The organism is Bacteroides mediterraneensis (genome assembly GCF_900128455.1).
Classification (GTDB): domain Bacteria; phylum Bacteroidota; class Bacteroidia; order Bacteroidales; family Bacteroidaceae; genus Phocaeicola; species Phocaeicola mediterraneensis.
In genome coordinates, this window is record NZ_LT635783.1 from 2,411,692 (window position 1) to 2,468,136 (window position 56,445).

General features: G+C 46.4%; 60 protein-coding genes and 2 tRNA genes (1 of these 62 only partly in view). 21 read left to right on the forward strand and 41 right to left on the reverse strand.

Annotation, left to right across the window (positions count from 1 at the left end; genetic code table 11):
• Positions 1-67 precede the first annotated feature (67 nt).
• Positions 68-2,395, reverse strand: a complete 2,328-nt coding sequence (locus BQ7480_RS10090) for a transglycosylase domain-containing protein (protein ID WP_072542740.1) — start codon at positions 2,393-2,395, stop codon at positions 68-70.
• Between the two features lie 193 nt (positions 2,396-2,588).
• Here BQ7480_RS10090 and pyrB point away from each other — a divergent pair, with 193 nt between their 5' ends.
• From pyrB to mtgA, 7 genes are all read left to right on the forward strand, one after another.
• Positions 2,589-3,530 (forward strand): aspartate carbamoyltransferase, encoded by a 942-nt coding sequence (gene pyrB, locus BQ7480_RS10095; RefSeq protein ID WP_072542741.1) that lies wholly within the window; start codon positions 2,589-2,591, stop codon positions 3,528-3,530.
• A gap of 22 nt (positions 3,531-3,552) precedes the next feature.
• Positions 3,553-4,017: an aspartate carbamoyltransferase regulatory subunit gene (pyrI, locus tag BQ7480_RS10100; RefSeq protein ID WP_072542742.1), complete on the forward strand. Its 465-nt coding sequence runs from the start codon at positions 3,553-3,555 to the stop codon at positions 4,015-4,017.
• 3 nt (positions 4,018-4,020) lie between these two features.
• Entirely contained in the window at positions 4,021-4,587 is a 567-nt protein-coding gene (locus BQ7480_RS10105; protein ID WP_072542743.1) for a flavin reductase family protein, read from the forward strand.
• A 7-nt stretch (positions 4,588-4,594) separates the two neighbouring features.
• A complete protein-coding gene (locus tag BQ7480_RS10110; protein ID WP_083581796.1) occupies positions 4,595-5,332 on the forward strand; it encodes a porin family protein in 738 nt (245 codons plus the stop codon).
• A gap of 29 nt (positions 5,333-5,361) precedes the next feature.
• On the forward strand, positions 5,362-6,642 hold the full coding sequence (glyA, locus tag BQ7480_RS10115) for a serine hydroxymethyltransferase (RefSeq protein ID WP_072542744.1): 1,281 nt from the start codon (positions 5,362-5,364) through the stop codon (positions 6,640-6,642).
• Between the two features lie 18 nt (positions 6,643-6,660).
• Positions 6,661-7,377 (forward strand): YiaD family glycine zipper/OmpA-like lipoprotein, encoded by a 717-nt coding sequence (locus BQ7480_RS10120; RefSeq protein WP_072542745.1) that lies wholly within the window; start codon positions 6,661-6,663, stop codon positions 7,375-7,377.
• A gap of 86 nt (positions 7,378-7,463) precedes the next feature.
• Positions 7,464-8,159: a monofunctional biosynthetic peptidoglycan transglycosylase gene (gene mtgA, locus BQ7480_RS10125; RefSeq protein WP_072542746.1), complete on the forward strand. Its 696-nt coding sequence runs from the start codon at positions 7,464-7,466 to the stop codon at positions 8,157-8,159.
• A gap of 4 nt (positions 8,160-8,163) precedes the next feature.
• Here mtgA and BQ7480_RS10130 read toward each other — a convergent pair whose 3' ends face one another.
• Both BQ7480_RS10130 and BQ7480_RS10135 read right to left on the reverse strand, forming a co-directional pair.
• On the reverse strand, positions 8,164-8,784 hold the full coding sequence (locus tag BQ7480_RS10130) for a trimeric intracellular cation channel family protein (RefSeq protein ID WP_072543985.1): 621 nt from the start codon (positions 8,782-8,784) through the stop codon (positions 8,164-8,166).
• 28 nt (positions 8,785-8,812) lie between these two features.
• Positions 8,813-10,282 carry a DUF3078 domain-containing protein gene (locus BQ7480_RS10135; protein WP_072542747.1) on the reverse strand — a complete coding sequence of 490 codons (1,470 nt, stop codon included), beginning with the start codon at positions 10,280-10,282 and terminating at the stop codon, positions 8,813-8,815.
• A gap of 333 nt (positions 10,283-10,615) precedes the next feature.
• Between BQ7480_RS10135 and BQ7480_RS10140 the strand changes: the two genes are divergently transcribed.
• From BQ7480_RS10140 to BQ7480_RS10160, 5 genes are all read left to right on the forward strand, one after another.
• Positions 10,616-12,214, forward strand: a complete 1,599-nt coding sequence (locus BQ7480_RS10140) for a CTP synthase (protein ID WP_072542748.1) — start codon at positions 10,616-10,618, stop codon at positions 12,212-12,214.
• A gap of 29 nt (positions 12,215-12,243) precedes the next feature.
• Positions 12,244-14,100: a membrane protein insertase YidC gene (gene yidC / locus BQ7480_RS10145; RefSeq protein WP_072542749.1), complete on the forward strand. Its 1,857-nt coding sequence runs from the start codon at positions 12,244-12,246 to the stop codon at positions 14,098-14,100.
• 182 nt (positions 14,101-14,282) lie between these two features.
• Entirely contained in the window at positions 14,283-16,373 is a 2,091-nt protein-coding gene (locus tag BQ7480_RS10150; protein WP_072543986.1) for a dipeptidyl-peptidase Dpp5, read from the forward strand.
• Positions 16,374-16,500: 127 nt separating this feature from the next.
• Positions 16,501-16,575: transfer RNA gene (locus BQ7480_RS10155), tRNA-Pro, on the forward strand.
• 36 nt (positions 16,576-16,611) lie between these two features.
• Positions 16,612-16,686: transfer RNA gene (locus BQ7480_RS10160), tRNA-Pro, on the forward strand.
• 232 nt (positions 16,687-16,918) lie between these two features.
• Here BQ7480_RS10160 and BQ7480_RS10165 read toward each other — a convergent pair.
• Positions 16,919-17,287 (reverse strand): hypothetical protein, encoded by a 369-nt coding sequence (locus BQ7480_RS10165; RefSeq protein WP_072542750.1) that lies wholly within the window; start codon positions 17,285-17,287, stop codon positions 16,919-16,921.
• Positions 17,288-17,335: 48 nt separating this feature from the next.
• Here BQ7480_RS10165 and BQ7480_RS10170 point away from each other — a divergent pair, with 48 nt between their 5' ends.
• Together BQ7480_RS10170 and BQ7480_RS10175 are read left to right on the forward strand one after the other, a co-directional pair.
• A complete protein-coding gene (locus tag BQ7480_RS10170; RefSeq protein WP_072542751.1) occupies positions 17,336-18,490 on the forward strand; it encodes a site-specific integrase in 1,155 nt (384 codons plus the stop codon).
• A gap of 549 nt (positions 18,491-19,039) precedes the next feature.
• Complete coding sequence (locus BQ7480_RS10175) at positions 19,040-20,563, forward strand: hypothetical protein (RefSeq protein ID WP_072542752.1); 1,524 nt, start codon at positions 19,040-19,042, stop codon at positions 20,561-20,563.
• Positions 20,564-21,252: 689 nt separating this feature from the next.
• Here BQ7480_RS10175 and BQ7480_RS10180 read toward each other — a convergent pair.
• The 15 genes from BQ7480_RS10180 to BQ7480_RS10250 all read right to left on the reverse strand — a co-directional run bounded on the left by BQ7480_RS10180 (position 21,253) and on the right by BQ7480_RS10250 (position 38,915).
• Complete coding sequence (locus tag BQ7480_RS10180; RefSeq protein WP_072542753.1) at positions 21,253-21,816, reverse strand: SGNH/GDSL hydrolase family protein; 564 nt, start codon at positions 21,814-21,816, stop codon at positions 21,253-21,255.
• Between the two features lie 25 nt (positions 21,817-21,841).
• Positions 21,842-22,597 (reverse strand): IS21-like element helper ATPase IstB, encoded by a 756-nt coding sequence (istB, locus tag BQ7480_RS10185; protein ID WP_071150252.1) that lies wholly within the window; start codon positions 22,595-22,597, stop codon positions 21,842-21,844.
• Positions 22,598-22,626: 29 nt separating this feature from the next.
• Positions 22,627-24,189: an IS21 family transposase gene (gene istA / locus BQ7480_RS10190; RefSeq protein ID WP_072542568.1), complete on the reverse strand. Its 1,563-nt coding sequence runs from the start codon at positions 24,187-24,189 to the stop codon at positions 22,627-22,629.
• Between the two features lie 320 nt (positions 24,190-24,509).
• The gene (locus BQ7480_RS10195; RefSeq protein WP_072542754.1) at positions 24,510-26,330 is read right to left on the reverse strand and encodes a hypothetical protein; all 1,821 of its coding nucleotides are present in this window, start codon (positions 26,328-26,330) and stop codon (positions 24,510-24,512) included.
• A gap of 4 nt (positions 26,331-26,334) precedes the next feature.
• Positions 26,335-30,171 carry a hypothetical protein gene (locus tag BQ7480_RS10200; protein WP_072542755.1) on the reverse strand — a complete coding sequence of 1,279 codons (3,837 nt, stop codon included), beginning with the start codon at positions 30,169-30,171 and terminating at the stop codon, positions 26,335-26,337.
• A 22-nt stretch (positions 30,172-30,193) separates the two neighbouring features.
• Complete coding sequence (locus BQ7480_RS10205) at positions 30,194-30,640, reverse strand: hypothetical protein (protein ID WP_072542756.1); 447 nt, start codon at positions 30,638-30,640, stop codon at positions 30,194-30,196.
• A gap of 1 nt (position 30,641) precedes the next feature.
• Positions 30,642-34,190 carry a hypothetical protein gene (locus BQ7480_RS10210; protein WP_072542757.1) on the reverse strand — a complete coding sequence of 1,183 codons (3,549 nt, stop codon included), beginning with the start codon at positions 34,188-34,190 and terminating at the stop codon, positions 30,642-30,644.
• Positions 34,191-34,194: 4 nt separating this feature from the next.
• A complete protein-coding gene (locus tag BQ7480_RS10215; RefSeq protein ID WP_083581797.1) occupies positions 34,195-34,452 on the reverse strand; it encodes a hypothetical protein in 258 nt (85 codons plus the stop codon).
• 38 nt (positions 34,453-34,490) lie between these two features.
• The gene (locus tag BQ7480_RS10220; RefSeq protein WP_072542759.1) at positions 34,491-34,970 is read right to left on the reverse strand and encodes a hypothetical protein; all 480 of its coding nucleotides are present in this window, start codon (positions 34,968-34,970) and stop codon (positions 34,491-34,493) included.
• 2 nt (positions 34,971-34,972) lie between these two features.
• Positions 34,973-35,506 carry a hypothetical protein gene (locus tag BQ7480_RS10225; RefSeq protein WP_235816669.1) on the reverse strand — a complete coding sequence of 178 codons (534 nt, stop codon included), beginning with the start codon at positions 35,504-35,506 and terminating at the stop codon, positions 34,973-34,975.
• A gap of 13 nt (positions 35,507-35,519) precedes the next feature.
• The gene (locus BQ7480_RS10230; RefSeq protein WP_139255753.1) at positions 35,520-35,864 is read right to left on the reverse strand and encodes a hypothetical protein; all 345 of its coding nucleotides are present in this window, start codon (positions 35,862-35,864) and stop codon (positions 35,520-35,522) included.
• On the reverse strand, positions 35,803-36,261 hold the full coding sequence (locus BQ7480_RS10235; RefSeq protein ID WP_072542762.1) for a hypothetical protein: 459 nt from the start codon (positions 36,259-36,261) through the stop codon (positions 35,803-35,805). The genes BQ7480_RS10230 and BQ7480_RS10235 overlap by 62 nt, the downstream gene beginning before the upstream one ends.
• Before the next feature lie 13 nt (positions 36,262-36,274).
• Positions 36,275-36,673 (reverse strand): D-Ala-D-Ala carboxypeptidase family metallohydrolase, encoded by a 399-nt coding sequence (locus tag BQ7480_RS10240; RefSeq protein ID WP_072542763.1) that lies wholly within the window; start codon positions 36,671-36,673, stop codon positions 36,275-36,277.
• Positions 36,674-36,686: 13 nt separating this feature from the next.
• Positions 36,687-37,913: a hypothetical protein gene (locus tag BQ7480_RS10245; protein ID WP_235816670.1), complete on the reverse strand. Its 1,227-nt coding sequence runs from the start codon at positions 37,911-37,913 to the stop codon at positions 36,687-36,689.
• 27 nt (positions 37,914-37,940) lie between these two features.
• Positions 37,941-38,915, reverse strand: coding sequence for a hypothetical protein (locus tag BQ7480_RS10250; RefSeq protein ID WP_072542764.1), 975 nt, complete (start codon positions 38,913-38,915; stop codon positions 37,941-37,943).
• Between the two features lie 179 nt (positions 38,916-39,094).
• Here BQ7480_RS10250 and BQ7480_RS10255 point away from each other — a divergent pair, with 179 nt between their 5' ends.
• The 7 genes from BQ7480_RS10255 (at position 39,095) to BQ7480_RS10285 (ending at position 45,260) form a co-directional block, all read left to right on the forward strand.
• Complete coding sequence (locus tag BQ7480_RS10255) at positions 39,095-39,559, forward strand: hypothetical protein (RefSeq protein ID WP_072542765.1); 465 nt, start codon at positions 39,095-39,097, stop codon at positions 39,557-39,559.
• Positions 39,560-39,561: 2 nt separating this feature from the next.
• Complete coding sequence (locus tag BQ7480_RS10260; RefSeq protein WP_072542766.1) at positions 39,562-41,094, forward strand: hypothetical protein; 1,533 nt, start codon at positions 39,562-39,564, stop codon at positions 41,092-41,094.
• 2 nt (positions 41,095-41,096) lie between these two features.
• A complete protein-coding gene (locus BQ7480_RS10265) occupies positions 41,097-41,519 on the forward strand; it encodes a phage protein Gp36 family protein (protein ID WP_072542767.1) in 423 nt (140 codons plus the stop codon).
• Positions 41,520-41,524: 5 nt separating this feature from the next.
• Positions 41,525-42,811: a phage portal protein family protein gene (locus BQ7480_RS10270; RefSeq protein WP_083581798.1), complete on the forward strand. Its 1,287-nt coding sequence runs from the start codon at positions 41,525-41,527 to the stop codon at positions 42,809-42,811.
• Between the two features lie 86 nt (positions 42,812-42,897).
• Entirely contained in the window at positions 42,898-44,112 is a 1,215-nt protein-coding gene (locus BQ7480_RS10275; protein ID WP_072542768.1) for an LPD3 domain-containing protein, read from the forward strand.
• Between the two features lie 93 nt (positions 44,113-44,205).
• Positions 44,206-44,805: a phage virion morphogenesis family protein gene (locus BQ7480_RS10280; protein WP_072542769.1), complete on the forward strand. Its 600-nt coding sequence runs from the start codon at positions 44,206-44,208 to the stop codon at positions 44,803-44,805.
• Positions 44,802-45,260, forward strand: coding sequence for a hypothetical protein (locus BQ7480_RS10285; protein ID WP_072542770.1), 459 nt, complete (start codon positions 44,802-44,804; stop codon positions 45,258-45,260). Before BQ7480_RS10280 ends, BQ7480_RS10285 begins: the two co-directional genes overlap by 4 nt.
• Here the strand turns inward: BQ7480_RS10285 and BQ7480_RS10290 are convergent.
• The 22 genes from BQ7480_RS10290 to BQ7480_RS10390 all read right to left on the reverse strand — a co-directional run.
• Positions 45,257-45,502, reverse strand: a complete 246-nt coding sequence (locus BQ7480_RS10290) for a hypothetical protein (protein WP_072543989.1) — start codon at positions 45,500-45,502, stop codon at positions 45,257-45,259. The genes BQ7480_RS10285 and BQ7480_RS10290 overlap by 4 nt on opposite strands.
• 384 nt (positions 45,503-45,886) lie before the next feature.
• Positions 45,887-46,447: a DUF4406 domain-containing protein gene (locus BQ7480_RS17605; protein ID WP_083581800.1), complete on the reverse strand. Its 561-nt coding sequence runs from the start codon at positions 46,445-46,447 to the stop codon at positions 45,887-45,889.
• A complete protein-coding gene (locus BQ7480_RS10305; RefSeq protein WP_072542771.1) occupies positions 46,444-46,686 on the reverse strand; it encodes a hypothetical protein in 243 nt (80 codons plus the stop codon). The genes BQ7480_RS17605 and BQ7480_RS10305 overlap by 4 nt, the downstream gene beginning before the upstream one ends.
• Positions 46,667-46,876 (reverse strand): hypothetical protein, encoded by a 210-nt coding sequence (locus BQ7480_RS10310; RefSeq protein ID WP_072542772.1) that lies wholly within the window; start codon positions 46,874-46,876, stop codon positions 46,667-46,669. The genes BQ7480_RS10305 and BQ7480_RS10310 overlap by 20 nt, the downstream gene beginning before the upstream one ends.
• Before the next feature lie 44 nt (positions 46,877-46,920).
• Positions 46,921-47,355 carry a DUF4494 domain-containing protein gene (locus BQ7480_RS10315; RefSeq protein ID WP_139255754.1) on the reverse strand — a complete coding sequence of 145 codons (435 nt, stop codon included), beginning with the start codon at positions 47,353-47,355 and terminating at the stop codon, positions 46,921-46,923.
• Positions 47,349-47,558 (reverse strand): hypothetical protein, encoded by a 210-nt coding sequence (locus tag BQ7480_RS17760; RefSeq protein ID WP_139255755.1) that lies wholly within the window; start codon positions 47,556-47,558, stop codon positions 47,349-47,351. The genes BQ7480_RS10315 and BQ7480_RS17760 overlap by 7 nt, the downstream gene beginning before the upstream one ends.
• Positions 47,543-47,743: a hypothetical protein gene (locus BQ7480_RS10320; protein ID WP_072542774.1), complete on the reverse strand. Its 201-nt coding sequence runs from the start codon at positions 47,741-47,743 to the stop codon at positions 47,543-47,545. The genes BQ7480_RS17760 and BQ7480_RS10320 overlap by 16 nt, the downstream gene beginning before the upstream one ends.
• Positions 47,743-48,033 carry a hypothetical protein gene (locus BQ7480_RS10325; RefSeq protein WP_072542775.1) on the reverse strand — a complete coding sequence of 97 codons (291 nt, stop codon included), beginning with the start codon at positions 48,031-48,033 and terminating at the stop codon, positions 47,743-47,745. Before BQ7480_RS10325 ends, BQ7480_RS10320 begins: the two co-directional genes overlap by 1 nt.
• Before the next feature lie 2 nt (positions 48,034-48,035).
• The gene (locus BQ7480_RS10330) at positions 48,036-48,371 is read right to left on the reverse strand and encodes a hypothetical protein (protein WP_072542776.1); all 336 of its coding nucleotides are present in this window, start codon (positions 48,369-48,371) and stop codon (positions 48,036-48,038) included.
• On the reverse strand, positions 48,364-48,681 hold the full coding sequence (locus tag BQ7480_RS10335; protein WP_083581801.1) for a hypothetical protein: 318 nt from the start codon (positions 48,679-48,681) through the stop codon (positions 48,364-48,366). Before BQ7480_RS10335 ends, BQ7480_RS10330 begins: the two co-directional genes overlap by 8 nt.
• A gap of 131 nt (positions 48,682-48,812) precedes the next feature.
• Entirely contained in the window at positions 48,813-49,346 is a 534-nt protein-coding gene (locus tag BQ7480_RS10345) for a host-nuclease inhibitor Gam family protein (protein ID WP_072542779.1), read from the reverse strand.
• Positions 49,347-49,528: 182 nt separating this feature from the next.
• Complete coding sequence (locus tag BQ7480_RS17880; RefSeq protein WP_154670763.1) at positions 49,529-49,705, reverse strand: hypothetical protein; 177 nt, start codon at positions 49,703-49,705, stop codon at positions 49,529-49,531.
• A 2-nt stretch (positions 49,706-49,707) separates the two neighbouring features.
• Positions 49,708-50,289 carry a helix-turn-helix domain-containing protein gene (locus tag BQ7480_RS10350; protein WP_072542780.1) on the reverse strand — a complete coding sequence of 194 codons (582 nt, stop codon included), beginning with the start codon at positions 50,287-50,289 and terminating at the stop codon, positions 49,708-49,710.
• Between the two features lies 1 nt (position 50,290).
• Complete coding sequence (locus BQ7480_RS10355) at positions 50,291-50,734, reverse strand: hypothetical protein (RefSeq protein ID WP_072542781.1); 444 nt, start codon at positions 50,732-50,734, stop codon at positions 50,291-50,293.
• 19 nt (positions 50,735-50,753) lie between these two features.
• A complete protein-coding gene (locus BQ7480_RS10360) occupies positions 50,754-51,422 on the reverse strand; it encodes an ATP-binding protein (protein ID WP_210436329.1) in 669 nt (222 codons plus the stop codon).
• Positions 51,415-52,311 (reverse strand): AAA family ATPase, encoded by an 897-nt coding sequence (locus BQ7480_RS10365; protein ID WP_072542782.1) that lies wholly within the window; start codon positions 52,309-52,311, stop codon positions 51,415-51,417. Before BQ7480_RS10365 ends, BQ7480_RS10360 begins: the two co-directional genes overlap by 8 nt.
• A 38-nt stretch (positions 52,312-52,349) precedes the next feature.
• Positions 52,350-54,443 carry a hypothetical protein gene (locus BQ7480_RS10370; RefSeq protein ID WP_072543992.1) on the reverse strand — a complete coding sequence of 698 codons (2,094 nt, stop codon included), beginning with the start codon at positions 54,441-54,443 and terminating at the stop codon, positions 52,350-52,352.
• Between the two features lie 84 nt (positions 54,444-54,527).
• Positions 54,528-54,692 (reverse strand): hypothetical protein, encoded by a 165-nt coding sequence (locus BQ7480_RS17885; RefSeq protein ID WP_154670764.1) that lies wholly within the window; start codon positions 54,690-54,692, stop codon positions 54,528-54,530.
• A 65-nt stretch (positions 54,693-54,757) separates the two neighbouring features.
• Entirely contained in the window at positions 54,758-54,952 is a 195-nt protein-coding gene (locus BQ7480_RS10375) for a hypothetical protein (protein WP_072542783.1), read from the reverse strand.
• Positions 54,953-54,962: 10 nt separating this feature from the next.
• Positions 54,963-55,181 (reverse strand): hypothetical protein, encoded by a 219-nt coding sequence (locus BQ7480_RS10380; protein ID WP_072542784.1) that lies wholly within the window; start codon positions 55,179-55,181, stop codon positions 54,963-54,965.
• 406 nt (positions 55,182-55,587) lie between these two features.
• The gene (locus BQ7480_RS17765) at positions 55,588-55,776 is read right to left on the reverse strand and encodes a hypothetical protein (RefSeq protein WP_139255756.1); all 189 of its coding nucleotides are present in this window, start codon (positions 55,774-55,776) and stop codon (positions 55,588-55,590) included.
• Positions 55,777-55,780: 4 nt separating this feature from the next.
• Positions 55,781-56,445, reverse strand: partial view of a BRO-N domain-containing protein gene (locus tag BQ7480_RS10390; protein WP_072542786.1) — the 3' portion only. It continues 1 nt past the right edge of the window; the window shows 665 of its 666 coding nt (coding positions 2-666); its start codon straddles the right edge of the window (only 2 of its three bases are visible, at positions 56,444-56,445); its stop codon occupies positions 55,781-55,783.

Here is a 56,445-nt window from a genome sequence, read left to right on the forward strand (position 1 = left end):
AAATGCGGAAAACCCATCTGATGAAACAGTGGTTTTCCGCATTTCTTTTTATATTGCGCCCGTCTCTTTACTGGAAGAACACATCGTCCAGACGGGTATTGTTTTCCTCTTCGATTTCTGTCAGACGGTCCTTGCAAGGATCAAAGTCGCCCGGTATGTCGAACGTTTCATCGGGTGAATACCCCAAGGACTTGTCGGCATAGACCTTCTGCATATAGATTCCCCAGATAGGCAATGCCATAGAAGCACCTTGTCCGTCGCGCATCGTGTCGAAATGGATGTCTCGTTCTTCACCGCCTACCCAGCATCCGGAAACCAGCGACGGGGTGAAGCCCATGAACCATCCGTCGGAGTTACGGTTGGTGGTTCCCGTCTTACCTCCCATATCGGCCTTGATGCCATACAGACGACGTACACGACCGCCCGTACCTTCATTGATTACAGCACGCAACATTACCAACATTTTATAAGAGGTGGACTCGCTGATGACTTCGTTTACCTGAGGTGTGAAGGTAGCCACCACATTCCCGTCGTTGTCCTCAATGCGGGTGACAAACAGCGGAGCGGTACGGATACCTTTATTTACAAAGGCAGTATAGGCACTTACCATTTCTCCCACAGAGATTTCACACGGTCCCAAACACAAAGAAACCGTGGGCTGGATATCCTTGTTCAACACCCCAAACGAATGTATCAGACGAACCAAGTCGTACGGACTCAGCTTGCTCATCAGGTAAGCCGAAATCCAGTTGTTGGAGTTGGCCAGACCCCACTTCAGGGTCACCATTTCCCCATAATGCGATTTGGAACTGTTTCGGGGTGACCAGGCTTTTCCGTTCTCGTCAAAAAGCGTCTGCTCCACGTTACGGACCTCATCGCAAGGGGAGAATCCGTTCTCCATGGCCAGCGCATACAAGTAAGGCTTGATGGTTGAACCCACCTGACGACGGCCCACCATGGCCATGTCATACTGGAAATAATTATAGTTCGGTCCGCCCACGTAAGCCTTCACGTAACCGGTAATAGGGTCCATCGACATGAATCCGGCCCGCAGGAAGTGCTTGTAATAACGGATAGAATCAAGCGGTGTCATGATGGTATCCTTCTCCCCTTCCCAAGAGAACACCGACATCTCATACTTGGTATTGAAAGCCTTCATGATTTCGGCTTCCGAACAGCCGTCGGCCTTCATTGTACGGTAACGGTCGCTCTGGTGCACGGAGCGGTTCAGAATCTGTTCTACTTCCTCCGGAGTGAGCTGATTGGTGTAAGGAGCCGTCTTGCGTCCTCTCTTCTCTTTGAAGAACCGTGGTTGCAAATATTTCGCTACATGCTCATACACAGCCTCTTCGGCATACTGTTGCATGTGAGAGTTGATAGTGGTATAGATTTTCAACCCGTCTACGTAAAGATTGTAGTTCGTACCATCCTTCTTCTTGTTCTTGGCACACCAGCCGTAAAGCGGATTGGTTTCCCAAGCCAAAGAATCTTCATAATACTTCTGCATCTGCCAGCCACGATAATCACTACGGTCCGGCTTGTGGGCCGTCATGATGCCACGCAGATATTCACGGAAATAGGTGGCCAGACCGTCTTTATGGTCTACCGGTTGGAATTTCAATACCAGCGGAAGTGCCTGAAGAGAATCACATTCCTCCTGTGTCAGGTAACCGGCCTTGCGCATCTGGTCGAGTACCGTATTACGGCGCCCCCGCGAACGCTCATTGAAACGGCGGGGATTATAAAGCGAAGGATTCTTACACATGCCTATCAAGGTGGCAGCCTCTTCTATCTTCAGGTTCTTGGGATCTTTCCCGAAATACGTCTTGGCCGCCGTCTTGATACCTACGGCATTGTTCAAGAAGTCAAACTTGTTGAGGTACATGGTCAGGATTTCTTCCTTCGTGTAATACCGTTCCAGCTTGACAGCGATGACCCACTCAATGGGTTTCTGCAGCAGACGCTCCATGACGTTGTCGGCCGTAGGCGAATAGAACTGCTTGGCCAGCTGCTGGGTGATGGTACTACCTCCACCGGCATGCTTCTGCATGAAAATTCCACGCTTGATGACCGCACGCATGAACGCCCGGGCATCAATACCGGAATGGTCCTCAAAACGGACATCCTCGGTGGCCACCAAGGCATGCACCAAATGGGGAGAGAGTTCTTCGTACCCCACATACACACGATTTTCCTTACTGAGCGACCAGGTGCCCAACAATTTTCCGTCGTCGGAAATAATCTGGGTGGCAAACTTCAGATTCGGGTTTTCCAGTTCTTCCACAGGAGGAACATAACCAATTTTTCCTTTGGCAATAGCCGTAAAAATAATGGCTACCACGAGCATGCAGAGGAGTACAAATCCCCACAATACATATATAAAGACCTTTCTCATACGCTTATCAATTCTTTTATTATTTCTATGAAGTCGCAAATTTACGGAAAATCTTTGTAACAACGGCTTATTTTCCACAATATCCTCCTAAATGCGAAAAGGTTGTCCGAAATCTCTCCAAAACGGTGGATTTTTTATTTTTTTTGCCTACCTTTGAACTCCGGTATTATAAAAGTAATCAAAAACAGCTAACATGGAAAATAGAAGTTTAGTTACTATCGCCGAACATTCCAAAGAGAAAATCCTGTATCTTCTGGAAATGGCAAGAGAGTTCGAAAAGAAACCTAACCGCCGCCTGCTGGCCGAAAAAGTAGTCGCCACCTTGTTCTTTGAGCCGTCCACCCGTACCCGGCTGAGTTTTGAAACGGCAGCCAACCGTCTGGGAGCGAGAGTCATCGGATTTACAGACCCGAAGGTGACCAGTTCTTCCAAAGGAGAAACCCTGAAGGATACGATTATGATGGTGAGCAACTATGCCGACATCATCGTGATGCGACACTACCTGGAGGGAGCCGCTCGCTACGCCAGTGAAGTAGCCCCTGTACCTATCGTCAATGCAGGAGACGGTGCCAACCAGCATCCTTCACAGACCATGCTCGACTTGTATTCCATCTACAAGACGCAAGGCACACTGGAAAACCTGAATATCTATCTGGTGGGCGACCTGAAATATGGAAGAACCGTTCACTCCTTGCTGATGGCGATGCGTCATTTCAACCCTACTTTCCACTTCATCGCGCCGGACGAATTGAAAATGCCGGACGAATACAAGCTGTACTGCCAGGAACATCACATCAAATATGTGGAGCATACGGACTTTACGGAAGAAACCATCGCAGATGCGGATATCCTGTACATGACCCGTGTGCAGCGCGAACGCTTCACCGACCTGATGGAATATGAAAGAGTGAAAGACGTGTACATCCTGAACAACAAGATGCTGGAACATACACGTCCGAACCTGCGAATCCTCCACCCGCTGCCTCGCGTAAACGAGATTACCTACGACGTGGACGACAACCCGAAAGCTTACTATTTCCAACAGGCCAAGAACGGTCTTTACGCCCGTCAGGCCATCCTTTGCGACGTGCTGGGCATCACACTCGACGAGGTGAAAGCTGATACTGAAAAATAATCCGGAAACCTATTCAATTCAAGTGACTATGAGTGAAAAGAAAGAATTACAGGTAGCCGCACTCAAGAACGGTACGGTTATCGACCATATACCATCCAACAAGCTGTTTACAGTGGTATCTCTGCTTGGACTGCAGAATGAAGATGCCAACATCACCATCGGAAATAACTTTGAAAGCAAGAAACTGGGAAAGAAAGGCATCATCAAGATTGCCGACCGTTTCTTTACGGAAGAGGAAATCAGCCGGTTGTCGGTAGTGGCTTCCAAAATCAAGTTGAACATTATCCGTGACTATGAGGTTGTGGAAAAGAAAGAGGTAGAGATGCCGGACGAGCTGAAAGGTATCGTGAAATGCAACAACCCGAAATGCATCACCAACAACGAACCGATGCAAACCTGGTTCCACGTGATTGACAAGGAAAAGGGCTTGCTGAAATGCCACTACTGCGAGAAGGAACAGCAGAAGGATAACATCAAACTGCTGTAAACGATGAAGCAGGACTGGAAACCAGGAACGATGATTTATCCGCTTCCGGTCGCCTTGATTACGTGCGGAAGTTGTGAAGAAGAATACAATATCATTACCATAGCGTGGGTGGGTACAATCTGTACCAACCCACCTATGTGTTATATTTCGGTCAGGCCGGAACGATATTCCTATCCCATTTTGAAGAAAAATATGGAGTTCGTCATCAACCTGACTACAAAAGACATGGCTTTTGCGACAGACTGGTGTGGCGTACGCTCCGGAAAAGACTACCACAAATTCAAAGAGATGAAGCTGACACCGGGAAAGGCTTCCATGGTGCAGGCACCTCTCATTGAAGAGTCTCCCCTCTGCATTGAATGCCGGGTAAAGGAAATCGTGGCCCTGGGTTCTCACCACATGTTCATCGCCGATGTGGTCAATGTGAAAGCCGATGACAAATACCTAAACACCGAAACCGGAAAATTCGAACTGGCACGTGCCAATTTGCTGGTCTATGCCCACGGCGGCTATTACGAGCTGGGAGAAAAGATTGGCAAGTTCGGCTGGTCGGTGGAGAAAAAGAAATGAACCAGATATGATGAAAGAAGCCATACTCACCGTAATTGGAAGCGGAGTGCTAGCAGTGTGCGAGCTGCAGGCGCAAGCTACCACTACGCCTATGGTCACACTACGGCAACCTCGTTTCAATTTAGGGGTGAAAGCGGGCTTCAATTCTTCCATGTTCTTTACCGATGAGGTATCCATCAACGGGAAAGACCTGGAACAAGCACAAAACAATTACAAGGTGGGGTATTTTGCCGCAGTGTTCTGTAGGTTTAACATCAAAAAGCATCACTTTATCCAACCCGAGTTTTCGTGCAACATCACTCAAGGAAGTGTGTCCATCCCTCTCACCTTGGCTAATTCAGAGCTCTTGTCGGACAACGCCTTGATAAAGAAAAAAATGACCACCCTTGATGTCCCCATCCTCTACGGTTATAAGTTCGTGGATGTACATCCATACGGAATGGCTTTCTTTGTCGGCCCGAAAGTGACCTGGATATGGAAGCGACACAGCTCTACTGAATTCTCCGGCTTCCATCAGCAGGAAATAAAAGAAGAACAATACCCTTTACAATATAGCGGTGTGGTAGGATTGGCAGTCAATGTCTCCAACATTTTTTTTGACTTCCGCTATGAGATAGGCTTGCACAACTCTATCCGGGCCATGTCCTACAATACAGATACTACCGAATCCCCCCATAACGAAGGAGAAATCCGACTGCGGCAACGCAAAAACATTCTGAGTTTTTCTGTGGGAGTTATTTTTTAATCAGATTTATCACTTTTAATAAATATATCATGAAACGAGACGATTCTATTTTTAACATCATCGAGAAGGAACATCAGAGACAACTGAAAGGTATTGAACTGATTGCTTCTGAAAATTTCGTAAGTGACCAAGTCATGCAGGCCATGGGCTCCTGCCTCACCAATAAATATGCGGAAGGATACCCTGGAAAAAGATATTACGGAGGATGTGAAGTCGTTGACCAAAGCGAACAGCTGGCTATTGACCGTATCAAAAAGATTTTCGGTGCTGAATGGGCCAACGTACAACCTCATTCCGGGGCCCAGGCCAATGCAGCCGTATTTTTGGCCGTACTGAATCCAGGCGACAAATTCATGGGACTGAACCTCGCCCACGGAGGCCATCTGTCTCACGGTTCCGCCGTCAACACGTCAGGCATTCTGTACACGCCGTGCGAATATAACCTGAACAAGGAAACAGGTCGTGTAGACTACGACCAGATGGAAGAAATCGCACTGCGGGAACATCCGAAGTTGATTGTCGGTGGAGGTTCTGCCTACTCTCGCGAATGGGATTACAAACGGATGCGTGACATCGCCGACAAGGTAGGTGCCTTGCTGATGATTGATATGGCCCACCCTGCCGGACTGATTGCAGCCGGATTGCTGGACAACCCGGTGAAATATGCCCACATCGTGACTTCTACTACGCACAAGACGTTGCGTGGACCGCGTGGAGGTATCATCCTGATGGGAAAAGACTTCCCCAACCCATGGGGCAAGAAAACACCGAAAGGTGAAATCAAAATGATGTCACAGCTGCTGGATTCTGCCGTATTCCCCGGCATCCAAGGAGGCCCGCTGGAACATGTCATCGCAGCAAAAGCTGTTGCTTTCTACGAATGCATGCAACCGGAATACAAGGAATACCAGATTCAGGTACAGAAAAATGCCCGTGTACTGGCCCAGGCCCTGATGGATCGCGGATTCACCATCGTATCGGGAGGTACCGACAATCACTCCATGCTGGTAGACTTGCGCACCAAATATCCTGACCTGACTGGAAAGGTGGCAGAAAAAGCACTGGTTGCAGCCGACATCACAGTCAACAAAAACATGGTTCCGTTTGACACCCGTTCTGCTTTCCAGACATCCGGCATCCGCCTGGGAACTCCGGCTATCACAACCCGTGGAGCAAAGGAAGACCTGATGTACGAAATTGCGGAAATGATTGAAACCGTCCTGTCGAATGTAGACAACGAGGAAGTAATCGCTTCTGTACGTCACCGGGTGAATGAAACCATGAAGAACTATCCCATATTTGCATATTAACTAAACGGAGGGGAAAAAATGAAAACAATGAATTCTATGGCTATCTTACTGAGCGCATGCTTGGTATTTAGCAGTTGTGGTATGACAAATACAGCCAAAGGTGGATTAATCGGAGGCGGTAGCGGTGCTGCATTGGGTGCATTGGTAGGTGGAGTCATCGGCCATGGAAAAGGGGCCGCCATCGGAGCCGCTGTAGGAACTGCGGTAGGTGCCGGCGCCGGCGTATTGATTGGCAAGAAAATGGACAAAGCCGCCGCACAAGCAGAACAGATTGAAGGAGCACAAGTGGAACAAGTGACCGACAACAACGGCTTGCAAGCAGTGAAGGTAACCTTCGACTCTGGTATCTTGTTCAGCACAAGCAGTGCCACACTGAGCACTTCTGCCAAATCGGCTCTGAGCAAATTTGCCAACAATGTGCTCAACCAGAACAAAGACATGGATGTGGCCATCTACGGATACACAGACAACACGGGATGGAAAAACAGCACTGCTGAACAGAGCAAGCAGAAAAACCTTGATTTGTCACAGGAACGTGCACAGAGCGTATCCAGCTACCTGCTGGGATGCGGTGCTTCCTCCAGCCAGATTAAATCTGTTACTGGTATGGGTGAAGAGAATCCGGTGGCAGACAACTCTACCGCAGCCGGACGCGAACAGAACCGCCGTGTAGAAGTATATATGTATGCCAGCCAGCAAATGATTCAACAGGCTGAAGCAGGTACATTACAATAATTATAGGCCGTATCAGGCCGATAAAGACACATTATGCCGGGTCTCTGGATCCGGCATAATTTTAATGTAACACATTCAGACTCAAAATGAACAAGAAACGGATATTCAAATACCTTCGTAACCTGATTATTTTCTTTTTCGCCTCTACCCTTCTTTCGGTGGTTGCTCTCCGGTTTATTCCTGTCTACATTACCCCGCTAATGGTGATACGCAGCGTAGAACAACTGGCAAAAGGAGAAAAACCGGTCATGAAACACCGCTGGGTGCCGAAAGAAAAAATATCACATCATCTCCCCATGGCGGTCATCGCATCGGAAGACAACCGCTTTGCAAGCCATAACGGCTTCGACTTCAAGGAAATCAGCAAGGCGATGGAAGAAAACAAAAAACGGAAAAAAGCCAGGGGGGCCAGCACCATCAGCCAGCAAACAGCCAAAAATGTATTCTTATGGCCATCCTCATCGTGGGTAAGAAAAGGATTCGAAGTGTATTTTACGGTACTGATTGAACTCATCTGGGACAAAGAAAGAATTATGGAGGTGTACCTGAACTCCATCGAAATGGGAGACGGTATCTATGGAGCGGAAGCAGTAGCCAAAGCCCACTTCCACACCACGGCCGCTAAACTGACCCGCAAGCAGTGCGCACTTATTGCAGCCAGCCTCCCCAATCCCCGGAAATTCAATTCCGGAAATCCCAGCCCCTACATGTACAAGCGACAGCGTAAAATCATGTATCTGATGAAATGTGTCCCCACTTTCCCTGCACCTGAAAAACAATAAGGCATCAGGGATTCTCGGGGTCCCCCTTCAGAATGGGAAGAGTTATCTTGTATTTCACCGCAAGGATACGGGTGAAAAACACCGTGAGCCCTCCAATAATCTGGGAAAGAACCGACTCCACACCCAGCATCAGGCAAATCCAATACACCAGCCCACCGATTACGCAAGCCATAGCATAGATTTCCTTACGGAAAATCAAAGGAATCTCGTTGATAAAGATATCACGCAGCACTCCACCGGCAGCTCCTGTAATGCTTCCCATGATGATAGCAATCCAGAAAGGATATCCCAAGGTATAAGCTTTGCTGAAGCCTACGATGGTGAACAATGCCAGCCCGATGGTATCGAACAAGAAAAAGGTATTGTTCAAACGAATGACATACTTTCCAAATAGAATTACAAAAAACATGGCAAACGCCGTACAAATCAAATACATTGGATCGGTCATCCATGCAGGGGTCACATCCAGTAAAAGATCACGGATGGTTCCTCCCCCAATGGCCGTAGCCAACCCCACCACATAGGCGCCAAACCAGTCAAAACGTTTGGCCGATGCAAGCCGAATGCCACTAATGGCAAACGCGAATGTCCCCACAAAATCCAGAATCGTTACAAACGAAGGTATCTGAAGAAAAGTTTCCATAGTCAATGTTTCACCAAGTATAACTCAAACCAAAGCTAAGCAATTCCTGCAGCTGAAAATAACTGTCGCCCACTTCCCGTGACACTCCATCATCGAAACGGCCGTGCACGAACAATTTAGTAGAAAGATACTTATTAATAGAGAATGTAAAGGTATTTTCCCATTCGGCCAACACCTTCTCATAATTTGTGGTGTAAGAAAAACGAGATTCCCACATCAGCATGGAGAAGACCTTCCATTTCAACGTAGACTCCAGACGGGAACCCCATACACTTTCCCGTTTATGTCCGGCCTCAATGTTGAACTTAGTCGGGTCTACTCTATCACTGGCCACACTATATAAAGTATAGTTGATTGGGTTGATCAACACAGACAGATTGCACACCCCATCCTTCACATACTTATAATCCATACCAAGACCGATATTCAATTCCGCCGGAGAGAAGAATGCAGACACCAGATTGTCGGAGTTGGTGTCATAATTAGAAAAGAACTGGGTCTTGAATTCAGCAGATAAAGTATAATACCAGGTACTGAAAGCTTTATAACCGAGTTTGGAGCTTAAACGTAACAAGTCATTATTAGCCTTGTAACTGTGTACCGTATCGGATGGTGCCGTCACGAATCCCAGTTTCCATTCAATCTTATTTTCAAACTGAATACGTTGTCTGTCATCATAGTTTGCCTGCCAGGTAAATCCGGAAAGTAAAGATTTCGTACTTTCACCTCCTTTGTACCAGTTACCCGAAATATAATTCTGTGAGAACTGCAGATAACCGTTTCCACCCAATGTCCAGAAATTGGGCTTGATAACCAACAAATCCTTTTCTGTCACCTGATTGGGCAGTTCGTCATTCTGCATCATGTCGAGCAAGTTCTCCTTTCTCGGCTCATCCACCAGAATCTCGCCATAAATAGGCTTCAGGCCCTCCAGATTCTCTTCATTCTGCTTCACCAGTTTGGGATACTCCAAGTAAAAAGAAAGCAACTGGCGGTTCACGAACCTATCTACCTGCTGGGAATGACGTAAATCCTTCAGCTGAGGCAATTGCTTCTTCAACGTGTCTTCCTTTATAAAAGGTATTTCAGGTTTCCAATCTGAAATACTGAATGCTTGCTCAATGGGAGCTTCATAATAAGTAGCCGGCATGGACAACTTATAATAATCCGGATTCGGACGAATCCCTGTAATCAACAGATAAATGTCATCCCAACGTTCTAGCTGTGCATCGTAGTCCTTGCGAAAATTCTGCAGCATCTGCCAGAAATTAAGCACTTCCAAAGAAGGTACATTCTTTTTGGGGGAAGAAGCTATCACTTGTTTTCCCGCTTTAGCTGCCTTCGGGGTTGCTAAAGCCGGAGATGTCAGCTGAAGTGAATCCATCTCACTACGGATTGTATCCGAGGAAATCTCAATTTCTTGTGCCGCTAACCCACCACACATCAGACACGACATCACGAATAAGCCTATTTTTCTCATTTTACTTTACTCTTCATTTTGTGCAAAAGTACGATTTTTTTCTAAAAGAACACCGTTTTTTCAACGAGTAATTATACAATAAACAAATTTCCTGCATCCTTTGTTTAAAAGACCCTGCCACTAGTCCAAAACCATGCGGATATTTCAACCAAAATAAGGTTTTACTCTCTCTGCCTTTGTGGGTTCAGCTTTTTTTCCTAATTTTGCAACTTTGAAGAAGTAGTTCTTCACGCTTGGAAGAAAATATGTTCCAAGTGACCCCGCAACCGTTTTCTGGAAGAAACAAGGAAGACGGACGGTTTTATTGGGATTTAATTTTTAAATATTCATATTGTGGCAGAAACAAAGTATATTTTCGTAACAGGTGGTGTGGCCTCTTCACTGGGAAAAGGAATCATCTCATCATCTATCGGTAAGTTGCTGCAGGCCAGAGGCTACAGCGTAACCATCCAGAAGTTCGACCCGTATATCAACATCGACCCGGGAACTCTGAACCCTTATGAACACGGAGAATGCTACGTAACCGTAGACGGACACGAAGCCGACCTCGACTTGGGACACTATGAACGATTCCTGGGTATCCAGACCACCAAAGCCAACAACATTACTACCGGCCGTATCTACAAGAGTGTAATCGACAAGGAACGCCGGGGTGACTATCTGGGTAAGACCATCCAGATTATCCCTCACATCACCGATGAAATCAAGCGCAATGTCAAACTGCTGGGTAACAAGTACAAATTCGACTTTGTTATCACTGAAATCGGAGGAACAGTGGGTGATATCGAATCACTCCCTTATTTGGAAAGTATCCGCCAGCTGAAAAGGGAGCTGGGCAAAAACGCTTTGTGCGTACACCTTACCTACGTGCCTTATCTGGCTGCCGCCGGAGAGCTGAAGACCAAGCCGACCCAGCACTCTGTCAAGGAACTCCAGTCAGTAGGTATCCAGCCGGACATTCTGGTGTTGCGTACCGAACACGAACTGAGCACAAACCTGCGCAAGAAAGTCGCTTTGTTCTGTAACGTAGACGAAAGCGCCGTTATCCAGTCTATGGATATGCCGACCATCTACGAAGTACCTTTGCGCATGCAGGAACAGAAGCTTGATGTCACCATTCTGGAAAAGATGGGACTTCCGGTAGGCGAAACCCCGACCCTCGGCCCGTGGAGAGACTTCCTGAACCGCCGTCACAATGCCACTGAAAAGGTAAAAATCGGCCTGGTAGGGAAATACGATTTGCAGGACGCCTACAAATCTATCCTCGAAGCCCTTTCACAGGCGGCTACCTACAACGACCGCAAGGCAGACATCCACTTCATCAACAGTGAGAACCTGACAGAAGAAAACATTGAAGAAAAGCTGAACGACATGGACGGAGTTATCATCTGTCCAGGATTCGGCCAGCGCGGTATCGAAGGTAAATTCATCGCCATCAAATATTGCCGTACACACAATGTGCCGACCTTCGGAATCTGTCTGGGTATGCAGTGCATGGCCATCGAATTTGCCCGCGATGTACTGGGTTATGCCGATGCCAACAGCCGCGAGATGGACGAAAAGACTCCGCACAATGTCATCGACATCATGGAGGAACAGAAATCCATCACCAACATGGGAGGTACCATGCGTCTGGGAGCTTACGAGTGCGTCATCGACCCGACTTCCAAAACCTATCAGGCTTACCAGAGCGAGCACATTCAGGAACGCCACCGTCATCGCTACGAATTCAACAACAGCTACAAGGAAGAATTCGAAAAGGCCGGCATGAAGTGCGTAGGTATCAATCCGGAATCAGACCTGGTGGAAATCATCGAAATCCCGACCCTGAAATGGTTCATCGGTACACAATTCCATCCGGAATACAGCAGTACGGTACTGAAACCCCATCCGTTGTTCCTGTCCTTCATCAAGGCAGCCATCAACAAGTAAGTCAAAAATAACATTGTAAAAAAACAGAAATGGACAAAAACACGTTAGTGGGCTTTGTCCTGATTGGAGCGGTAATTGTAGGTTTTGGTATCTACAACCGCCCCAGCCAGGAAGAAAGAGCACGCGCACAGCACTATCAAGACTCTATCCAGCAGGTCATCAAGCAACAGCAGGAAGTACAGGAGAAAAAGGCCGCGGCAGCCGTAGAAGCTGCACGCCCGGACAGTTCCTCCCTCTTCTTCCAGTCTGCACAAGGTACGGAACAGTTCACCGTACTGGAAAACGACTTGGTGCAGCTGACCTTCTCCAACAAAGGCGGACGGGTAAGCAAGGCCTTGTTGAAAGAGTATAAAGACCAGAAGAAACAGCCGCTCGTTCTTTTCGACGGCAAAGATGCTTCCATGAATTTCGGCTTCGAAGGAAAAGGAGAAAACATCCTGAGCGACCAGATGTATTTCGAGGCAACCAACGTGACCGACTCCACCGTGACCATGCGGTTGAATGCGGCCAACGGCGGACACTTGGATTTCAACTACCGCTTGCTGCCGAATTCCTACATGGTAGACTTCACCATCCAGGCCAGCGGCTTGCAGAATTTCTTCTCTCCTTCCACCAAGACGATGAGCATCGAATGGAAACAGCGGGCCCGCCAGATGGAGAAAGGCTACAACTTCGAACAGCGTTACACCTCGCTGACCTATAAGCCGGTGGACGACAGCTTCGACTACCTGAGCGAGACAAAGGATGCCAAAGAAACCATTCCGGAAGCTCTCGACTGGGTAGCCTTCAAGAACCAGTATTTCTCTTGCGTCTTCATGGCCGAGCAGAACTTCGACAATGCTACCCTCGAATCCAAGATGGAACAGCAAGGCAGCGGTTATATGAAAAACTATACTGCCGACATGAAAACGGCTTTCGACCCGACGGGTGCCAAGGCCTCACACCTGCAGTTCTATTTCGGTCCGAATCACTTCAAGACTTTGCTTGCCAGCAACGACTTGAGCTTTAAGGACAAAGACCAGGAACTGGAAGATTTGGTCTACCTGGGATGGCCGATTATCCGACTCATCAACCGCTGGTTTACCATCAACCTGTTCGACTGGTTGTCGGGTTGGGGACTGAGCATGGGTATGGTAATCCTGCTCATGACCATCATCGTCAAGGTACTGGTACTTCCCACTACCTGGAAGTCCTTTATTTCCTCGGCCAAGATGCGAGCCCTGAAACCGTATGTGGACAAAATCAATGCCAAATATCCGAAACAGGAAGATGCCCTGAAAAAACAGCAGGAAACCATGGCCCTCTACCGACAGTACAATGTCAGCCCGATGGGAGGCTGTCTGCCGATGCTGTTGCAGACACCGGTGTTCATGGCTCTCTTCTTCTTCGTGCCGAATGCCATCGAGCTTCGCCAGCAAGGATTCCTGTGGGCAACCGACCTCTCGGCATACGATGACCTGATTAGCTGGAGCTACCACATTCCGTTGCTGGGTAACCACCTGAGCTTGTTCTGTCTGTTGTTCAGCATCACCACAGTCTTGAACCAGATTATCATGATGAAGCAGCAGGACATGGGCAACAACCCGCAGATGGCTGCCATGAAATGGATGATGTACATCATGCCCGTGATGTTCTTCTTCATCTTCAACGACTATGCATCGGGATTGAGCTACTACTACTTCATCTCCGGTCTGATTGGTATCATCACCATGTGGATTATGCGCCGTATGACCGACGAGAAAAAACTGCTCGCCCAGCTGGAAGCCAACAAGAAGGAACCTTCACAGCAGAAAGCCAGCGGACTGATGGCCAAACTGGAAGCCCTGCAGAAAGAACAGGAACGCTTGCAGAAAGAACGTCAGGAGCACCTGAACAAGAAGAAATAAAAACGCCCCGAAAGGGAACAGAAAGAGCGGAACAGAAAGGCAATCGAAGGCCTTTCGTTCCGCTCTTTTTCTTTTCGCCTTCTCTTTTTCCATTTATTATCTTACCTTTGCACGACGGAAACGCGTACAAAGACTCGCATACTCTAAAAATTAAAAATAAAAACATGAAGAAAACAGATTTAATGAACATGACTGCGGCCGTGCTGATGGCCTCGGCTCCGATGGCTGCCATACAGGCGGAAGGAAGCGACGCACCTTTCATCGGCAAGCAGGAAATCACCGTGAAAGACGGACGAATGACCCCGGAAACCCTGTGGGCCATGGGACGTATCGGAAGTTCCTGTGTGTCTCCCGACGGAAAGAAGATTGCTTACACCGTATCTTACTACAGTGTAAAACTGAACAAGGGCCACCAGGTCATCTACGTGATGAACGCCGACGGTTCTGACAACAAACTGCTGACCACCTCTGCCGACAGCGAAGGCGAACCGGCATGGATCAAAGGCGGAAGCAAACTGGCTTTTATCACAAAAGGACAGATTTGGGAAATGAATCCCGACGGCACCGGACGCCAGCAACTCTCTGACTATGCAGGCGGCATCGACGGATTCAAGTTCTCTCCCGACGGCACCAAGGTGCTTTTCATCTCACAAGTAAAATATGGCGAACGTACCGCCGACAAATACCCCGACCTGGACAAAGCCAGCGGAAAAGTCATCGACGACCTGATGTACAAGCACTGGGATGAATGGGTAGAAACCGTTCCCCATCCGTTCGTGGCTTCCTTTACTGACAATAAAGTAGGTGAAGCCACCGACATCCTGGCCGGTGAACCCTACGAATCGCCGATGAAACCTTTCGGCGGCATCGAACAGCTCGCATGGAGCCCCGACTCCAAGTCTGTGGCCTACACCTGCCGCAAAAAGACCGGAAAGGATTATGCCGTATCCACCGATTCGGACATCTATATATACAATGTGGAAACCAAGCAGACCCGTAACCTCTGCAAGGAAGATGCCACCGACAAGAACATGGGTTACGACACTAACCCGCAGTTCTCTCCCGATGGAAAGAACATCGCCTGGCAAAGCATGGAACGCGACGGATACGAAAGCGACCGCAACCGTCTCTGCGTGATGGACCTGAACAGCGGAAAGAAAATCTACGTGACCGAAGCCTTCCAGTCGGGCGTGGACAGTTACTGCTGGGCACCCGACAACAAGACCCTCTACTTCACAGGCGTATGGCATGCCACCAGCATGATTCACAGCACCAACCTGAAAGGGGAAGTGAAACAGCTCACCGACGGCATGTATGACTATGCTTCCGTGGCCATGCTGAACGACAAGCAACTGCTCACCACCCGCCACTCCCTGAGCGAAGCCGACGAACTGTTTACGGTCGATCTGAAAAAGAAAAACGAGGTGACCCGTATCACAAAAGAAAACGACCACATCTTCAGCCAGCTGAAACTGGGCAAGGTTGAACCCCGCTGGACCAAGACCGTCGACGGAAAAGACATGCTCTCTTGGGTAGTTTATCCGATTAACTTCGACCCGAACAAGAAATACCCCACCCTCCTGTTCTGTGAAGGAGGACCGCAAAGCCCCGTCAGCCAGTTCTGGAGTTACCGTTGGAACTTGCAGATCATGGCCGCCAACGACTACATCATCATTGCCCCCAACCGTCGCGGACTGCCGGGATTCGGTATGGAATGGCTGGAAGAAATCAGCACCAACTATGGCGGCCACTGCATGGACGACTACCTGAGCGCCATCGATGACATCGCCAAGGAACCCTATGTGGACAAAGACCGTCTGGGATGCGTGGGAGCCAGCTTCGGAGGCTACTCAGTATACTGGCTGGCCGGACACCACAACAAGCGCTTCAAAGCCTTCATTGCCCACGATGGTTTCTTCAACATGGAACAGCAATACCTCGAAACCGAGGAACTCTGGTTCACCAACTGGGATTTGGGTGGTCCGTACTGGGACAAGAGCAACCCGGCCGTACAGCGCAGCTACGCCAACTCTCCCCATCTGTTCGTAGACAAATGGGACACTCCGATTCTCTGCATCCACGGCGAGAAAGACTACCGTATCCTGGCTTCACAGGGAATGGCTGCCTTCAACGCCGCCAAGCTGAGAGGTATCCCTGCCGAACTGCTGATTTTCCCGGACGAAAACCACTGGGTGTTGAAACCACAGAACGGTATCCTCTGGCAACGCACCTTCTTCAACTGGCTTGACCGCTGGCTGAAACCGCAGAAATAAGCCCTAAAACCTTTCCGGATACCTTTTTTACGGCGTTTTTTCCCTGAAATACGCAAAAAAGAGGTGTCCGGATTTGCATATTAAAATAAAAAGCCCTACCTTTGCATCGCTTTTGAGAAAGACACTTCGGGGTGTAGCGCAGTCCGGTTAGCGCACCTGCTTTGGGAGCAGGGGGTCGTGGGTTCGAATCCCGCTACCCCGACAGAAGTCAAGAAAAGTAAAAGTTATTACAAACGTTCGGGGTGTAGCGCAGTCCGGTTAGCGCACCTGCTTTGGGAGCAGGGGGTCGTGGGTTCGAATCCCGCTACCCCGACAGAAAAAAGGCAACTTATCCGATGTGATGAGCTGCCTTTCTTTTTTGAGGTTATTCGAGGATTTCCGAAGATACAAGCCGAAAAACGAATTGTAAGAATTAATCAAAACGTTTTGTGTTGTTTTTATATTTATTAATATAAAACAAAATGTGATTTTTCTATTAATAATAGATTTAAAAATATATTCCAGAAATTAATCAGAATTTAAATAGAGCTTAATAAAAAAGTGGTCTACAAATTAATGTAGACCACTTTCATTAAAAGAGAGTCAGTTATCGTAAAGATTGCATGTATAACCAAACTTTTCCCGAAGGCGCGTGCATCTACAACTTCTGTTGTCCTAGAATCTGATAATATTTTCTCTTCAGGTATTTCCGTCTCTTCAATTACTGCGGAAAGAATATTTCTGAATATGTCGCTTTTTGACATCTGATATAATATATTGTGTTCGTAATTATCACAAATATAAGCATTTAATTTGATAATTAAAAGAATAAAGAGGGGATTATCACACTTGATAACCTCCCTCTTCGTTGCATTTAATAATTCATTATGAATTATCGTCAACAAATATACTATTTTCCTGATTATTACTTGCATTTGTGGATATTTTTTCGTATCTTATAAGTGCATTTAATAAACATCATTATGAAAAAAATCAAGTTTTCTGTCTACGCGAAAAGTGTTCGCGGAGGCATGGTTGGCATATATATAAGATGCCAACAGGGTGTTAGAATTGTACCTATTGATACAGGAGTACGTGTGTTTAGTGACGAGTGGGACGAAGATAACGGATTGATTGTTAACAATCCAAATTCTTTGGAATTAAACAGAACTGTAAGAAAATGTGTATATGATTTGCAAAACATGGAGTATTCAAAATCAGAAGAAGGTATTTCTTTGAGTAGTCTAATTAAAATTTGGAATGAAAAAGATTCGTATCATGATTTTTATTTGTTCTTTGAGAATCATATTTCTACTGATAATATAAGAGATTCTACATCTAAATTACATAAAAACACTCTAGCTATGCTAAAATGTTATAAGAAAAAATGTTTATTATGTGATTTAGACGAAGACTATGTTGAAGGTTTTTATCTTTTTCTAAGAAATCACACATTCCTTAATGATAGGCGCTACGAATCTACTACGATAAAAAAACATCTTAAAATCCTACGAACATATTACAATAAGGCAAAAAAAATATATCCACGGCATGTTAATGATATAGATTTCTCAAAAATTCAAATTAAAACTTCAGAAAAGCCTATTAAATCTTTAGAAGAAAACGATATAAAAATATTAGAGAAGATCGTTAATTGTGAGAAAAAAGAAAATGATGAATTAGTTGTATATCAATTTTTATTTATGAGTTATACAGGATGCAGATATTCAGATTTCGTGTCTTTAAATGAAAGTAATCTCATTAAAGATCGTGAAACATTATGGCTAAATTATACATCGATTAAAACAGGTGTTCCAGTAAAAATTCCTCTCAATCTTTTATTCGATGGTCGTGCTGAACAAATTTTATACAGATATAAAGACAGATTAAAACATTTCTTTTCAATACCTAGTAATAGCACTTGGAATAAAAAGATACAAAGAATAGCAAAGAAATATGGAGTGATAAAACATATATCAGCACATATAGCAAGGCACACATTTGCTACAAGGCTATTAGCAAGAAATATACCATTAACTACAATACAAAAAGTTATTGGACATAGGAAACCTGAAACTACAATGATATATGCTAAAGTTAGTGATAATATGTTACTAACGCAATTTTCTAAGAAATAGAATAAAAAAAGGAGGTTATTTCCTCCTTTTTTTAGTGAATCTACGCAAGTTCCGGCAGAACTTAGGACAGCAGGGCTTACCGTCAGCTTCATTAATTCAGATGGAGACACGGAGAAATGGGAGTTCGGCGGAGGTTCCTGGGCGGTCGGCGGCTTTGAGAAGGTAGGGGCTGGGAAACTTAGCTGGCTGTATGAGAATATATTTGGTATACCCATATTTTCAAAAGGTGGTATTGATGCAAACACTGGGAATAGTATAGAGAATTCAGGCAGGGTAAGGACTGATAACTTTTATAAGGTAGATTATAATTTAAAATCAGATGCTACTATTATAGTATATTTATATGACAAAGACAAAGCGTATTTAGGTTACATATCAGCTAATTATAATCAAAAAAGTGAAACTGCATTATCTACATACCCATCAGCAGAATTTTCAAAGTTTTCTATTACTAAAACAGAATATACCCTATCAGGATATGCGTCTTCAACTAATAATAAAACACTGACAGAACTTAGTATTGACGTTGAAAAATTATCTGATAATGTTTTGGATACAAAAAATATTTTATATGACAACATAATACCTATAGATTTAAATAACAAAAAATATTGGAGAGTTGGAGGCATTTCAAGCAGTGATGGTACGTTAATTAACGACAAGACAAGGTTAAATACTTGTCTATTTCATTTCACAGAAAACTCCGATGTGAAACATACAAGGATAAATACAGATGTAACTGTTACTGGCTCGTATATATCTGTGTATGATGCTAATAAGAAGTATTTAGGATATGAATCTGTAAAAACTTTAATATCTGATATTATCAGTTTATATCCAATGGCATATTATTTTGCTAAAACTTTACACTTAACGGAAGATGCATCTGTAGATGTGTTTGGCTTAAATATTAAGATGTCTGACAATATTTACGGAACTGTAAGAGATTCTGTTATTGAAGCTCCAATAGAAGATATGCTAACAAATGCGATACCTACATTTACGACTGGTGGAATTGATGCAAGTACAGGAAATAATGTTGTAAATACAGGTAGAGTTTATACCCCCAATTATTACAGTGCAATAGATTACAAGATAAGATGTGACAATAATATTATTGCATATCTATATGATTCATCTAAAACATATCTTGGCTACATAAGTTCAGCAAGAATACAGAGCAGTGATATGGCTAGGTCTCAGTATCCTGAATGTGCTTTAGTTAGATTCTCAGTGACATCAACAGATATATCAAGCCTTACTGGTTATGTTAAAGAAAAAATAAAAGGTATTAAATCCTTAAATAATCAATTAGGAACTTCATCAAATAGATTAGAAGGATTAATATGGGCATATTGCGGAGATAGTTTTAGCTATGGTGGTTATTCTTCTTCTGAAATAACAGATGCTGATAAAATGCCACAAGATAGTATGTATGCTGGACAAAATAAAGTATATGGCTATATTATTGCAGATAGAAATAATATGATATTACAAAATATGTCTATGGGTGGAAGAACACTAGCAACTCCAGCTGATGGTTCTTTCACTAATGCTTTTACCAACATCAATAATCAAGTATCTAATAGTAATTATAAACAGATTAGAGAAGATGCTAACATAGCAACTTTTTATTTCGGGATAAACGACAGCCACCATAGACCTGGAAGTGGTGGAGGAGACGGTGAAGATAATACTGGAGAAATAGAAGTAGGAACTATTGATGATGAAACCGAAAATACTTTTTATGGAGCGTGGAATGTTATGCTTAAATGGGTTATTGAAAATAGACCATTTACTAAATTAGGTATAATTGTCTCTAATGGATGCGAAACAGATGAATATCGTGTAGCTACAATAGCTATAGCAAAAAAATGGGGCATTCCTTATATTGACATAAATGGAGATGAAAGAACTCCTATGATGTTAAGAAGTACTAATCCAAACATTTCTTTTTCTGCAAAAGAAGCTAGACTTAATAGTCAGAGAATATCATCAACAAATTCACATCCTAATACAAAAGCGCATGAATATGAAAGTACATTTATTGAGAACTTCTTACGAAGCTTGTAGAAGATATTAGTAAACCTAACATTTTATAGAAGGTTATACTGTTTTTTCGATTACTTATACAGAGAAAATCTTTGACCGAGTAATCCGCCTAAAACTGATGCTCTGGGGCGGAAACTATATTTATGATTACAATATATTATGTCGTTCTTAGATATGCGTATTTGTTGTAAACTGATATAACGTATGACATGATGGCAGATTAAAACATTGGTGCTATTTATGTTTTGTAACCTGTTTTTAAGGTTAAAACTATTAATTGTTTTTTTATTGTAGAGCTATCAACTTATCTTTGTACTCGGTAAAAGAAATGGGAGACGGCAACCTCCCATTCTTCTCCAAACCTTTTAATTAGTAAAAAAACTAATTAAAAAGACGCTAATAAGCTCTACTAAGAGCCTAATTAGCAATTCAATTAAATATTTCATAATAATAAAAATTAAAACAGTCTAGCATATTAATATGTTGGACTGTTTTTTATTTTTCCCATAACAAAGATAATAAAAGTCATTTACATCACAGGCAAATCTTGTAATTAACATCATCAACGTTTAACAGCCTTTACCTAATTCCTTTGTTTAATAATAGCGTAGCTCTATATTAAAGTATACGATTTTTTTATCATGGTATATCTACATACAGTATCTGTACGTTTTTTACAAGTAGAATAACTCGATATTACCGGGTTATTCTCACAGACCACGTAAAAAGTTTTCAATGAATGCACTTTCAAACTTATGTGCTTCCACGTTAGGATGGCCATTTTGGGGGGAAACTTTATATTGTGCAGTTCTTAATGACACAATATTAGATGGTATATTCTGTTTTTGCACTTTAAAGGTTTGTCTATAAAAGTATGGGACTTTTTCGCCTTCTTCATTAATACACAACAATCCATATTTTTTTGCTATCTCTACGGTAGCATTTGAATATTCAATAGTGTCGCAACCATTAGATGCTATAAGTCCTATTTTTGCATTTTGTCTATTGGTTATAAGCCATGTCAAAATATAATTCCACGCTCCATAAAAAGTGGTTGTATCATCACTATCAATATCACCGATTGGAACACTTTGGTGGCTATCATTAATACCAAATTTTAGCGTAATGTAATCACTATCTATGGGTATCTGATTTAGCTTTTCCTCATTCGCGTAATCTATTAATTTAGCTCCATTGACAGCTAAATTGGTTAGTTTTGCTGAAAACGGTTGATATCCGTTCACCCAAAACGGTGATATCCGTTCACTTTTCATACTCTTTACCTATGGCGATGCAAATTTATTGATTTTCGTCTGTAACGTTGCAGTTTTGATGTCTTTTTTGACGTAAACTGCTGCCTTGTAGCTCGAAGCGCACACTTGTGTGTACCAACCTGTCTAATATTGCATCAGCTGCAGTCGTGTTGCCTTTCATCACATCGTACCAGTTGGCAACCGGCAGTTGTGATATGATGATCGTAGCTTTTTGTCCATGGCGGTCTTCTATAATCTCCATAAAGTCAAGTAACTGTTGTCCGTCAAGAACTTTCATGCCGAAGTCGTCCAGTATAAGCAGGTCAGTCTGTGCCAGCTTGGCGAAGAAACGATGCAGGGTACTGGATATACGGGCAAGGCTTATTTCCTCGAAGAGCCTGTACAGGTTATAATAAGCAACCTTATATCCGTTCATGCAGGCCTGATGACCAAACGCTGTACCCAACCAGCTTTTACCGGTACCGGCAGCACCCGTAATAAGTATGGATACCCCGTTTTTCACATAGTCACAAGTGGCAAGATTAAGTACTTTCTGCTTGTCCACGCCACGCTTGCAGTCATAGATAACTTCACTTATGGAAGCCTGATAACGGAAGTGTGCTTTTTTTATCAGACGGGCATTCCGGCTTTGATTCCGGTTATCCAGTTCAGCCTGTATAAGCAGTTGCAGACCGTCTTTCAAGGAGAGCGACTCTGCCTGTCGCGTCTCCTGCATGGTAGCCCAGTAATGGGCCATTCCAGGCATCTTAAGGTTTCTTAGAGCATTGATAATTTCATCCATCGTTATTTGTTTTGAGTGTTAGAAGTCTGTCATTTGAACTGTGCTTTTCCACGGATATTACAGTGCTGCGGAGGAGCAAAGGAAGATGAAGGTTGCCCCACACCGGCACACTTGCTCTCTACCAGTAAACGGATAAAGCGATAGTTGCATCTGTCTACATTCAGGGCTGCCTCGCAGGCTTTTTGGAAAACGACCGGATCACTGCTCCTTTGCAGGTTTAGAAGCCCGTCGCAGGTCTTGTAATGAGTCTCCGGAGGCATTGTGGAAGAATAAAATATGCGGCGGATTACATCTCCCAGTATGCCGGATGCACGCTCGGCACGCTCTATGTATGATTTTGCACTCATCCCTCTGTATTCCCGGGAATTGCTTGCAAGATGCTCCTTTACGATAGTATACTTTCCCCTGTTGTAATCACGTAGGTGAGTGGCTACAAGCTCACCGTCCACATATACTTTTACCAGTGTGCGTGTATATGCGACATGTGCGGTTTTGGATATATACTGATACGGTACTGTATAATAGTGCTGGTCACGTCCAAGATAGATACAGCAGTTGGTTGACACCTTCAAATCGGTATATGACACAATCTCAAAATCTCTGTCAGGCAGTGGCATAAGATTTGGCTTGTCTACGGCAAGGAACCGTTCCTCACGCGTGTAAGGATGCTTTTGCATGCGTTTCTGGTTGTGCGCTTTCATTTTGAGTGAGGCTGCCCGGTTAAGCTCTTCCAGTGAATGGAAGGTTTCATTGCGGAGTTCGGCAAACACACGCATATAGACAAGCCTCACGGTCCCTTCCACGTTGCTTTTATCTTTAGGGTGTACGGGACGTGCCGGTATGATGACCGTACCGTAATGATTGGCCATATCCTCCATTACACGGTTAAGTGAAGGCTCATATCTGTCGGTCTTGACAACAGCAGCTTTAAGGTTGTCAGGGACAAGCATCTTTGGTACGCCGCCAAGATGTTTCAGGCACTGCGTTATGGCATATACAAAGTCTTCTGTACGCTGTGAACGTACGAAGAGGATATAACCGTAGTCGCTTGCAGGCAGAGTGGCTACAAAAGCCTGACACTGGACGACCTCACCGGTTTCCATGTCAACGTATCCCATAGTATCACCGGCAAAATCGAGGAAAAGCTTTTCGCCGCCCGTACGCATGTCGGCAAGTATGGTGGATGGCGACTCCTTCCTGGCCTCTGTGTTCTGATTGTAATGAAAACGGAACTGTGTCAGGCTGTAGTGGTCATCCGGATGCTCATTACGGTATTCTTCCCAAAGCAGCTTCAGCGTGACATGCTTGCGCTTCATCTCCTCCTGAAGATATGGAAGAAGGGCTTTGAATGTTTCAAAACGCTTGTCGCTATATGCAGGATTGCCGCCCTTGAGACGGTGCTCAAGAATGGGATCATCCAACCTGATAAGTTCATCAAGGCTCAGACTGTCAGCGTTGACCTTATTCATGTAGTTGTTCACTGTCTCCTTGTTCATGCCGATTATATCAGCAGCCTTGCGGTTGGAGATTCCGCTCTTCTTTAGTAGAAGAAGTTGTTTGATCTGGCTCATATTCTTACTTTTTCCTGCCATAGTCGTATCGTATGAAGATTGTTTTCTGCATACAAGATACGGGAAAAGAGTAGCAAGTGAACGGACATGCTCCGTTTTTTATGCAGGCATTGTCGTTTCTGTGAGAAGGTGAACGGATATACTCCGTTTTCCGTATGTAGACAACTGATTATAGTATTATTACATTCTCATTAGTGAACGGATATACTCCGATTTCTGTAGAGAAAACGGAGATTCTATCGTAATATCCAAACCACTGAACGGATATGCTCCGTTTTTTATGGCGTTTTGTGGCGTTTTTAGCTGAAATGAACGGATATACTCCGTTTTTCAGGCACTTTTCAAGGCCAATTTAGCGGTAAAACTGGATGGATTAAGCCGTTCAGAGTGGGTGGGGATGCTCCGTTTTCGGCAAGTTTCATATTGTTTCTCTTTGCAATCCACCAAGGATATGTTTTGTACATTTTCAAATCATAATCATATATATTATCATTAAATTCAGTATCAGGTGTTGTATTGCCATCTTCACCAGCGTTGGCAAAATCTCCATGGGTGAAACTATCTCCCAAAGAGGTATAGGATTTCCCTGATAACACATTTCCGGTTCCTATTATTTTCTTTTCTAGTGATTTAATTATTTTTTCGTTACCTGAAAAAGAAGAATCATCTGATTTCTTAAAAGAAAAGCGAATCAACATATCACTGGTTATTTCGGTAGTGGAATTTAACCGCTTTAAGAAATTACCTGTTAAGTCATAGGCCACAATGTTTTCAATACTATAGCCTTCATTTAAAGAATAATTATATGCGCCAGATAAAAATCCAGTTGTTGTTCTATTACTATTATTACTAGCAGCAAGTTCTCCATCAGTGCTGCTTGCGTAGTATCCGTATATGTAATTGACAATACTACCAGATTGTTTAATTAAGTCATTTTTTGTGGATTTTATATTTTCATCAATCTGTGGCTGTTTTTTAGCTAATGCTGTCAAACCTGCATTTAATCCGATTTCTAAACTTCCAGTTAAACCAACAACATATACCCAAAGGCTGCTAATGTCTTTGTCGCAGTAATGATAATAATCTTTATCATTCTCCATATAATCGAACAATCTATCAGAATTGTTCCCATTTATTCCGATTAAAAGTCTATTCCAACTTCCATCACTTTTAGGCCTTATATTTAAATAAGAACCTTTCTTGATTGAAAAACTTGCAAACGTTGTTTGTTGGCTATCAGGAGTGTCCGTAACATTATAAGTACCTATAAAGCTATTATTATCAATAAAGTGTAAAGATTTAATAGCTTGTTCATTGCCATTGAAAACAGAGTCATCAGTCTTAACAAATGTAATTCTAGTTAATAGTCCAGTCTTATCGTCATTTATGCCTAAACGCTTTACATATTCACCTGTTAAATCAAATGCTACAATATTTTCAATACGGTAACCTTCATTTAAAGTAATAGTATAGTTCCCTCTAATATACCCAGTAGTACATCTGTTTATTGAATAAATCAAAGCACCATCAGCACTGCTTGTGTAATATCCGTATATGTAATTGATAACACTACCAAATTTATTTTCCAGATTGCTAAGTTTCCCAGCCCCTACCTTCTCAAAGCCGCCGACCGCCCAGGAACCTCCGCCGAACTCCCATTTCTCCGTGTCTCCATCTGAATTAATGAAGCTGACGGTAAGCCCTGCAGTCCTAAGTTCTGCCGGAACTTGCGCAATAGCCCCTGCAAGGTCATATCGGTTCGATCCTGACGTTCCGCTGGTTGGATGAAAAACAGATACATTATACTCAGCAGTAGCTTTCTTTGCATAGTCTTCTACGTCTTTCAAGTCTTCTTTAGTTGCATAGTCGTTTAGATCAACAGAGTCTGCATCAGGAGCCTTAGTCGTATTATGCCATGCTCCATTGCTTTGCACGTCATACACCGTTCCAGGGTAAGGTTCTCCCACAAATGCAGTATCTCCAACTTTAGGGGATGGATATGCCTGTTTAAGTGCTGTTTCAGTTGTAAAGTATCCCTTAAACTTTGTAGTCGAAGATTTTACTTTTTCCAAATCCACATTTATGTTTTGGAAATTTGAATTGATTGTACTTGCTGCGTCACCCCAATTCGATTCTTTTTTTATTTCAGAAAGGTTTGCCATATAGTTACTGTCTTAATGTTTTTATAAAATAATGAACTTCAGATTGGGTCAATGGACCTGGGTTCAATATGCTTCTGAGAATACATACCATGCCAAGCACATCACCTTTACTCAACACAATCTCTGTCATCTCATTTCCATTCTGGTCGAATAGTTTTGCTCCATCAGAAAGATGTATCGCAAATTCAGAGTTGTTCTGTACTGAAACGCCTATGAAAGATGAATAAGCAGGAACAAGTATGTCTATATAAAATCCATTTGCGCCCATTTCAATTCCAGGTATTTTTTCAGAAATTTGCTGAAAGTTTGGAAGAAGAACTTCAAATCTGCCCGTAGTGAAAGTGTTAAATATAAGTTCATAAATCTGAGCACGACCTATATTATTAATAATGAAATTACGAATAAAATCTTCGTTGTTAGGTATTAGGTTAAATCCCGACATCGAACCCAACACAGTCATGCTATATCCAAGCAATGCTCCATTTGCATTTACGCGAAGTCCTCCAAGTTGTGACCCTTCTCCGGCTTCGAGGACTCCATTTACCTTTAACCTGTCACCCGTGAAGTCAATGAACGGTTTCTGCCCATCTTTCTTTCCTATCCATCCGGTTCCATCCGCATTGAGACGTGTCACTCCGTCACCCAAATCTACTATGCCCATGAAATATCCTCCCAGGGCATAGATGTATCCACGAATAAACACATCGCCTCCATGCGTTGCCACGAACTTCGCCATAGACTTCCATTCTTCATCTGTAGGCGTTTCTCCTCCAAGTATTTTCTGTACTGTCGCGATGGCTTCTTCATACGTTCCACCAGACCACACAGACACATCTGTGTCATCATTGTAGATTCCACTGATACCTGCATTTACTTTCTCCATGACACCATTAACCCATTTCCCTACCTGTATCATTGAAGTTAACACAAGGCCTCCGTTCACTTCTGTACTTCCTTTCATTGCATCCTGCAAGTACCAAAGATGCTTAAATTCATCTTTAACTGAATCAGGATCTAAGACAGAAGGACACCAGTCTGTTGGTATCGTACCACGTTCCAGCTTAATGTCACATATTGTAGCACTTCCTGAGATTGTAACTGATGTGACATTGTTGTTGGTAAACACATGAGAATACTTTTTGTAATCGTTAGTCAGATTTTGAGTAATCGTACTTCCTCCGACAACAATCTGTAATAAAGTTCCTTTTGCTTTGTAGCTTATTACATAATTTTCATCTTGAATGAGCATTAATCCTTGTGAAAGTCTGCCTAACGTAGCAGATACACCGGATACTGCATTTGAATCTTCATTCAGAGTTGCTGTACCACTCCACTTGTAGAGTGTCGTGTTATACATCTTTGTATTCTCTTGTAGGGGAGTTGCTGAATCAAGTTCTAATGTTTCATAATTCCCTAAAAATCCTGTATTCAGCAAAAGGTTTTCACCACCTATCTTTACTGCACTATATATCTCATCAGGTAAATCAGTAAAGTTACCTGCTCCTGTTGAACCTGATTCGATGCTGACTTTACCCTTTACTTCCACACCATTTTCTTGGTCGTACTTTACATAAGTGCTTTCATCTTTCGCTCCAACGTATGAGTCTCCGTATGTGACTTCCTTGAAACGGCCTGTGACCACATCAAAATATTCATCTTTGATTACCTTACCGACAAGGCTGTATGAATTGATTTCCTGATACATCTTGCGTGAAGGTGAGTCAGACCCGTAGGCGGAATAAATCTGTGCGTTCTGTCTCGTTACGTCCGTGCGGTTTCCTAACTGAGAAACCTGATCGCCGGCCTGCGGAATGTCGCTTCCTATATCTGCATCGGTTTTTGAAAACACCACATAATCATCTCCTATTTCCGTAACAAGTCGCCACCAGTAACGATTTCCTACCTGTCCGTTTTCCTGCTTCTCAAGATTGAATGTTTGGCAACGTCCTTGGTCGTCTTTTTCAAATTCATTATAAATTGTACGTCCATCACTGTTTTTCTTATTAAAATAGCATTTGTATCCTGTATCTGTTTCTTGCACGCTGGAGATAATCATGGAAGCCGGAGATATAATCAGTGCTCCACCAATGTGTTTGAGCTCCTGCACCGTAATTTCAGTGAAAAGGGCTTTCTTACGGATGTTCAAATAATCAAACTCAGCATGAGAGTTTCCGTCATCGTCTATCTGTATAGCTCCCCCAGTTCCAAGCAAACCGGATACAAATTTTCCCAGTTCAATCCCTTTCATGAATCTTTGAAGATACGGGTTTTCGTCCGTTTTGTCCTTCCGATGAAATCTTAAAAGAGAAGCCAAAGCAGAATATACATTATTGTCAGAAGGTGTATTCCTATCTATACTTTTCAGTATATCAATCATCGTCTGTTCCGCCTGTCTGGACACTTCATACCGAAGCGAGTTCAACGAGTTATCTACCGATGACTTCCACCCCGTCCCTACCTCATCCGAGCAGGTAATCGTGGCTTGACACAAGTCATTCAGCTTGCGCTGCACCTTGGTAATACGAGTATCCTTGTATCCACCGGTGGTGCCAAAATACTGTTCTGACAGCAGACGCACGTTCCACCCGATGCGTAGCGGTGTATTATTCTTTTCTATGTAGTTCCGGTCCGTGGTTCCGGTGTATTTGTTAGGGTCAAAGCTGTAGGTATTCAGAAAGTCATCGACAGCCTGTTTGTACGCCTGTTCCGCTGCAGTAATGTACTCCTGCGGCATGGCGAAGTTCCACGGAATGTATTGGTCGCCTGGAGTTGGGATAATCGCTCCGCCAGGTATCTGGGTCGTATCATCCGGATATACGTTGATGATTTCCCACTCTCCAGTGTCTTCGTGCCATGCGGCCTGAAAGGAACCGTCAGTCCCTCGTCCTGCAAGTTCGCCCGTCTGGAACTGAATCATATAGTCCAAATCCGGGATCTCGTAGTCTTTCGGATTCCAGTTCATTCCGTTGTCCTTGAAGTAATATACGGTGTACTTCCGTCCTTCCTCGCTGGTTTTCTCTTCCGTGCGAACCGACGAAACCGTACCCACATACTGAGGATATATCTCAGCAAACGCAGCTTCTTCCGTTTCTTCCTTCACGCCGTACAAGTCTACGTTCTTGTCCACATATATTTCCCTACTTGGAAGTTGCAGACGAGAATACCCGTACTTCGTCGCATCAATATTGCGTGTGCTGCCCAATGGGAACAGACGGGTAAAGAACTTTACTTCTCCGTTATCTTCCTGTGCCAGATTGGTAAGTCCTTGAAGGTATCCCAGCTCTACTACTTCTCCTCGTTCAGCTTTGCAAAGATTAATTACATAACCATCCGCCCACATTTCTGTGCCGAAAGTCTCTGCAATACCGTTACTACCGAAAGCCGCATCCCAGCACTTTACGTTCCGGTAGTCGATAGTTTTGTTTTCAGCAGTAATCACGGTTCCGATGCTCCACAAGTTACCACCGGCACGGCGGTTCATGTTGTCAATCCATAACTGGAGGTGTTCGCGCGGACCACCGTCGTAACTGAATTCAGATGTGGTACCACCTTCCTGGAACAGCATCAGCGTATCTTCCGCGTCGTGTATTGGCGCATAGAACTTCACGCTGTATTCGTAAGTCTGCGTGTTCTTCTGCTTCGGACGATAACGGGACTTCACCTTGTATCGCACGCCTTCCAGTTCGATGTAGTCATCCACATCCAGCGGCACGTATGAGGTATGTGTGAAGGATGCAGATACGCTGCATTCTCCACCTATTTCCTCTGTGACGGTAGAAGAAGTGTTCGGACTGGCTGTCAGTCGAAGATTGTTGGCTTTATCGTATATTTTCAGTTCCATTTAATCAGTGTTTAATCAATTCCTAAATCGAAGGCTGTGGCTCCAGAAATTTTACTGAAAACAGCACATAGAAGCGGTCTCCTTCGTAGCTTTCGTACCATGATGGATCTGCCGGCATATCCTGATACACCATATTGTAAGTGCGGTAATTCTTCACGGAGACAGCAAGCATACCGGACGTAATCAGTGTCATCATACGCTGATATTTGTCCAGACGGTCGGCTGCGGAGGTTCCACGTAGCCAGAACTGCAAGGTCCGTTCGATGCTGCTCAGTTTTACGTCCGGATTCTGAGGAAGCTCTACCCCATTCCTTTCGCGGAATTCTACGGTGGTAATGTCCTTTGCCTTGGGCATTCGAAGCAAAGCATCCATGTTCACGTGTCCGCCTTCTTCCGTCTCGCCGAGGAAAGCACCGTATTCCGTCCATGCGTCCGTTCCGTTAATTGTTAGGTATCCTGTCAGGTCCATATCATTTCAGTGTTATACCGTTCAATTTCATATCACTCAATATCTCGTGTATCTCCACCAGGTGTGCCGTATGTCCGGCTATGGTGGCCAACGTCTGGCTGTCCTGCTTCTGCGTGTTGCGGATTTCCTGCACAAACTTGTCCGTATTGGCCAGATGCGTCTGCATGTTTCGTCCTATTCCTTCAAAGGTGGATATGCTGTCCTGGCTCATGGTGGTCAGCGCACCGCTGCTGGGAGACTGGCTGCTTCCGGAATCCGCAGATGAAGACCATCCGAAAGCATTCATTATCTGTTCTCGTTCGGCGAGCATATCGTCTACAATACTCTGATATTGATTGCGTAGCATTTCAGCTTCTTTTTCGTCAAGGCCTTTGTTTATCTCTGTTTTACCATGTGAAAAAAAACTTGCCTTAGAAGGATCATACACGATAGTGCCATCTGCCGCTTCTTTCGCCCATGAGTCATATAAGCTCTGAATTCTTTCTTTATACTTATCCGCAACCATTGAGGAGAATATCGCATTCTGTAGATACTTTTCGAAATTATCCGCAAAATCCTGATTTGTGGCATCGAGGTCCGACAGCATACTGGTAAAGCTGTCACGGAATTCGTCAAAACTGACTCCGGTAAATGCTTCCTTCTCCTGTTCGGCAATTTCCTGCAACTGTTCGCTGTACTTGTCAATATTCTGAATGTAGGTCACAAACTCAGAGTTGACAGCGGTCAGTACCGACACAAACTTTTCGTCTTGAAGCACCTTACCTATGACATCTTCATCCAGGTTGATTACATCGCCAAATTCACGTATATTCGCTCCGGTCAGTTCTGAAAGTCTGTCCCAGTCCGAACTGCTCATACGGTCATTTACACGGTATCCAAGAGAGTGACTACCGATGCTTGACCCGCTTCCAGAAAGAGAATGCATCAGCTGCCGCTGGCGTTCAATCTGCACATCTACCAGTTTCTTCGCTTCCTCGGCTGCTTTCTGAGCTTCTGTTCCGTAGTCTATGTCGATGTATTCCTGCTTTTTTGATATAAGATCATCCCAGATTGTAATCAGTCCCTCATACTTCGACTTCATATTTTCATAGCCGGAATAATCCGCCCCGCCGAAACCAAACAGTCCGGCTATGGTGTTCCCTACTCCAGTCAGAATCTTAATTGAGCCAGTAATGGCACTGAAAGGTTTTGTCAAGTCGATACTTTCCAGTCCACTCATTACCTGACTTACTCCATTCAGTGTATCCGTAACCGCTTCCGGAACCTTCACGCCAAAGTTTTCCAGCATGTCCACAATGTCGTTTCCGGCATTGACAACAGCCATTCCCTTTTGCCCGATGGAATTAGCCGCTTCCGTCAGACTTTTCTGTGCGCTGTATCGTTTATCCTGTGCAGCACGCAATTTTTCTTCGGCTTCGGCCTGTGTGACCAACTTACGGGTAATCGTTCCTGTCGCTTCGTCGTATTCCTCTACAATTACGCTTCCGCCCATCTGTGTCTGGTTCAACAGATTTTGGGCTGAGCGCACTTCCTCCATTGCCGACTTGTAGTCCTCGTAGCCTTTCTTCATCGTTTCGAACGGGGAACGGTCGGCCAGTTCGGAGTCAATATCCTTGAACGCATCCATTACTTCCTTGAAGGACTCGGGGCTGATGTCATCGCCTATGCCTTCCAGGTATTCCTTCAACTTTTCGCGAAGGCTTTCCAGTGTATCGGTGGAAACCCGTTCCAGATCACCGAAGATTTTGTCCCAGTCCATCCCTTTCTTCATTTCCTCGAAGTCCAGGTTGGCCAGCTTGTCGTCGCGTTCACGCACAAGTGTGTTAGCTTCTCCTTCCGTTTCCGCAGCGGCAATCTTCCGGGCGTAATCCATTGCAATGGCCAGACGCTTTTCCTGATATGTGCCGTATTGTTTATTGTAGTCGATAAGGCTTTGTGTGGCCTTGTCGCGATATTCCTGTTCAATCTGATAGATCTTTTCGTTGTACACCTGTTCCGCCAGCACGCGGTTGGTGTTAGCCGTGTTCTTCACTTCCTCATACTGGCTCTGAGGAATGTTGTCACCTTGCTTCCGTGCCTGGTTCATCTTCTCCACTGTATCGCGCTCTTGCTTGTCGATTTCGGAAATGCTGTCATCGTATTCCTGCTTGGCCAGTGCCATCCGCTTTGCAATACCTTCCTGCATAATCTGTATGCGGAGTTTCTCTGTAGTCTGTTGTGCTTTTACGCGGGCATCAGCCAGCTGGGAGGCATAGTCTGTCTTTTCTTTGTTTGTTCCTGTTCCTGTTTTAGTTCCTGAAAAATCAGTACTGTAAGCTGATGTGTCTATCTGTTTGACTACACCTTCTACTATTTTATTGTTTTTTGCAATTTCATCAGAGTACTTCTTTATGTTTGACATGCGCCGCTCGTATTCTTCAATCAGTTTCCCTTCTGCTGTATTACTAATCCATGATTTTGCAGCACTATCTACAATTGCACTTCCTTGATTTACTTTACGATAATTTTCCCACATTTTATCGCGTTCCTTCAATGCAGCTTCGTATGCGGCCTTGTTTTGATTTGTCCAATTTGTGTCCGCATTGATGCCACGCTGCAACTGGAAGTTTTTCTTAGAATAATCAGACACAATATCTTCAGCCGCCTGTGCCTGTCCCTTACGGATAATTGCTTTGGTCAGTTCATCATAAGCTGAAGCCGCATTTCCAGCCAAAATTGCTTCATTGCTAAGCTTCCCAAAGTAATCAGGATACATTTTTTGCAATTCATCCACCGCTTTGTTCCTTTCTCTCATGGATTTAGTGGAATCTTGCGTAGCAGTATATAATATCTTGAGTTTAGCTGATTCTTCCGAAGCTGATTCCCCTCCCTTTCTTCTTGCGCTGTTAAGTTGTTCTTGTAGTTTTTGCGTTTCGGAAAGTTCTTTTTTTACGTTGAATAAAGACGATAACCATCCGGAAATCTGCTTATTGAATACAATTATCAATGTTATTGCAGTAACCAGTCCGGTCTGCCAGCTGAACAAGGAACTTACCAGCTGCTTCCATACCGGCACGCTCTTCTGACCAGATGCAGCCAAAAGTTCATTCTGTTTGCGTACATCCGCGATGGCATCCGCTAACATCGGGAGGTTGTTGGAGATAGCGAGGATAAACATCTGCGGCCCCATTGCCAGCGAAGGCAGCTCTCTTGCCACCTGACTGAACTGCATCTTCAGGTTGTTTGTTTTACGCGTAACGGCTTCCGTGTCGATGTCGATTGAAGGTGTTTTGGCTGCCTCCTCTTTTGCTTTCTGCAAGTCTTTCAGACCAGCTTTCAATCCGTTGATTTGTCCGGTCAAAGCCTGTACGTTGGCCGCTTCCTGCGTGTATCTTTTTCCGGCTTGCTTGTTCGCTTCAAGCTGCTTGATCTGTTCGGCACGTACCTGCTTCAATGCTTCAATCAGTTTCATAGTCTGATTTTCCACATCATCCACATTCTTACCCACGCTCTGTAGTCCGGCCTTGGTAAGGTCTTTCATGAATATTTCCAGTTCCACAGGTACTGCCATATCATTAATCTTTTATTGCATAATGGGTAAAGAACTCCATCGGGTTCATCCCCTTTGTCGTATTCGTTTTATCGGTTTGTGTGTGACTGTTTCTTTGTTTCTCCCGCTCCTCCATCTCACGGATCTGTTGCATCAGGTCCGGCTTCTGCGGAGGAACCCAGTGCGGAATGTCTGCCATCATGAGCTGTAGGGTGACAACATTCACTTTGTCAAGAATGTAGTCAATGCTCCAGCCCGTTTCTGTCGCTAATTGACCTATCACGCCGAAAAGGCTATGCGAAGGTTCCGTATGTCCCTTCTTTAACTCCTCCTGTCGTTTGCGCTTTCGTTCCGGCTCGCTAAGGGCTGCATCTTGTTCAAGGCTGCTGCCGATGCGATAATAATCCCGAAAGACGTGGTAGATGTACTGTTCAGCACCTGCCGCCAGGCGGCTGCAAGTTCGTCGGGTGTCATCAGTTCACGGAGTATCCAGGCCACCGGGCGGTTCAGCACTCTTCCCAGTACAGGCCCTCTCACGATTCCGTATGCCACAATACGGCTGATGTCCTTACCATGCAGGAAGACAAACCGGATGCGCTGGTCCAGATTGTATCCGTCGTATTCTTCCGGAGTAACCCCGATACGAAGGTAGCGCTGGCTGACACGGATCAGGCTCCGGGTGGTAGGTGTCTTCATCGTAATGCGGAACGGACGCTTCCGCAACACCGTATGAAGCGGCAGGCTGATTCCCCCGTCACTGAGGGAGATGCCTGCCAGCAGTTCTATATCTTGTGCCTTCATACTTATCCTGCTGCGTCTGCGGTTGAGTCTGCGGTATCAGGCTCCACTCCGGGAGGATAGATGCGGTATCGTCTTTCCTTACCGTCTGTGGGTTTCAGAATATCCACACGGATACCCATTGCCAGCACATTCTGCATATTGATACCGTTCTGCCATCCGTTACAGCTCAATCGGGAATTGAAAACACGGAAACTATGTCCGGAATGCATGGAAATGGTCAGCACGCCATTGACAACCTTCTTTGTCGGGGGCGTATAGGAACCGTCTGCCTCTGCTTTTCCGCCGAACACATCCACCATGTCCTCCGCTTTCAACCGAATCATGTTCATCGTGAACGCGTCACTTCCCGGATTGGTCATGATGCTGTCTACCGGTCCGTCTGTTACCTGTGCGGCATTCACATCCATAAAGGTAGGCGCATTCCCTGCCGGCTGCATCCCGTTTTCATCCAGCCAGCCCAGTGTCTTTTCCTGTCCTTCCGATGTTTTGAACTTGACGGCTGCCACACCATACATCAGTCCGTTGCTTTTATCCATAATCTTGTCGTTTTTAATGTTTGCTTAAATAATATTTAATCAGTTGCCAGATAAGGGAAATCCCCAGCAGGGTCAGGGCTGTTCCTGTCAGCCATCCCTGCACTCCAGGGCGTGTTTCCTTCACTTCTTCCAGTTGACTTTCCGCTTCATCGCGGATGCGGTTTGAAGTGGTTTTCTCTTCCTGGATTACCTTGCGTTCTTCACCTTCATGCTGCGCTGTGATGTTCACACCACCTTTCCCGTCGCTCTCCGCACGGAGAGACAAACGGCCATCGTGCGCAGTGAGGCCGACGCCTTCAGGCAATGTAGGAAGAAGCAGGAGGCGGTCGGCATCCAGTGCCAGACTCGTCTGCGTCATCGGGACCGGTTCGTAAGCAGTCACCTTCGTTGCGGTCTGCGTCAGACTGTCCTTTCGGACGGCTGTCCGGTTCTCCTGTAAACTGCTTGTACTTTTGCAGCTCTGAACGGAGAGGACAACTGCCCCAATAACGGCACACAGCAGCCCGGCGCGTAATGCGTTCCAATTTAAATATGCGTTCATCCTGTCTGATGGTTAAGTTCTGTAATTCGTCAATTTTATGCTGAAGGCCGATCATGGTTTTCCCGTTCGCTTCGTACATGGTCTGGAAATATGACTCCACGTCCTTTTGCGATGCTGCCTTGTTTTTCCGGCGTGTCCGCCATAGCTCAATCAGGGCCAACAGCCCTCCGCCAGCGAACAGCCATTGTATAATTTCCCTGATTGTATCGCTCATGGCAGGTTTGTCTTTAAAGTTTCAATGTCTGTTTCCGGTTATTTCCGTCGCGCTTGTACGACACATGCACCCAGGAATAATTCTTTTCGTCAATCAGCTGGTCGAAAGGCAGATTCTCACGGATGTACTCAAAGAGTTTCCGGTTCTCTTCCTTGCTTCCTGCCGTAATGTCGGCAGCTTCTCCTTTCAGATGCTGGCTGCTTGCCTCACCTCCTACCAGCCGGTTCAGTTGCGGACAACGGTACCCTGAATTGACGGTAATAGGTTTTCCGTACCATTCGCGGAGCGGGTCAAGCACGTTGTCGGCCAGGGCTTTCAGATTACCTGCCTCCTGAAGAGGCGGTGTATTCTTGATTCCATGAGCGTCGGCGGTGGTGCTGGCACAAAGTTCACCCATTGTAAAGTGTTTCATGACTTATTCCTCCTTATGCTTCAAGTTCCTCACCGGCCGCCGGGTCTTCCTGCAACTTTTCTTCCAGTCCGCTCACGCCATTTTCTCCTCCATCAGACATAGCCATGGCCATTTTGGAAGCTTCCGCTTCGCGTCTGGTCTCAGCCCAGTTCTTGTCAGGTTCTACGCTTTGGTCGGATGTCTGTGCAGTAGAACCGTCATAACTGTAGATGGCACCGATGGCTTCCATCTTCTTCGGAAGTACGATGTAGTAGTGACGGAAGTTCACTTCGTTCTGCTGGTAGTCCGGGTTGGTCTGTGCGTCGCGGTAATACATTTTTGTGCTACCCTGCGCACGGAACACCCGCTTGGTGTAGAAGCAGAAGGATGCCTGATGGTCAGTGCCCGAAGGCGAGTTCTTGAACGGAACTTTTGTTCCTTCCTTGGTAAAGTATGGACAGTTCTCGAATTCGTACACCTCGAAGCCGTACATGTTGGCAATCTTTCCGGAGGTGTAGTTGTAATACTGGTCGCGGAACTTCTGGTCGTCTTCCAGCAGGTCGTTCACGTGGTCTGAGCAGAGCACCAGACGGCGGCCTGCGGTGGGAACCTGCAAGGCATCCAGCTTGCGTTTCAAGGCGATAATATCCTTTCGGGTACATTTCTTGCGTCCGTTATCCAAATCTCCGGAAGTGGGCACCACCGGAGTCTTCGCCGTATTGCTGTTCGGAGCCAGCGCATGGGCCGCTTTCTTGAACTTGGCGATGGTAATGGCATCACCGTGACGCTCGATCACACTGCCCATCTTGTCGTAGGAGATGGCAAAGAGCTGGTCGTCCGATACGGCAGTTTTCTTGGTCTGGAACTTGTCAAGGCCCAACGCAATATCCCCGTCTTCCAGTTCCTGTGCGGCGATGGGATACGTCGTGTTGTTAATCAGCACGTCCGGGTCGCCACCCACATCTACCAGATGCACCACTTCGTTGTTCACCGCAGCCGAATAATCGGATACTCCGTCCAGCCACGAGGCAGTCATTCCTCCGCGAAGCTGTTTCACCAGCTCGCCCGTCCAGACTTCTGTATAGACACCTTCCAGTGCCGCACCTTTCGGAAGGAATTTACCCAGTGCAATAGGAAGCACCACTCCTACAATCAGCCCCCAGAATCCTGCGTTCGGAATTCCAAGGCAAGCCAGGATAACGATACTCATCAGCACATTCACCAGTGTGCCGGTTACGAATTTTACGATTTCTTTTCTCATGTTCGTGTTTTAATTTGTGTTCAACAATCAGTTAAGTTCGGGGCAGTCCACACCGTATTCAGCCTTGTACAGCCTGCGGTACTGCTGCGGGTCGTCCTTTCGCATCAGTTTCAGTTCCTCTTCCGGAACTTCGCTCAGTTTCTTCCATTCGCCGGTAGCCGTACGGTCGGTACTGCGGTTCAGCATCATCGACGGCTTTACCGTGCCGTGCATGGCCTCAAAGGTCAGTTTCAGGCTTTCCTGCCCTACCTTCTTTCCCAGCTCGATGAAGTGGGCTTTCTTCCCTGCTTCAATCTTTCCTGCTGTTACGGCTTCCTCCACCAGATTAGTGATACCTGCCAGCCGCAGGGTGTCTAGTTCCTTTTCCAGTTTCTCCTTTTCCGTACGCAGCGTCGCGTTAGCCGTCTGGTAGCCGAGCAACACGTTAATCTGTTTCTGCACTTCCTGCAGTGTGGCGGTGTCCGCCAGCCCCAGCATCAGGGCGATGGTTTTCATTTGTTCGTTCATTGTCTGTAATGTTTGGTTTTCATTAAAGCTTTCATTCAACAGCGGTAGGTCGCATCCGCCTCCTGCATCCAGTCTGATTTCCCGCCCTTCGTAAGAGAGCCGGATGTTGTCATCGTTACCGCCGATGTCCACCATACTGTATTCCATCAGCTTGCAGTGGGTCACGGTAGGACGGGTTTGTCCGGGTTTCAGCAAGGCAGCATCTTCGCTCGTTTCCAGTATCTCGAAGTTGGGCGAACCCATACGTAGCGTGCCTTTTTCCCATTGCTGCTTTGCCAGACGCGATTCTTCGCGTACCTCATCAAACCAGGGTTCGCCGGTCACTTCTCCATCCGCTACGCGTATGTCCTTGATCATTCCTATTACCACGCCCCGCTGGTGCATCCAGAGCAGTACTGGATTCCGGTTAAACTGCGTCAGGTCAATGCCTTCGGTACGGATCCACGTGCCGTAGCAGTTCAGCGTTTCGTTCGATATTCTGATTCGTTTTGCCATTTTTCCGTTCGTTTGACGCAAACTTACTCTGCCTTTCCCGTCCGGGCAAAAAAGTGTGTAACGGTTGCAAGGAAGTGTGTAAATGCTGCACTGTTCTCTGTAACGCTTGCACCCCTTTTTCGTGGATGCACGAAAATGGATGAACTTTGTCGTAAACGAATATAAATACAAGGTAAAACATGGCTAAAAACGACACAAAACAGGAGCTGGCACGGGTGCTCTACATGAGCGGGCTTTCGCAGGAAGAGATTCTTCAGAAAGTGGAAGTGAGCCGTCAGACGCTCAGCCGGTGGATTAATACCCTCGGCTGGAAAGAGATGAAGGCGGCACGCAATATCACCCGTCCGGAACTGGTGAACAAATTGCTGTCTTCCATCAACTCCCTGCTCGACAAGGCGAACGAGCCGGGCAACGAAGATATGCTGGCCAGTCTGGGAGACAAGCTTATCAAGACGGCCACGGCCATCGAGAAGCTGGAGAAGAAAGCCAGCGTGGTAGACCGAATCGACACCATGATTGACTTTGAGAACTGGCTGGCTGCGAACCGTGACAAGTATCCCCTGCTGACCAACGAACTGTTCCAGCTCGTGAACCAGCTGCACAACGATTACCTGAATGAACTCTTCGCCCAGAAAGGAGGCTGAGCATGACGGAACAGGAAAAGAAAGAAGCCCTGAAACGATGGCAGGAACACTGCAAGCGGGTGAAACAGATGACCTCGCAGGAACGGGTGGAAACCGAAGCGGAACGCAAGCGGAACATCGCCCGTGCCCTGAAGGATTACGATTGTTTCTGCCAGCGCTACCTGTCGCACTACTGCCAGTGCCCGAATGCCCGGTTTCATAACGAGGCGGCACGCTACATCGCCGCTCATCCGGAACTGCGGCTGGTCTGTAAGTGGCCGCGCGGTCATGCCAAGTCGGTACACCTGGACATCGGCATCCCGCTCTGGCTGAAATTCCGGGGTGAGCTGCACGTTATGGTACTGGTCGGCAAGAGTGAGGACAGTGCCGACGGTCTGCTGGGCGACCTTCAGGCAGAACTGCAGTACAACCAGTATATCATCCGGGACTTTAGCGAACAGTACAACAGCGGCATGTGGCAGGAAGGCGAATTTGTCACCAAAGACCAGTGCGCCTTTTTCTCCCGAGGCCGTGGCCAGTCACCCCGTGGTCTGCGCTTTCGTGAAATGCGTCCGGACTACATCGTGGTGGACGACCTCGACGACGATGAAATGTGCCGGAGCGAAGCCCGTGTACGGGAAATGACCAACTGGATCAAGGAAGCCCTGTTCGGCTGCTTCGGCGGTAAGGACGGGCGTTTCATCATGGTGGGTAACCTTATCGCGAAAAACTCCGTGCTACAGAAGATCATCGACACGCCTACCGTGAAAACTATCGAGGTGAATGCCATCGACCGCAACGGGAATCCAGCCTGGCCGGAGTTCTACACCATCGAAAAGCTGCGCGACCGCGAGGAGTTCATGGGCTACCGCTCGTTTCAGAAGGAATACATGAACAACCCTATCACCGAGGGAGCCGTGTTTCAGGAACGGTGGATACGATGGAGGCGGATGCTGAAGCTGAAATACTACGAGCAGATTGTGCTCTACATCGACCCTTCGTGGAAATCCTCCGGAAAGAACGACTACAAGGCTGCCGCCATGATAGGTCGCCCCAGGCGTGGACTGAAAACCGCCTCCCACCGGGAACTGCATCTGCTGCGTGCCTTCTGCCGCCAGTGCAGCGTGGGAGAAATGGTCCGCTGGCTCTACGATGTCTACGAGTCACTGCCGGAAGATGCGGCAGTCAGCATCTACATGGAAGCCAACTTCATGCAGGATACCATCCTCGATGAATTCCAGCGAGAAGGAGACGCACGAGGTTACCAGCTTCCTATCATGCCGGACAAACGGAAGAAGCCCGACAAGTTCGCCCGTGTGGAAGCCGTCAGTCCGCTGTGGGAACGAGGATTCTTCTGGTATAACGAGAAGCTGAAGGAAGACCCCGACCTCCGTTCCGGAATTGACCAGACGCTGGCCTTCGAGCAGGGAAGCCGGGCACACGACGACTTTCCCGATGCCTGCGAGGGAGCTATCTATAAATTACAGAAACAAACCCGTGAGGCTTCGTTCACACCCCGGCTGGGTGTTCGCCGGCCTCCTAAAAACTCATGGTAACTATGTTTATCACCGAACAAGACTACATACAGGTGAGCAGCGATGCGCTAAAAATCATCCAGCAGTCTACGGACGACAACCGCCTGCTGGCCGAACGACGTGCCATGGACCGGATATCCAGCTACCTGGACGGACGCTATGACATGCAAGCGGCCTTCACTGCCGAGGGAGAAGATAGAAACATTGACCTCGTGGGGCTGGTGGCCGACCTGGCACTTTACTTCATGGTGCTCAGTCTGCCACAGAAGATGGGCTACGAAATCCGGAAGGAACAGTTTGAAAACGCCATCGCCTATCTGGAGAAGGTTCAGTCAGGCAAGGCGGTCATGAACCTGCCCGAGCTGCAACCCACGGGCGAAGAAGGAGAACAAACCGGCGCCGGTATACGCTACGGCTCCGACAAACGTAACAATTATATCTGGTAACTACTATGGCAAAGAAACCGAAAATAGAATATCTCAACCGGATGAATGCCGCCGAAAGACGGCGCATCAAGGAAATGAGTGTCAAGCTCCAGCTGCTCACGGAAGCATTGACACGGCGTGACCTGGCCGACTGGCGGCGTGCATGGCAGATGGCTATCAACGTAGACAACCCAAACCGTACCCGTCTGCTGAATCTTTATACCGATGTGGATGCCGACCTGCACCTGACCGGATGCGTGCAACAGCGCATGGGATTCGTACTGAACAAGAGTTTCAAGCTCTGCGACGCGAAGGGTGTGGAGAATCCGGAACTGACGGAACTGCTGGAGGCTCCCTGGTTTAAGGAATTCATGCGAATGGCACTGGAAAGCAATTACTACGGTCATTCACTTATTGAACTGGGCGACGTGGTGGAAGTGGACGGACGGATGGCCTACAACCGGGTAAGCCTGATTCCGCGTACCCACGTCATTCCCGAATACGGTGTCATCATCACCCACGAAAACGACACCTGGCAGGTGGGCTACGACTACCGGAACAGCGAGATGAAAGACTGGTGCATCGAAGCCGGAGGCACGCATAATCTGGGTCTGTATCTGAAATGCGCCCAGCAGACCATTCCTAAAAAGAACATGTGTTCGTTCTGGGATATGTTCGGAGAAATATTCGGTATGCCGCTGCGAGTGGCGACTACCACCAGCCGCGACCCGAAGGAATACGACCGTATTGAACGGATGCTGCGCGACATGGGAGCAGCCGCTTACGGACTGTTCCCCGAAGGAACGACCATCGACTTGAAGGAAAGCACCCGTGCCGATGCGTTCAATGTGTACGACAAGCGTATCGACCGCTGCAATTCGGAAATATCGAAGGGAATCCTTACCGTGACCATGACCATGGAAGACGGAGCCAGTCTTTCGCAGAGCGAGGTACACCGTAAGATGCTGGAAAACCTTATTCAGAAGGATGCCGACCTCATCCGCGACCTGGTGAACTGGCAGCTTATTCCCCGCATGATCCGTCACGGATTCCCGCTGACAGGATTCCGCTTCGCGTGGGATGAGTCGGTAGACTATACGCCCGAACAGCAAGTGGCCTACGAGCGTCTGCTGCTGGAGCATTACGAAGTGGAGCCAAAATACTTTGTAGACAAATACAACATCCCGCTGAAGCGGAAGAAAGACACTTCTTCCATCACGGTGCCGGATATGAAGAAAACTACACAACAGAAGTCCGGAAAGGAAGGGAAAAAGCTGGTATTACCGGAAGGGGAACACCCTTTTTTCGACTAAGCCCCGAAGATTATAAGGGGCTGCATCAGCGGTACGCCGACATCCTGAAACTGGCGGCTGAGGAAGAGGAAGAAACGGAAGAAGCCATGGAGTTCCCCACCCTGGAAGCCGGATGGATGCTGCTCATGGGATGGCTCTATCAGCAGGCAGAAGTATCGCCCGAAAGCCTGACTGTCGAAGAGGTGCAGCGTTTTATCCGTACTCATTCCGACGTACTGGACGGAGCGGTGGACACCGCTCTGAAGGAAGTCAAGCTGGACGACATATCGGTGCAACGTCTGAAGGAGTCGAACTACGTGTTCAGCGGTATCAAGACCTTCCACGAACTGAACGAGGTTTTCCCCTCCCTGTTGGATGAGGAAGGAAACAGAAAACCGTTTAATCAGTTTTTAAATGAAGTTCAAAAGGTGTATGACACCTACAATGTGCAGTACCTGCGTACGGAATACAACTTCGCACAGGCATCTTCCCTGATGGCCGCACGGTGGAAACAGTTCGAACAGGACGGCGACCGCTACTACCTGCAATACCGCACCGTGGGAGACAAGCGTGTACGTCGTACCCACCGGATGCTGCACAACATCACCCTGCCCATCGAAAGCCCGTTCTGGGACAAATATTTCCCGCCTAACGGTTGGAACTGCCGCTGTACCGTGGTGCAGGTACGCAAGGACAAATACCCCGTGAGCAACGAGCAGGAAGCCATGAACCTGGGCAGTCAGGCCACTGCCGGAAAGTATCAGGAAATGTTCATGTTCAACCCCGGCAAGCGGATGACCACCTTCCCGGCATACAACGGATACACCCTGCGCAAATGCAACCAGTGCGAAGTACGTCCAGACAAGATGAAGCTGGCTGCCGACATTCCGGACAATGAGGTATGCCGGGCGTGCAGGTTGCTGCAGGAAATGCGTGCCGGAAAAGAAAAGTTGAAGGAACAACGTAAGGCTGTCCGTCAGTGGGCCAAAGAAAATCTGGTCGGGAAAACCGTGCTGGTACAGGGAATACAGAATCCGGTGGAATTCACCTCAAACGGAATCAAGGAAGCATTGAACCAGCCCCACAAGTATGTAAGGGCAAAGAACGAAGCGGTCTACAACCTGATTAATCTGCTGAAAGATGCCGAACACGTATTGGAACGTCCGGATGAAAAAGGAAATCCCATGGTCATGAAATATCATTACCTACGCATCCGTATAGCCGATGAGGATTCCTTTGCCGTAATCAGGGAACTTGTGGACGGAAAGTGTCAGTTCTATTCCATCGTGGAGAAGCTGAAAAAAAGAAAAGAGAGCGACTGAAGCCTTTAGTGAAGGATCTGCAATCCAACCCAGTACCTCGAGTCACTCTCTCTTTTGCAAATATACGATTAATTCATTAAAAAACAATGCATAATGGCTGAAAAATCAAATCAGGTGACACGTGACCTCCAGCGGCGCATCAACCTGCTGGTAAGGGAGACGCTGAAGGATATACGGACGGAAGCACTGGAAGAGTTTGACCGTAACTTTGAGCGCGAAGCCTTCTTCAACCAGAAGTGGGCACGACGCAAGTTCAACGACGACAAGAGCCGGGGGCTGCTCGTCCGCACAGGGAACCTGCGACGCAGCATCACGGGACGCATCACCAGCCGCGACAGCGTGGTAATCGAGACCACTGAACCGTATGCCCGGATACATAATGAAGGAGGCACCATCACCGTGACACGGAAGATGAAGAAGTACTTCTGGTACCGCTATCAGACCGTGACCGGCGGAAGGGCTGCCGACGGATTCAGCTACAACCTGCAACGAAAGAAAAACGGCGCACCACGCAACAACAAGCGGAACCGTGCCCTTACCGCCGAAGCGGAGTTCTATCGTGCCATGGCCCTGAAAAAGGTAGGTAGCAAAATTACTATACCCAAACGCCAGTTCATCGGCAACCATCCCGACCTGGAAAAACTGCTGAAAGAAATCTTTTACAATAACGCTAAAAACTTTGACACACTATGAGACGTATGCTTTATCTCGGCCTGACCGAAGCACTGAAAGAACTGAAGGATGAAAGCGGACAGCCGCTTATCCGGCACATTGACCTGTGGAACGAGCAGGTGGAATTCATCGAGCAGGAAGAACCGTTTGACACCCCGGCAGTGTTCATCGAATTCCGTCCCGTGCAATGGCGCACGCTAAGCGGAACCGTCCAGCAGGCAGACGTTCCATTCCGGCTGCATGTGGTCACAAAATGGAAAGGAAGTGCAAAGGATGGGAGTATGTTTCAGGAGGAATCGCTGGCACGCTTTGACCTGCTGGATAAGATTGACGCGCACCTGTTCAACTTCTTCCTGTCTGCCCGGAATGAAGCGGTCTGCATGACCCGCCGAACGGGCAGCAGCACCAACCACAACCATGAGGAACTGGTGGAAGACATCAGCGATTTCACCTGCCAGGCCACACAGACCTTTTAACCGAAAAGTGTCAGCTGCCGTTCCGCCTGTGCGATGCGCTCCATCACACGTGGGTCGGCACTGGCATTGATGATGTTGTAGAAAGTCTTTTCGCAGATACGATATTTCGGCCAGATGTAACGTCGCAGGATTTCCCTATTCGACAGTCCGCTGCGTGCATGCTCATCGTAAATCCGCACAATATCCTGCACGCGGAAGGCATAGCTCATACCTATTATTTTCTGACGATTTTTCCTGGCCATATTACCCTGCTGACTTTCTGCAAAAATACGAAAAAACACACATAAAATAGCATATTCATGCATCTTTTCACATGCATACAACGCTACAAGGACGATATGTAATTACTCGGGGAACTTTAGTTTATGAATAATTAAAAATGAAAATCCCCGGCATCCGGCTTTTGAATGTCGGGGATTTTTGTATCAGTCTTCAATGTATTTCTCATTTTTGAGCAATTCTGTCATCATCCTATCACGATAAGCCTTGCTTTGGTAATTACCATCATATTTTTTGACCTTGGATTCGACTTACTCTTGTACTTAATGTGAGGACTTGGTGTATCCATTCTTCTGAGAATGACATACCCGTCTTTGCATAATTTTTCTTGATCGTTTGCGTTCATATCATTCAAAAATCATTTGTATACCGTAAATCTTAGCTACTTCGTATTCTGCCTGACATCCTTTGCTTTCTTGCCATCCACGACAGAAATAGACTGCATCGCATTCCAAGAGAGCCTGAATGTCTCTCCCCATGTGTTCTGCATAAGATGCGTTTGAGTCTGGCGATGCGTCGAATGGTGTTATCGGATTGTAATCATTACTTTCCAAACCCTTCTTTGCCAAATCTACATGAATATTGACTTCTGTAATGTCTTTCCCGCTTATCGGTATGGAGATATATACTTTCTTTCGGTTTTCATTTTTCACATACAATGTAAGGTCAAATACAGATGTATCCATGTAAGGAAGTGCAGAACCGTCTACATTGAATGATAACACTATTTCTGTTCCGTTATTCTTTGTTATAACAGCGCATAATGGCCATTTCTCGTTGTTTACGTTGAAAATCAATCCTCTTACGTTACCGCCTTCACGGGTCTTGATTTCACCTTGTATCTGTCCTCCGTGTATCTTCTTCGCCATGTCTATCGTAAACGGCACTTGTTTCATATATTCTTTCATAAATCAATAATTTCAATTTTCAGACTTTTTTTTAAATCACGCATCATGTCAATTGTGTTGTTATTGGATACATCAAAGCAGATACCCAGGTATTCCGGGTTCTGCTTGGAGCGTTGCACTTTCAGGTCGCAGGGGCGGCTGTGCTTAATCCACACGAACATGAACTGACTGATCATGCTGTAGTGTATCTTCGCCGCCACCCTGCGAGGCTTGAACAGATTAAGGTTCTGGTTCTGCATAGGGTTCTATGTTTTTAACCACCTGTCCGCTGAGCCAGATTCGTCCGCTTCCCTGGCATTGCGGACACACCTTCTGTTGCGGATATTCACGTCGGACATCCTTTTCGGCATAAAATGTCACTGTGCCGGTGCCTCCGCACTGACGGCAGAGGCATACCCGGCGATGGATATAGGTCTTTTCTGTTTTCATCTTCTGTCTGCATCATTAAATTCGGGTTTCACATCAGGGTCTGCTTAGTAGGGGTACACGTCCATGATGTCGGTTTCCTGTACGGAGGCTATCACGTAGTCGGCCAAAGTGTCCTTCATTCCTTCATCCAGTTTCTTGATGGCATCTCGAAGGTCGGCAGCCTGTACCAGCACATTAAATGCGGTACGCTTTTCCACTCCGGTCTTTTCATCCAGTGTGATAAACCAAAGTTTGCATTTATACCAGCGGTCGGCAGACTCTTCTTCGCTTGGAAATATCTCATTATAGTTTGCTCTTGCTACACCAGCCACAACAAACTCTCCCTGAAAGAAAGGTGTCATTTCTTCGATAATACGGCTTTCGGCTTCGGTGAAGCTGAGTGCGTCTACCAAGTAGGGTTCGGTGACTTTCTTGTTCATTCCGTTTTCCATTGTCTTTTCGTAACGGATTTTGCATGTAAACCAGTTGTGCATCATAATTTTTCTATTTTTGTTGAGTTCTTAAATATTACGTTAGTGTGGTCTCTCCTCGAATCGTCCATACAATCAAGGCCTTTTCCGTAGCAGCTGATTGAGTGCTCAAAAAACCAGCATCCGCTGCATGCTTTGTCCGGATCTTCCACTTCGGCCACTTCAAGCGTATGTCCGTTCCATGTGAATGTTTCTCCTAATTTGTGTTCCATGATTCTTTGATTTTTTTGATTAGTTCATCCCATCCTTTCCGGGCCATTCGTGGTTCCATCCAGCAGAGCCAGCCCATAATGTCAAGAATCTTTCCTGTCAGTTTCAGGATAAATCCCAACACGATGACCGGACCAAGAATGATAGAAAAGGATGTGAATAGGATGATTTGCGTGCGATTGTTCATTATTCCAGGTAATAGGTGATTACGATTATGTTGTTACGAAGGACTACGACTCTCATCCCATCCCCACCATCTACGATGTAAACGAATGTAGATGTGCTGTTCATTATCAGTTTATCTTTCCTCAGCGAGAGTATCTTTCCAATGATTATTTGTTTCAGACGGTCGTAGTCGTAGAATCCAACCTCATGAATGGGTCTTACATATATCCTTTTCAGGTATTCGTGTAGCTTGATCATCCAGCGCGGCCATTTGTCGCGCCGGATGGGTGAATCAAAGGTGAGCTCTGCCATTGTTATTCCAATTTAATGATTTCGCATTTCTCCAGGAAAGGAGACAATTTCTGAAAATTGTAAGCCTCAATAAAACCTCTGAATTTTCTTGCATTCTTAATGTCTTTCACGAAGCATAATTCATACGAAAAATCCGATGAAAGTTTTGGGTATCCTTTTTTCAAGTAGTCTCCAGCTCCAGTCTTAATCACATATATTCCTTTCCCATACTCTTTTATCCTATCATTTATATCTTTCCCTGCCCAACAGGATATGCAATGAGGACCGGATGGTGCGTTGTAATATCCTGCATCCGGATTAATCTCTTTTCCACATTTACAACAGAATAACTTATTCATCTTCCTTTTCCTCCTCAATCCAAAATGTGATTATAGGTGTATCGTAGAGCGTGTATACCGTAATGCGGTTATCAGTTCGTTCTATCTTATGAGTTACGCCAAGTGTGTTTTTGGAATTTCGAACGATGTACACAAAATTGTTCAAGTATCTTTCGATGATGTCCATTTCTTCCTTTGCCTCCTCTTTTGTAAGAGATTTAATTGGAAATCTTTTGTGATAGTATCCAGATACTTCCAATGCATATTTTGGAATAGGTTTCTTGATAAATTCTCTTTCAATTCTGTACTTTCCCATTTTTCTTCCATCCATTAAGTTTATAAACCATTTCCCTCGCTTCCTCCGGTGAGCGGCACTCCGCGATGGGAGTGCCTTCACATGTGGACTGGGTGTATTCATTGCGATACACAATCCAAAGGTGACCGCGACGGAGATAACTGTATTTAGGCCGTCTGGACCGCATCGCTTTCCTTCTTTGGTTCGACATAGAAAGATTCGTCCTGCACCACTTCTACACCGATGTTGGCAAACTGTTCCGCAACTTCCGGAACGTCACGGTCGGCCAGCAGCTTGTCTTTTGCCAGTTCCTCGGTGGTGCGAATGTATTGTGGAAGAAACTCTTTACAGAGGTTCGTCACGGCTGCCCAGGTAAATCCCTTCCGGTTTTTCAACTTCGGATTTCCGGTGCGGAAACCGATGATACCGTGTGCCGATTCCAGACTCTTTTTCTTGCTGAACAGCGTATCCTTGTTTTCGGTGGCGTAGGTCTGCATCACTTCGAATGAACTGTCTTTTGTCGCGTTCAATTCTGCCAGCTGGTCTGCATACTTCTCACGGATCTTTGTCATTTCCTGGTCCATCTTGGCTGTGAGTGACTGGACCTTTGCGTCAGCCATTGCAAATTCGGCAAATGCCTGTTCGTACTGTTCGCGGCTTACTCCGCTGATTACTGTTTTCTTTGTTCTTTTTGTTGCCATTTTAATTAAGTTTTAATTGTTATTTAAATTCTGTATAACACAAACGTATTTTTCCTTCAGGGTTAAGGCCTTGCATTATTCTTTTAACACCCATCACATCGTCTGTACGCCAGCATGTGCGAATGCTCTTACTCGGTCTGTCAGGATAGTAAAATAGAACTCTCCATACGATGTATTTCTTTCTATTCATCCCTCATGTCCTCCATTGCAGCCATATCGTAATCCATCTTCATTGCTTCGTCGGCCTGTTGGCCACAGAAGTTTTCCAGCTCACGGAGTATCGTTACGCGGTCGCAGAAGTCAAACTGCTGCATGCGTCTCATGATTTCGTTCTGGATTTGTTCGATTGTCTGTTCCATAGCTATTCCTTGTTTGATTTACTGTCCTTGTAATCTCTTACTACCGAGCTTCCGAGCAGCTCGCGTCTGCTGTAGTACACGTTGTATCCTTTCTGATAACGGGTAATGAGTCCTTTGTTAGCCCATTGCTTGATGGTGGTCTTTGCGCACCCAATCATGCGGCACGCATCTGCCTGACCTATCAGTTCATCGGGGGCTTCGGAAATGTCTTTCCTTGGTGCCGGTGCCACATCGCCCACTCTCAGGCCCAACCTCCTTTCCACTCTTTCCAGGCGAAGAAGAAGCTTTTTGTACTCCGATAGGCTAATAGTGATTGTTTCCTCTTCTTCCTCTTCCGGTTCGTCTTCCAGATCCGGACAGATGGCACTGATACCAATCTTTCCGGCGAGGAACTGTGCCGCATCGCGTGCGGCATAGAAAAGAGTTTCGTCTCGTTCGTCCTCCGGAACGTCGCGCACATACTGATTGAATACCCATGATTCGCTACACTTCATTTCCAGGACTTCCACCTGTATCCGGCTCGCAGCGTCGTTATAAGACTTCAAGTGCTCGATGGCACGGTTTATCTGTGATTGCTTTCTCATATCATTCCTCCTTTCTGGCCATAGCCTCAAATTGTCTTTTTACTTCCTTCAGTTCCTCCAGCGACATTTCCGTCAGGTTCTTGCGGAACTTGCTTCGTGTGCGGCAGAACTGGTTTATCTTCGCTTTGTTCATTTCAAAGTCTGCTATCGTGTCGTTCGTATAGTTCTTGTTCAGACAGGAGATACGGAACGACAGGGAGAATATCTGTTTCACCAATGCACGTGCCTGTTTGCGGATTTGCTCGGCTGCCTCACGATTGAAACGGGTTAGCAGCAGTCCGGCTTCTTCCTTGGTCAGTCCGGCGGTGCTGTCGGTGCGGCCAGCGGTGAACTGGCTGATAAACCCGTGACGGTCTTCATCGGAAAAACCCATCTTGTGAAACTGGGCTTGCAGTGCCTTAATCTGTTGCGGGGTCACTGTTCGTTCTTTCATTATTGTTTTCATGTGATTTTATGATTATAGATTATTCTTCTCCGTGATACTGCCGTGCTTTCTCCGGCACAATGTCATAGTAACCGACGGGACCAACGAAGCGTCCTTTGGAAAAGGCCCTAAAGCCTTCGACGTAGATTTTCAGCGAGGCATCGTACATCACTCCTTTGGCGGCCCGTCCGTTTGGCAACTGCCCTTCTGCATGGCTGATGAAAATGAGCAGCTTCCGCTTGTGTTGTTCCTTGAAGTCGATGTACTGGCGGTACGTCATTCGGGTGTACTGGAAGGAATCGATAACCACGATGTCCGGACTTTTCTGCCGACGGAGTCGGATGCTGAGTTCCTCCATATTTTCGTTGTCGATAAGAAGGAACTTCTTGTTTACGTCCATCATTCCTGTACGCCGGATGGCATCCTGCATGGTGCGGCAGGCACCTTCCTCCATACTGTCGTAAGCCACGCGCCCAAAACGACACAAATACTTGCAGAGCTGGAGGGCAAAACTGGTCTTTCCGCTTCCGGAGTTTCCCCAGATGATCCAGACTCCTCTGCGCTCCGGTGTGCCAAACGCATCGTACCAGGGGCCATCAAAATCCATCACGTCAAACTTCATGGAAAGAAGTTCACGAACCCCCTTCGCATTACGGTCGAAAGTGAACTTCTTTTTCTGTGGGGGCGGTGTGGAATCCTCTTTATTCATTGCCGCCTCCTTTCTTCATACGGGCCTCAATCATCCGCTTCTGGCGATGGATGCATCTTTTCACTCGGCGAAGGTCGTTGTCGCTTCTCTTTGCATCCTTAATCACCTCTTCTATATCGGCACGGTCGGTCAGGTTGTTGGCCTGGCAGATAGCGTAGATGTCATTCTGATCAGTAGGAGACACATCGAAGAAACGTCGTCCGATGCGGCTGTTGATTTCCTTGTAACCCTTCTTGTTGTAGCGAAGTCCGGCTTCCATCCGACGTTTGATATAATCCGTGCTGAGAAATACAATACCTGAGTGCCCTTCCAGACGGTTGTAGATGCTGATAAAGTAGTTGAACACACTGTCGGTCAGTTTGTCGCCCTCATCGAAAATCAGCAGCGGGTTTCCCAGGAAAGAAATCATGCTGATGGCATTCTCCAGCATATCGCGAAGATTTGTGGTGTCGGTGGGTGCGCCTACCTGCTTGGCTATCTCACGCACAAAGTCGCTACGGCGCATATCTTCCGAACAGAGGATATAGAACACATTGCGATGCGTGCGGCGGTATTCGATGGCTGCCGTTGTCTTTCCGCATCCGGCATCACCCACAACCCAGGTCACGTTCTTGTAAGCCTGTGCATCGGTCAGCGCATAAGTGATTTCCTTGAAGGTCTTTCCTTCGTGTAGTGTCCATGAATCAAATGCAAAGCCTATCTGCGAAGCGATACGGATAAACATTTCATCACTGATCAGTTCATACTTTCCGTTGCAGAGCTGGCTCACGGTGGCCGAGCTTACGCCCTGCAAGCTTTCTGCGGCACGGTTCAACGTAGGGTAATTTGAGCGGTAGGCAATCAGTGCGCTACGCACCTGTTCTTTCATTTCTGTTGTTAATCCTTTCATTGTTTTAATAGGTATTTAAGTATTGTTTAATCAATCAGTTAGAATTTTCCCAAGCTGTCCAGTTCATCGAACGTCGTGTTCGATACTTTCTTTGTCCAGTCACCGGCTGATGCGAAGGTCAGCGGTTCGTCTGTCAGTACAGGTTCTTCCGGAATCTTCGTGTCGGGGGCCGGTACCGGGGCTTCCAGCGTTCCGTGCTTCATTTCCTCTCGGTATCCGTCAAGCTGCTTTTCGCTGACGGCCACCGGACGAGGTATCCGAAGCTGTGTGTATGCCTCGCCCATCGCTTCCTCCATGAATAGGTCTTCCTGTGCGATGTGCATGGCCGCACGTGTGCGGCGGTTGGCATCCAGCTGGGCAAACAGGTAAGCATTCTCTTCTTCGGTGCGTTCTTGGGTAGCACGGTGGATGGTGACCTTCGGCGTGGCGATTGCCGCATACTTGGCACCCGTGTCGGTAACCGCCCAAAGTTCGATGCGGGTCATATCCTCCGGATCGTAGCGGTAGAGGAACTGACGGCCCACGTTCTGCAGGTGGAAGTTCATGTCCACCAGTCCGTCGTCGCCATACACCATGTAGCTGTATTCCTGCTTGTTCATGCGGAAGATGAAACCTTCCTTGGTGTATTGAACCGGAGCCTGAGAGAACAGCATAAAGATTTCGTGGGCCTCGTATTCATCCAGAGTCTGGGCCTGTGGATTCTCAATGGCTGTCTGCATTTCCAGGCGAGTCATGCCGGTGGGGCTGGTAGGGTGCTGCATCGAGTTCCATTCTTCGCGGCAGTCGGCATACTGCTGTTTCAGTTCCTCCAGCGTAGGCAGACGGTCGATGTTCGCCATTACCAAGTCAATATTGGCACGGCTTGAAAGCTTCTTCGCCGTAATGTTCTGACCGGTGAAGTTGTACATCTTGTGAAGTACCTGCTGCTGGAATCGTCCAAAAGCGGACTCGATGGATTTACTCTGACCGTTGTGCGGCATGGTGGTCTTGTGCAAGTGACAGAGCTTCTTGAAGAATCCTTGTGCGGCCAGCTTCTTGTGACCTCCCTGGTTATCAGTTACTATCTCATAAGGCTTCACCTTCCATGTTTGTAGTGCCATGCGGTACGCCATGTACTGGTTGTAGAAGTTTTCGCCGTCGCCGATAAAGTAGCCGAGGAACAGTTCCGTACAGGCATCCATCACTTCGTACACATCCGTGGTGCGGGCCACCCATCGCTTCTGCCGTTCGTCGTAGGCACGGTAGTATAGGTTTATCTTCGTACCATCGGAGTACCACAGCGAGTTCGGCATCTGCGGCATCACCGTATCGAAGGTTGGCATATACTTGTTTTTGAACTCCCTTTCTCCGTTCACAGCGGCATACCACCACACCATCACCGCCGGATCATTCAAATAACTATGCATCGTGGTAGGACTCTTGATGGTTTTCAATCCGCGAAGCACCGCCTGACGGTTGTATTCCTCAAAGAGCTGCATATCGGTATAGACCGGGAACTTGCTTCGGCGCAGCTTCAGCAAAAGAGCACCTTCTGCCTTACCAATGCGGCGAGCCGCACTGTTACCCAGATTACCGCTAACCAGCACTCCGTAACCCTCACGCTTGTAAGCGTTGAACTTCTCACGCAGACGGGCCGGATTCTTCGGCAGTGTGTGTCCTGTAATTTCGCGAAGACGCTCACAGCAAATCAGCACGCTGCTCCATGTTTCCGCGCGGCGGGCAAAACCACCTTTAGCGTGTTCCACACTGCGTGCCTTCTCCGTACGCACCATCTCGTTCATCACCTGGGCGTTCAGGATGTATTCCAGTTGTCTGGCAGGCTCGATACGCGGCTCAAATTCCTTGAAGAACCGTACCGCTTCGGCATCGAACCGAATCTGTGTGTTGATGTACTTTTCCTGCTCACGCTGTTTCATTTCCTCGTATGCATTCTTGAATGTGTCATCGTATGCTGCACGGAGCCGTTCCGGCATGGAGCGGTAGGCAATCAGGGCCTCGCGTCCGTTACCTCCCCGCTGGAGGAGGGTAAGCTTGCCTTCACGAATGTATTTCTTATAGGTGGGCTGGCTGATAAGTCCGCTCCCCACAAGCTCCGTAAAGCTGACGCATAATGTGTTTCCGTACATTTCCATGATTAATTCGTTAAGATTGTAGTCCGGCTCCGGGACTTGAACCCGGACGGCAGCCACCTTACTAAGTTCTGCAAGCCGTGTGTGTTACTGGTTACGTGATTCCCTGTCCATGCGCCGTGCCGTTGGGATAAGTGCTAGGCAAAGGAAGATTGTAACTATCAGGTTCATCGTGCCATCAATAAGGCAGTTGGTCAACGCGGCTGTCAGTATCAGCAGCAGGTTACGTGTAGTAGTATTGATTCGTTTCATGATTCTATGGTTTTGATTTTAGTCCATCCCTATTCTCGCGAACCGGAATGGCAAGAATTCATCACTTATGCAGTTGGTTGATGTTTTTCTCTTTTCTTGATTTCCTGAAACAGATTAGCCTGCATCTTTAATAGCATACAAAACTCTTCGTCTTGAACAGACTCGCGAAATCCTCTATTACCTTTTACCAATTCTATCAGCTCACATACGTGGTCAAGCTGAGATTCTATGTTTTCAAGTGTATATCTTGTCAGATTCATATTCTCCGTCTTAAAGGTTGATGATTTCAGAATAAGGATTCTCCATTTTTTTCAACTCGTATAGTTCTGCTCCGTGATTCAAGGCATACGAACGGATAAGTCTTGCTGTAGGGCTTTTAGTGTCGTATGCCAGAGCGGCATCCACTGTACGGGTTGTAACATTCAGTTTCCGGGCTATTTCTTCTTTCAGCTCCCGGCTTGCTTTAATGAGTTTTCTTATTTCTGCCATTTCGTTATTGTTTTTGTTGTTATTATTCGGTTAAAAGTCCGTCCCTATCCCTCACGAACCGGAACGGTTTTGCTACATTTGTAGCGATGCTAAACAAACTAACTTTATTTTGATTATGAGTACTGTATATGTTTATGAGTCTTTTTACTCTGTCGTAGTTGAGTCTAACAGGCATGATACCTGTCTTATCGAATCCAATCGGATCAAATCGCTTGCAAAAGCTTTTAATGCATCCATTGTGAAGGAAGCTAAATCTGCAAGGAAAGGAGATGTGCTCTCCCGAAATATCATGATCAGTTTTAAAGCCCATTCTCATGAAACCATTATTTTTAGAGAAGCACTGGACATTATAATCGGTAGTATCAACATCTGGAATCCGGGATTGAAAGCATATATCTATGACAGTTCAGTGGAGCGGACAGATGCATCTTTCGGCCTCACTGACTAAATTCCACATCTCCTCTATGCTGTTGTCGCACAATGTAACCAAATCCGGGTGTTCTTTCCGACATTCGGATTTGGCTGTTTGTGCGTGTGCTATCATCTCGTCCAATATCCTCTCCAGCTCTTTATAATCAATCTTATGCTCTTTCATAGCTTCATTCCTCCCACGTGATGCAAAGTTGTTCGTAAGCGGGTTTCTTCTCCGGATAGGTACGCCCTTCCTGGCGGTTTTTCTTTGCCAGAGCCTGGATGCATTTTGCAACCGGATAACTCATTGAGGTTCCGGCATACACCTTCTGCACATGCCCCAGCGTGACACGCTGCTTCTCGGCTGTAAGGCAAAGCTCCGCACGGCTGATGTAGGGCTTCATGTTTTCTTTCCACTGACCGAAATACGGACGGAACTTGGGAAGCGGAAGACGATTCGTGCTTTCCGGACGATTATTGCTTATCGAGTAGCTTCCGGTGCGTCGGATGCTGGGAAGCACTGTGCCGGTCACCCAGTTGACAAACCTGTCGGCTTCCGGCTTGTTGCTTCGAAATGCAAGTTTATAAACGGCTGCTTCATTGATTACTTTCAAAGTTTGAAGACCACCACCACGAGCCCCAGAAGAAGGGGTGGTGAGATTTACCACCCCTTTCCAATCTTCAGGGATGCTATCAAGTGTATGGCTTGACCATGTTACATTCAAAGCCATTGCTACATCTTTGGCTACAAACCAAGGTTCGCCTTTAATAACTTGTGTTCTTACATTCACATTTTCATTCTCATTGTAGAATACTTGCAGACTTGTTGTCTGCTGAATGTTTGCATTATCCA

What these genes read in the sequence shown, in the direction of transcription:
- BQ7480_RS10090 (WP_072542740.1), bottom strand. Translation starts at nt 2,395, where the DNA reads ATGAGAAAGGTCTTTATATATGTATTGTGGGGATTTGTACTCCTCTGC.
- pyrB (WP_072542741.1), top strand. Translation starts at nt 2,589, where the DNA reads ATGGAAAATAGAAGTTTAGTTACTATCGCCGAACATTCCAAAGAGAAA.
- BQ7480_RS10105 (WP_072542743.1), top strand. Translation starts at nt 4,021, where the DNA reads ATGAAGCAGGACTGGAAACCAGGAACGATGATTTATCCGCTTCCGGTC.
- BQ7480_RS10110 (WP_083581796.1), top strand. Translation starts at nt 4,595, where the DNA reads ATGATGAAAGAAGCCATACTCACCGTAATTGGAAGCGGAGTGCTAGCA.
- glyA (WP_072542744.1), top strand. Translation starts at nt 5,362, where the DNA reads ATGAAACGAGACGATTCTATTTTTAACATCATCGAGAAGGAACATCAG.
- BQ7480_RS10120 (WP_072542745.1), top strand. Translation starts at nt 6,661, where the DNA reads ATGAAAACAATGAATTCTATGGCTATCTTACTGAGCGCATGCTTGGTA.
- mtgA (WP_072542746.1), top strand. Translation starts at nt 7,464, where the DNA reads ATGAACAAGAAACGGATATTCAAATACCTTCGTAACCTGATTATTTTC.
- BQ7480_RS10135 (WP_072542747.1), bottom strand. Translation starts at nt 10,282, where the DNA reads ATGAGAAAAATAGGCTTATTCGTGATGTCGTGTCTGATGTGTGGTGGG.
- yidC (WP_072542749.1), top strand. Translation starts at nt 12,244, where the DNA reads ATGGACAAAAACACGTTAGTGGGCTTTGTCCTGATTGGAGCGGTAATT.
- BQ7480_RS10150 (WP_072543986.1), top strand. Translation starts at nt 14,283, where the DNA reads ATGAACATGACTGCGGCCGTGCTGATGGCCTCGGCTCCGATGGCTGCC.
- BQ7480_RS10165 (WP_072542750.1), bottom strand. Translation starts at nt 17,287, where the DNA reads ATGCAAGTAATAATCAGGAAAATAGTATATTTGTTGACGATAATTCAT.
- BQ7480_RS10170 (WP_072542751.1), top strand. Translation starts at nt 17,336, where the DNA reads ATGAAAAAAATCAAGTTTTCTGTCTACGCGAAAAGTGTTCGCGGAGGC.
- BQ7480_RS10180 (WP_072542753.1), bottom strand. Translation starts at nt 21,816, where the DNA reads ATGAAAAGTGAACGGATATCACCGTTTTGGGTGAACGGATATCAACCG.
- istB (WP_071150252.1), bottom strand. Translation starts at nt 22,597, where the DNA reads ATGGATGAAATTATCAATGCTCTAAGAAACCTTAAGATGCCTGGAATG.
- istA (WP_072542568.1), bottom strand. Translation starts at nt 24,189, where the DNA reads ATGGCAGGAAAAAGTAAGAATATGAGCCAGATCAAACAACTTCTTCTA.
- BQ7480_RS10195 (WP_072542754.1), bottom strand. Translation starts at nt 26,330, where the DNA reads ATGGCAAACCTTTCTGAAATAAAAAAAGAATCGAATTGGGGTGACGCA.
- BQ7480_RS10200 (WP_072542755.1), bottom strand. Translation starts at nt 30,171, where the DNA reads ATGGAACTGAAAATATACGATAAAGCCAACAATCTTCGACTGACAGCC.
- BQ7480_RS10205 (WP_072542756.1), bottom strand. Translation starts at nt 30,640, where the DNA reads ATGGACCTGACAGGATACCTAACAATTAACGGAACGGACGCATGGACG.
- BQ7480_RS10210 (WP_072542757.1), bottom strand. Translation starts at nt 34,190, where the DNA reads ATGGCAGTACCTGTGGAACTGGAAATATTCATGAAAGACCTTACCAAG.
- BQ7480_RS10220 (WP_072542759.1), bottom strand. Translation starts at nt 34,970, where the DNA reads ATGAAGGCACAAGATATAGAACTGCTGGCAGGCATCTCCCTCAGTGAC.
- BQ7480_RS10225 (WP_235816669.1), bottom strand. Translation starts at nt 35,506, where the DNA reads ATGGATAAAAGCAACGGACTGATGTATGGTGTGGCAGCCGTCAAGTTC.
- BQ7480_RS10230 (WP_139255753.1), bottom strand. Translation starts at nt 35,864, where the DNA reads ATGACGCAGACGAGTCTGGCACTGGATGCCGACCGCCTCCTGCTTCTT.
- BQ7480_RS10235 (WP_072542762.1), bottom strand. Translation starts at nt 36,261, where the DNA reads ATGAGCGATACAATCAGGGAAATTATACAATGGCTGTTCGCTGGCGGA.
- BQ7480_RS10240 (WP_072542763.1), bottom strand. Translation starts at nt 36,673, where the DNA reads ATGAAACACTTTACAATGGGTGAACTTTGTGCCAGCACCACCGCCGAC.
- BQ7480_RS10245 (WP_235816670.1), bottom strand. Translation starts at nt 37,913, where the DNA reads ATGAGAAAAGAAATCGTAAAATTCGTAACCGGCACACTGGTGAATGTG.
- BQ7480_RS10250 (WP_072542764.1), bottom strand. Translation starts at nt 38,915, where the DNA reads ATGGCAAAACGAATCAGAATATCGAACGAAACGCTGAACTGCTACGGC.
- BQ7480_RS10255 (WP_072542765.1), top strand. Translation starts at nt 39,095, where the DNA reads ATGGCTAAAAACGACACAAAACAGGAGCTGGCACGGGTGCTCTACATG.
- BQ7480_RS10260 (WP_072542766.1), top strand. Translation starts at nt 39,562, where the DNA reads ATGACGGAACAGGAAAAGAAAGAAGCCCTGAAACGATGGCAGGAACAC.
- BQ7480_RS10265 (WP_072542767.1), top strand. Translation starts at nt 41,097, where the DNA reads ATGTTTATCACCGAACAAGACTACATACAGGTGAGCAGCGATGCGCTA.
- BQ7480_RS10270 (WP_083581798.1), top strand. Translation starts at nt 41,525, where the DNA reads ATGGCAAAGAAACCGAAAATAGAATATCTCAACCGGATGAATGCCGCC.
- BQ7480_RS10275 (WP_072542768.1), top strand. Translation starts at nt 42,898, where the DNA reads ATGGAGTTCCCCACCCTGGAAGCCGGATGGATGCTGCTCATGGGATGG.
- BQ7480_RS10280 (WP_072542769.1), top strand. Translation starts at nt 44,206, where the DNA reads ATGGCTGAAAAATCAAATCAGGTGACACGTGACCTCCAGCGGCGCATC.
- BQ7480_RS10285 (WP_072542770.1), top strand. Translation starts at nt 44,802, where the DNA reads ATGAGACGTATGCTTTATCTCGGCCTGACCGAAGCACTGAAAGAACTG.
- BQ7480_RS10290 (WP_072543989.1), bottom strand. Translation starts at nt 45,502, where the DNA reads ATGGCCAGGAAAAATCGTCAGAAAATAATAGGTATGAGCTATGCCTTC.
- BQ7480_RS17605 (WP_083581800.1), bottom strand. Translation starts at nt 46,447, where the DNA reads ATGAAAGAATATATGAAACAAGTGCCGTTTACGATAGACATGGCGAAG.
- BQ7480_RS10305 (WP_072542771.1), bottom strand. Translation starts at nt 46,686, where the DNA reads ATGCAGAACCAGAACCTTAATCTGTTCAAGCCTCGCAGGGTGGCGGCG.
- BQ7480_RS10310 (WP_072542772.1), bottom strand. Translation starts at nt 46,876, where the DNA reads ATGAAAACAGAAAAGACCTATATCCATCGCCGGGTATGCCTCTGCCGT.
- BQ7480_RS17760 (WP_139255755.1), bottom strand. Translation starts at nt 47,558, where the DNA reads ATGGAACACAAATTAGGAGAAACATTCACATGGAACGGACATACGCTT.
- BQ7480_RS10320 (WP_072542774.1), bottom strand. Translation starts at nt 47,743, where the DNA reads ATGAACAATCGCACGCAAATCATCCTATTCACATCCTTTTCTATCATT.
- BQ7480_RS10325 (WP_072542775.1), bottom strand. Translation starts at nt 48,033, where the DNA reads ATGGCAGAGCTCACCTTTGATTCACCCATCCGGCGCGACAAATGGCCG.
- BQ7480_RS10330 (WP_072542776.1), bottom strand. Translation starts at nt 48,371, where the DNA reads ATGAATAAGTTATTCTGTTGTAAATGTGGAAAAGAGATTAATCCGGAT.
- BQ7480_RS10335 (WP_083581801.1), bottom strand. Translation starts at nt 48,681, where the DNA reads ATGGATGGAAGAAAAATGGGAAAGTACAGAATTGAAAGAGAATTTATC.
- BQ7480_RS10345 (WP_072542779.1), bottom strand. Translation starts at nt 49,346, where the DNA reads ATGGCAACAAAAAGAACAAAGAAAACAGTAATCAGCGGAGTAAGCCGC.
- BQ7480_RS17880 (WP_154670763.1), bottom strand. Translation starts at nt 49,705, where the DNA reads ATGGAACAGACAATCGAACAAATCCAGAACGAAATCATGAGACGCATG.
- BQ7480_RS10350 (WP_072542780.1), bottom strand. Translation starts at nt 50,289, where the DNA reads ATGAGAAAGCAATCACAGATAAACCGTGCCATCGAGCACTTGAAGTCT.
- BQ7480_RS10355 (WP_072542781.1), bottom strand. Translation starts at nt 50,734, where the DNA reads ATGAAAACAATAATGAAAGAACGAACAGTGACCCCGCAACAGATTAAG.
- BQ7480_RS10360 (WP_210436329.1), bottom strand. Translation starts at nt 51,422, where the DNA reads ATGAATAAAGAGGATTCCACACCGCCCCCACAGAAAAAGAAGTTCACT.
- BQ7480_RS10365 (WP_072542782.1), bottom strand. Translation starts at nt 52,311, where the DNA reads ATGAAAGGATTAACAACAGAAATGAAAGAACAGGTGCGTAGCGCACTG.
- BQ7480_RS10370 (WP_072543992.1), bottom strand. Translation starts at nt 54,443, where the DNA reads ATGGAAATGTACGGAAACACATTATGCGTCAGCTTTACGGAGCTTGTG.
- BQ7480_RS17885 (WP_154670764.1), bottom strand. Translation starts at nt 54,692, where the DNA reads ATGAAACGAATCAATACTACTACACGTAACCTGCTGCTGATACTGACA.
- BQ7480_RS10375 (WP_072542783.1), bottom strand. Translation starts at nt 54,952, where the DNA reads ATGAATCTGACAAGATATACACTTGAAAACATAGAATCTCAGCTTGAC.
- BQ7480_RS10380 (WP_072542784.1), bottom strand. Translation starts at nt 55,181, where the DNA reads ATGGCAGAAATAAGAAAACTCATTAAAGCAAGCCGGGAGCTGAAAGAA.
- BQ7480_RS17765 (WP_139255756.1), bottom strand. Translation starts at nt 55,776, where the DNA reads ATGAAAGAGCATAAGATTGATTATAAAGAGCTGGAGAGGATATTGGAC.